Origin of the sequence: Endozoicomonas sp. ISHI1 (assembly GCF_024606225.1) — a bacterium.
GTDB lineage: Bacteria > Pseudomonadota > Gammaproteobacteria > Pseudomonadales > Endozoicomonadaceae > Endozoicomonas_A.
In genome coordinates this window covers 57672-115342 of sequence record NZ_JAGRPU010000012.1, presented here as the reverse complement: position 1 = coordinate 115342, position 57671 = coordinate 57672, and the positions used below count along the sequence as shown (strand labels likewise).

Genomic DNA, 57671 nt, shown 5'->3' with positions numbered 1-57671 from the left:
AAATCATGGATGAATAATATCATGAATGTGGTATCTTGATGTTACAATCTACTTTTGATGATGTCAGAGCAAATTTTCAAAGACTGACAACTGATCCCAATCAGGTTACTGAGGCTAGTCGTTCACCTACTAAAAGGTATTTCAGTGATCTTAATCCCGGTGGCGTTCCCGACCCAACGCCACTAACCAAGCGTGCCTGCCGTTCACCTGTTTCAAATGAGGCTGCTGACTGTTCTCCTGCCAGTCGGGAACAACTTGGCGGCAAGGGGATGTTTTTGCAGCGCATGAAGGAAGCCGGTTTTCGTGTTCCACCCTTCGAGTGCGTTACTGCTAACGTTGTGAATGCCCTTGAACAACACCCTCTGGATATCCGGGGTCTTGAACACTATTTCCCTGGGATCGGCAATGAACCGGAGGCAGAGATCAGTCTGGCGATCATCAGGGAGCGTCTCAATGCTATGCCATCTTCAGAGCAAACCAAAAGGGATAACTGGCTGGCGGGTCTGGCGCAGTTTGTTGCCAGTGATGACTACTACGCACAGGTTAAAGATTCAGAAGCGGCCCGACAAATCAGGCATCTGCGTCGTAAGCTGGACGAACTCTCCACATTACAACCGGTGATTGTCCGCAGTTCTGGTATCAATGAAGATAACTATGGCGATGCTCAGGCGGGCAAATACCTCTCTGTCGTTCAGGAAGAAGACGATATTTTATTTACCTGCCTCAAGGTTATGGCTTCAGCTTACCGGCCTGAAGTCTGTTGCGAAGGCATACCGCAGCCTATGGCGTTGATTATCCAGCAATGCATTGACTGTCTATTTGGCGGTGTCGCCATGAGCTTTAAATCTTTTCAGGATAATACCGTCAGTGTTGAGTACACACGCGGTCAACCCAAAGGCGTAGTAGCCGGGCAGTCCGGTAACACGCCTCACCGCATCGATATTTTTCGCGAGGATCGCAAAGAAGAAGCTGACCGCTCTCAATATTTCGCCGGGACGATCTCAAGTCACTTTACCCTGCACAAGAGCAATAACGGCTATTTGGAAATAAGAATTGATGATGCCAATGCCCAATCAAACGACGGTGGACAGAAACTCAGTGATAAAATGGTTGCTACCCTCAGAAAGGTGGTGACAGAGCTGGAAAACCTGTTGCTCTGCCCCGTGGATGTGGAGTTTGCCATCGATCGTCAGGGTCGCCTGTTCCTGTTGCAGGTGCGCCCCATTACCCGACTCTCTGGTGACATGGCTTTTGCCATGCCCATACCTAAAGAGACTCTGGCCATTGGCGAGAACATCAGCGAAGGCTATTGCACCGGCCCCCTCTGGCTGGCCAATCGACGAGAGGTAGATTCAATGCCGGAGGGAGCTATTGTTTTGGCTGACCACGCTGAGGACTGGATGCTTGAGTCCAAATTTCTGAAACGGGCAGGGGGTTTTGTTTTGGCCGAAGCAGGATTCAATGATCATGTGGCAATCCTGCTGAGACAGGAACAAATAACCTTGATGCGGGCCGGTGACCATTATTCGGCATTGGCCTCTCAGGAGGCTGGCCAACAGGCAACGCTGGCCTGCGCCCGTTTTAACGATGAGCCCGGAGCTTTTATCGTTGCCGGTGACCTTGCCGGAAAACTGGCCAGTCACAGAAGTCTGTCCACTGCATTTTCTGATCTACCGTCAACAAAGGTCATCCCATCACGTGATGATTTATCTCCCCCAGAGGGCACATTCCGACTGGTCGCCAGCGGTTTTCAATGGCTCACGGATCAAAATGCTCGTTTGTTGGCATTTTTTGCCCCCGGCGGTGGACTGGATTGTCTGGCAAACCCGGTAAAATTGAGCATGTCGCCACAACGGTCAGAGCTATTGTCACAGGCCAGGGGCAGCGTAAATCGACTGGTTGATGGGGCTGAATCACTGTTGGATGGATACGGGGCATACTTGCGGCTGGCTGATAACAAAAGTGCACCCCAGATCCAGCCATTGCTCGATGAGTTACCGGAATTGAGAAACCGGTTTGAGGCACTGAAGCAGACTATCGAATCAGAGTTAGAGCGTATCACCTATCCTCTGCAAGCCAGTAAAGAAGGGCAGGTATCATTTAGCGAGTGGATGGCCGCCTGCCATCAGCTGCAAATCTGTCTTCAGGCACTCAACCCTAAGGGTGCCAAGCAGGTCCGGAGTGTCCATGAGCTGATTTTTGCCCTGCATCGGCGCTTTGTAAACGCACTGGCACCGATCGCACTGGCTTCTGGTCGGGGCAACATCTCTTCAGGAAAGTACATCACCTATGTTGATTGCAGAACTCTTAGTGAAACGGCACCACTATTGAGTCCAGCCTGCAAAGCAACCCTCGATGCAATAGTTATTCTTGACGGGATTGTCATCAGTATGGATGAAGCCTTGATTGTTAATATGAAGTTAGGAATTCATGTGAGCCTTATCGAGCTTTTGGAACAAGCAGAAGGGGGTAAAGGGCGAACCCTGCGGTTGAAATTTACTGACGAATTTGCTTCTGATAGCAGTTATAAGTCCGGCAAGTTAAAGCGTATGTGGTTTCTGGCACAGTTACTAAAAGCGATCGGACTGAATGAAAATGCTGGCACCGTGAATATGAGTTGCAATGCCGTAGCGGGTGAAATGATTGTCGAATGCTCCCGAATGAAATCACGTCAAGTCATGCAGGATGCTTTTGAAAAACTGATCATTGTATTAGGTGGCATGTGTGGCCTGGATACAATCTTTGAGGAAAGAGCCATTTTTGAAAGAGTTAAGTGGGACTTTAATGTGCTTGCACAGCACCTTAATAGCGATGTTACGACAGAAGCCGATAGATTCGTCTTTAAACATGCCCTTTTCTCAATGTTTTATGTTAACAGTATTGGGATTATCCCTGCTTTCTGCCGGTTATTAAGCAACCAGCGAGAGTTTATTCAGCATGCTCATCAGTTAGGAGTGTGTCAGTGTTTAATATTCTTCGAGAGGAAATCGAAGGAGAGTTTTAGGGAAATTTTTATGAGTGATGAGATCAGTGATGAAACCCGCAAGGAAGTCTTACCGCACCTTTTATTGTTAGATCCCAAAAGAGCCACTCGATTGTATGAGGATGTATATCCCCATTTGAGAGATAAATATTTTGTTATCAACCCATCACACGATTACGCGCTGAATTTTGCTATTCCACCCGATGAGCCGCTTTGGGATCATAAAGAAAAAGTCGAGAAAGCCTTGCTGGAGCACGGGCTAAAATATGCCAGCAAACGCGTTCGAAAAGATTACTCTTACTTGAAACGCATTCGATAATTGGCAAATAAGGATCGATTAACTCTGATATTGTTGACCGGCACAAGCCGTGTTGTCAGCTTATTGTTGTTTTTCGTTATGCGTGCTTCAGGCTGGCGAGTGAACTTTATAAAAACATCATTGTCAAAAGTCAGGTAATCGGTTTATGCCATAGCGATTAAGTTATGGATGAGTAATGACATGGGAGAGATATCCTGATGTTAGCTGATACTACTTTTGACATATCAAATCCCCAAAGCCTGACAACTGATTCCAATGAGAAGGCTGGGGGTGGCAGTCCATTCGAAGGGGCTAATAGTTCACCCAAAAGGTATTTCATTGAGCCTGATCCCAGTGGCGTTCCCGACCCAACGCCGATAGGGGATCGCACCTGCCGTTCGCCCGTTTTGGTACAGGCTGCAGATTGTTGTCCCGCCAACCGGGAGCAACTTGGCGGCAAGGGCATGTTTTTACAGCGCATGAAGAAAGCCGATCTTCCTGTTCCCCCCTTCGAATGTGTTACTGCTCAGGTCATGAATGTGCTTGAACAACACCCTCTGGATACCTGTCTTTCAGACCGCTGTTTTCCCTGGATCGTCCTTGAACCGGGGGCAGAGATCAGCTTGGCGAACATTCGGAAATACCTCAATGACTTGCCGCCTTCAGAGCAAGCCAAAAGGGATAGCTGGCTGGCGGATCTGGCACAATTTGTTGCCAGTGATGACTATTACGAACAGGTTAAAAATTCCGAAGTGGCCGGACAAATCAGGGATCTGCGCCATCAGCTCTCCACATCAGAGCCGGTGATTGTCCGCAGTTCTGGCATCCACGAAGATAACTACGGCGATGCCCAGGCGGGCAAATACCTCTCTGAAGTTCAGGGAGAAGACGATGTTTTGCGAACCTGCCTTAAGGTCATGGCCTCAGGTTACCGGCCTGAAGTCTGTCCCGGAGTTATACCACCACCCATGGCACTGATCATGCAGCAGTGCATCGACTGCCAATATGGTGGGGTCGTCATGAGCTTTCAGTCTTTTCAGGATGATACCATCAGGGTTGAGTACACACCCGGTCAGCCCAGAGGCGCAGTGGCAGGTCAGTCCGGTAACATGCCCCACCGTATTGATATTTTTCGTAAAAAAGGCGCTGACAGCTCTCAATACTTTCCCGGAACGGTTTCAAGCTGCTTCATCCTTCGCAAAAACAAGGATAATAACGGTTATTCTGAAACAAGAATTGATGATGCGGATGCTCAATCAGACGACGGTGGGCAAAAACTCAGTGATAACACGGTTTCAGAACTCAGGAAGGTGGTGCCAAAGCTGGAAGACCTCTTGCTCTGCCCCGTGGATGTGGAGTTTGCCATCGATCATCAGGGTTGCCTGTTCGTGTTGCAGGTGCGCCCCATAACCCGACTCTCTGGCGGTATGGATTTTGCCATGTCCATGCCCGAAGACAGTCTGGCCATTGGCGAAGCCATCAGCGAAGGCTATTGCACCGGACTCGTCTGGCCGGCCAAAAAACAAAAGGCAGGCTCTATACCACAGGGAGCCATTGTCGTGGCCCACCACGCTGAAGAGTGGATGCTTGAGCCTGAGTTCCTTGAGCGGGCAGGGGGGTTTGTCCTGGCCGAAGCCGGATTCAATGATCATGTCGCGATTCTTATGAAACAGGAAGGAAAGACCCTGATGCTAGCCGGTAAAAAGTATGAGGCTGTGGCCGCTCAGGATGGACAACAGGTGACGTTGGCCTGTGCTCGCTTTAACGGCAAGCCCGGTGCCTTTATTGTTGTCGGCGACCTTACCGAAAAACTGGCCAGTCACACAAGCCTGTCTCCTGCTTTTTCTGATGTTCCGTTAGTAAAAGCCGTCCCTTCACGGGATGATTTGTCTCTCCCTGAAGAGACATTCTGCCTGGTCGCCAGCGGTTTTCAGTGGCTCAACGATCAAAATGCCCGCCTGTTGGCATTGTTTACACCCGGTGGTGGACTGGATTGTCTGACAAGCCCGATAAAACTGAGCATGTCGCCGCAGCGTTCAGAGTTACTGGCAGAGATCAGGGACAGCGTAAATCGGCTGGTTCATGGAGCTGAAGCACTACTGGATGGGTACGGGGCATACTTGCGGCTGGCTGATAATAACTCTGTACCCCAGATCCAGCCAATGCTGGATGAATTACCGCCATTGATCAACCGGTTTGGGACACTGAAGCAGACCATCCGATCAGGGTTAGAGTGTATCATCCAGCCACTGCAAGTCGGTAAAGAAGGGCGGGTATCATTTCGTGGGTGGCTGGCCGCCTGCCGCGAGCTGCAATCCTCTCTTCAGGCGCTCAAACCCGGGGAAGCTGAGCAGGTCCGTAGTGTCCATGAGCTGATTTTTGCCCTCCATCAGCGTTTTGTAAACGCACTGGCGCCGCTTACTCTGGCTTCTGGTCAGGGTAGCATATCTTCGGAAAAGCACATCACCTATGTCGATTGCACGGCCCTGAGTAACCCAATTGAAAAGGCGCCGCTATTGAGGCCGTCCTGCAAAGTATCAATCGCAGAGTTAGGGTGTTCAGGAACTGTCGTCATCATGGATGATGTCTTGATTGTTAACCTGAAGCTTGGCAGTCATGTTTGCCTTATCGAGTTACTTGAATGCGCAGAGGGGGGGAAAGAACGAACCTTACGCCTGAAATTCTCTGACCAGTTTTATATATCTGATGGTATTGATAGAAAAGGCAAGTTAAAGCGTATGTGGTTTCTGGTGCAGTTACTGAGAGCACTCGAACTGGATAAAAATTCTGATAGCATGAAAGTGAGTTTCAACGCGGTTGCGGGAGAGATTCTCGTCGAGTGCCCTCGAATGTCAACCACTGAAACCATGCAGGAAGCCTTTGCAAAACTGATAACTGCGTTAAGTGCCATGTATAATCTGGATTCTTACATGGATAGGATTGCCGTTTTTGAAGGAGATCAATGGAACTTTAGCTTGCTCACGCAACGTCTTAATGGTGATATTGCGACAGAGGCTTACAGGTTTGCCTTTCAACATTGTCTTTTCTCAATGTATTATAAGAAGAATATCGACTCCACTCCTGATTGTTTCAAGTTATTACCCAACCACAAACAGTTTGTTAATTGTGCTCAGCGGTTAGCAGAGTGCCGTGGTAAATCGGTGGGCAGTTTTCGGGAGATATTAATGAGCAATGAGATTGCTGAGGAAACCCGCAGGGATCTTTTACATCATCTGTTATTCTTGGATGCCAAAAACGCTACTCCATTGGTTGAGGATGTTTATCTCGATTTGAGAGGTCAATGCTATGTTGTAAAACCATCATCGTACAGTTACAGGCTAAGTTTTGATGTTCCTCCGGAGCAGTCGCTTTCGGAAAATAAAGAAAAGATCAAAAAATCCTTGCTAAAGCATGGACTGGAATATGGCAGCCAACGGGTTCTAAATGATAAAGACTTTGTATTACCTTTCATTGCAGCACGTCCAATAAACCTTAAATATGCTAGTGAAGAATTGAAAGATGATGAAGAGGTTGCCTTGACCGCAATCACCCAATGTGGCGTTTTTCTGATGTATGCCGGCCCGAAAATTAAGGATAATGAAGAGATTGTAAAGTTCGCTATCGCTCATTATCCAAGAGCTCTTGAGTATGCAAGTGAAAGACTCCGAAGCGATAAAAACATTATTCAAATGGTAATCGATGATGATATTGATAACTTGAATTGTGCCAGTGAAATAGTATTGAATGATCGCGAATATATGCTGGAGTTAATTAAACAAAATCCCCGTGCTTTCGAACATGTTGCTCCCGGGCTTAAACATGATGAAACTTTTATTGAGGCAGCAAGACAAAGAAACTCTGAAGTTCGTCAATACGTCAGGAAATCTGCGAATAAAGTCTGATCTCTCTGTAGGGGACAATTTCGAGACAAAGCTTGAATTCACTGGCAAAGCCTCTTAAAACCTCTTCTGGCTGGCATCAATATGGTCGCTAAGAAGGAGTTCGTCATACCATTGCGGATTTTCTTTTTCAACGTGAGTTCGATGCAAAAAAAAGACAAGGAAGTCCCTGTGATTTAATTATCTTTCGTTTTGCCTGTTGCGTGCTTCAGACTGTCGACTGAACTTTATAAAAACTTCATTGTCAAAAGGAAGTGATTGCTTTATGCGTTAGCAATTAAATCATGGATGAATAATAACATGGGAGGGATATCCTGATGTTACCTGATACTACTTTTGACATATCAAATCCTCAAAGCCTGACAACTGATTCCAATGAGAGGGCTGGCAGTCCATTCGAAGGGGCTAATAGTTCACCCAAAAGGTATTTCAGTGAGCCTGATCCCGGTGGCGTACCCGACCGAACGCCGATAGACGGTCGCACCTGCCGTTCACCCGTTTTGGCACAGGCTGCAGATTGTTGTCCCGCCAACCGGGAACAACTTGGCGGCAAGGGCATGTTTTTGCAGCGCATGAAGAAAGCCGGTCTGCTTGTTCCACCCTTCGAATGTGTTACTGCTCAAGTCATGAATGCGCTTGAACAACATCTTTTGGATACCCGTCGTTCAGAACGCTGCCTTCCCTGGATCGTCCTTGAACCGGGGTCAGAGACCAGCCTGGCGAACATACGGGAATACCTCAATGGTTTGCCGCCTTCAGATCAAGCCAAGAGGGATAGCTGGCTGGCGGAGCTGGCACAATTTGTTGCCAGTGATGACTATTACGAACAGGTTAAAGATTCTGAGGCGGCCCAACAAATCAGGGAGCTGCGCCGTCAGCTCTCTACATCACAGCCGGTGATTGTCCGCAGTTCCGGCATCAACGAAGACAACTACGGCGATGCCCAGGCGGGCAAATACCTCTCTGTCGTTCAGCGAGAAGACGATGTATTAAGAACCTGCCTTAAGGCCATGGCCTCAGGTTACCGGCCTGAAGTCTGTTCCGAAGGTATACCGCAACCCATGGCGTTGATTATCCAACACTGCCTGGATTGCCGATATGGCGGGGTCGCCATGAGCTATCAATCTTTTCAGGATGATACCGTCAGGATTGAGTTCACTCCCGGACAACCCAAAGGCGTGGTCGCAGGGCAGTTTGGCAACACACCCCACCGCATTGATATTTTTCGCGAGGATCGCAAAGAAGAAACTGACCATTATCAATTCGTTCCCGGGAAGATCTCAAGTCACTTCATCCTGCACAAAAACGACAACGGCTACTCGGAAAAAGAAATTTTTGATGCCGATGCTCAATCAAACGACGATGAACAACCACTCAGTGATAAAACGATTTCAGAACTCAGGGAGGCGCTGACAAAGCTGGAAGACCTGTTGCTCTGCCCCGTGGATGCGGAGTTTGCCATTGATCATCAGGGCCGCCTGTTTTTGTTGCAGGTGCGGCCTGTAACCCGGCTCCCTGGCGGCATGGATTTTGCCCTGCCTATACCCGAAGAGTCTCTGGTCATTGGACAGACCGTCAGTGAAGGCTTCTGCACCGGACCCATCTGGCTGGCCAAAAAACAAGAGGCTGGCTCTATGCCAGAGAGAGCTATTATCGTGGCCCGACACGCTGAAGACTGGATGCTTGAGCCTGAGTTCCTGAAGCGGGCAGGGGGGGTTGTCCTCGCTGAAGGAGGATTCAATGATCATGTAGCAATCGTCATGAGACAGAAACGAAAAACTTTGATGCTGGCTGATGGTCAGTTTGAGACATTAGCCGTTCAGGATGGCCAACAGGCGACACTGGCCTGTGCCCGCTTTAAAGGTGAGCCCGGAGCCTTCATTGTTGCCGGTGACATTACCGAAAAACTGGCCAGTCGCAGAAGCTTCTCCTCTGCTGTTTCTGATTTACCTTTAACGACAGCCGTCCCGTCACGGGATGATATGTCACCCCCTGAAGATACATTCCGGCAGATTGCCAGCGGCTTTCAATGGCTCACGGATCAAAATGCCCGTCTGTTGGCATTTTTTACTCCCGGTGGTGGACTGGATTGTCTGGCAAACCCGGTAAGTCTGAGCATGTCGCCGCAGCGTTCGGAGCTAATGGCAGAGACCAGGGACAGCGTAAACAGACTGATTCATGGGGCTGAAGCCCTGTTGAAGGGTTACCAGGCATTCTTACGGCTGGCTGGAAAAGTCTGTTCAACGCAGGTTAAGTTATTGCAAGATGAATTTCCGCTCCTGAACAATCGGTTCGTGACGCTGAAAAAGACCATCCGATCAGTGTTAGAGAGTATCATTCTTCCTGTGCAGGCCTTTGAAAAAAGGCAGGTATCGTTTCGTCAGTGGTTGGCTGCCTGTCAAAAGCTACAATCCCGTCTTCAAGTACTCAACCATGATGGAGCTGACCGGGTTCAAAGTGTCCATGAGCTGATTTTTGCCCTGCATCAGCGCTTCGTAAGGGCACTGGCATCGGTCACTCTGACTTCGCGTCAGGGCAGGATATCTACCGATGGCAACGTCACCTATGTTCAGTGCTCGGCCCCTGGTGAAACGGCACCGCTGTTGAGTGAGTCCTGCAAAACATTCCTCAAAGAATTTGTGCGCAGAGCGACGGTCGCCAGTATGAAGGGTGCCCTGATTGTTAACATGAAGTTTGGAGAACATTTGGGCTTGATTGAGCTGCTCGAACAAGCAGAGGGGGGAAAAGGACGAACTTTGCGGCTAACATTTTCTGACACATTTTGTAGCCCTGATGGTAGTGATGACTCCGGCAAGTTGAAACGCATGTGGTTTCTGGTGCAGTTACTAAAAGCCATCGATCTGGATAAACATGCTGATTGCATGAAGCTGAGCTGCAATGCCGTTGCAGGAGAAATTATCGTCGAATGCCCCCGGATGACATCACCTGAAACCATGCAGGAAGCTTTTGAAAAATTGATAACAGCGTTAAAGTCTGTTCGGAATCTGGATCTTTTTTTAGAGGAAACACGCATTTTTGAAGAAGTTCAGTGGAACTTTAACCTGCTTGCACAACGCCTTGATAGTGATGTTGTGACAGAAGCTGATAGATTCGCCTTCCAAAATTGTCTTTTCTTAATGGTTTGTAGTATCCAATATGACATTCTTCCCAGTTGCTATCGGTTATTAAACCACCACCAACTGCAATTTATTGATCATTGTCGACGCTTAACTAATTTGGAGAATTCTTTAGAGAAAGTGCTAATAAGTGATGATATCGCTGAGGACACCCGCAGGGAACTCTTTCATCATTTGTTATTATTAGATCCCAGGTGGACTATCCCATTGGTTGAGGATGTGTATCCTCATTTGAGGGGTAAAAGCTTTATTATCGATCCATCAGAAGATTACGAACTGAAGTTTGTTATTTCACCTGATCAGCCGTTCAGCGAACATAAAGAAAAAGTCAAGAAAGCCTTTCTGGAGAATGGGCTTCTATATGCCAGTCAAAGGCTGCATGATGAATTCTCTGCTTTTAAACAAGGCCGGTAATTTTGTGAATAAGGTCTGATCTATTCTGACAATCTTGAATTAACAGGTTACTGTCGTTTTTCCTTGTGCCTGCTTCAGACTGAAGGCTGATATTTATAAAAAATCATGGCCGAATAAGAGAAGCTTATTGATGTGCCAGCCATTGAATCACGGATGGATATTATAAAAGGGATATCACAATGTTTAATACTAATTCTGATAAATCGAATGATCGAATCCTGACAACTTATGCAAGTCAGAATATCTGGGCTGGCAGCCCATCCAAAGGGGCTGATAGTTCACCCAAAAGGTATCTCGATGATTCTGATCCCAGTGGCGTTTCGACCTGCGAAACGCCTTTAGCCAAGCGTCTCTGCAGTTTATCTGTTTCAGATCAGACACCCCCCAACCGGGAAGAACTGGGGGGTAAGGGGCTGTTTTTGTGGCGCATGAAAACAGCAGATCTGTCTGTTCCGCCATTCAAATGTGTGACATCCCGGGTCATGAATGCACTTGAACAGCACCCTCTTGATACCCATTGTTTAGCCCGCTACCTTCCCATGATTGACTGTGAACTTGAGGCAGAGACAGAGATCAGCCTGACGAGGATCAGGGCACGTCTCAATGCCTTGCCACCTTCAGAGCAGACCAAAAGGAATAGCTGGCTGGCGGGTCTGGCGAAATTTATTGCCAGTGATGATTATTACGAGCAGGTTAAAGATTCTGAAGCGGCCCGACAAATCGGTGATCTGCGCAGTCAGCTGGACAGACTTGCCACATCACGGTCTGTGATTGTTCGCAGTTCCGGCATCAATGAAGATAACTACGGTGATGCCCAGGCGGGTAAATACCTCTCTTTAGTTCAGGGAGAAGAGGATATTTTGCGAACCTGTCTTAAAGTCATGGCTTCAGCTTACCAGCCTGAAGTATGCTCTGAAGGTATACCGCAACCCATGGCGCTGGTCATCCAGCAGTGTATTGATTGCAAATACGGCGGGGTCGTCATGAGCTTTCAGGCCTTTCAGGATGATACTGTCAGGGTTGAGTACACACAGGGCCAGCCCAGAGGCATTGTGGCAGGGCAGTCCGGTAACACGCCACACCGCATTGATATTTATCGCAAGGATCGCAAAGAAGAGGCTGTCAGCTCTCAATACTTTCCCGGAACGCTCTCAAGTCACTTCATCCTGCACAAGAACAATGACGGCTATTCGGAAACAAGAATTGATCATGCTGATGCTCAATCAAACGACGCTGGACAGCAACTCAGTGATGCCATGGTTGCAAAGCTCAGGGAGGTGGTGACAGAGCTGGAAGACCTTCTGCTCTGCCCCGTTGATGTGGAGTTTGCCATTGATCATCAGGATCGCCTGTTCCTGTTGCAGGTGCGCCCTGTTACCCGGCTTTCTGGCGGTATGGATTTTGCCATGCCTATACCCGAACCCGAAGAAATTCTGGCCATTGGCGAGGGTATCAGCGAAGGCTACTGCACCGGACCCCTCTGGCTGGCCAGGGAACGAGACGCAGACTCTATGTCAGAGGGAGCCATTGTCGTGGCACACCACGCTGAAGATTGGATGCTTGAGCCAGAGTTTATCAAGCGGGCAGGGGGTTTTGTCCTTGCCGAAGCAGGATTCAATGATCATGTAGCGATCTTCCTGAAACAAGAAAAAATAACCTTAATGCGTGCTGGTGAAGAGTTTGTGGCATTGGCCGCCCGGGATGGCCAACAGGCGACACTGGCCTGCGCCCGCTTTAAAGATGAGCCAGGAGCCTTCATTGTTGCCGGTGACATTACCGAAAAACTGGCCAGTCTCAGAAGCCTGTCCTCTGCTGTTTCTGATTTACCTTTAACGACAGCCGTCCCGTCACGGGATGATTTGTCCCCATCTGAAGGCACATTCAGCCAGGTCGCCAGGGGGTTTCAGTGGCTCACGGACCAAAATGCCCGGCTGCTGGCATTTTTTGCCCCCGGTGGTGGACTGGATTGTCTGGCAAACCCGATAAAACTGAGCATGTCGCCGCAACGTTCAGAGCTACTGGCGGTGACCCGGGACAATGTAAACCGGCTGGTTCATGGGGCGGAAGCGCTGCTGGATGGGTACAATTCATTCCTGCAGCTGGCGGGTATCAGCGATTTATCCAAGGTGGAGCCATGGCTGGATGAATTACCGCAACTGACCAACCGCTTCAAGGCGCTGAAAGAGACCATTCAGTCAGAGCTGAAAAGTGTCATTCAGCCCGTGCAAGCCCCTGAAGAAGGACAGCTATCATTTCGTCAGTGGGTATTGGCCTGCCGTCAGTTACAATCTTCTCTTCAGGCACTCAACCCCGGGAAGGCTGAGCAGGTTCTGAGTGTCCATGAACTGATTTTTGCCCTGCATCAGCGATTCGTAAAGGCACTGGCACCGGTCGCTCTGGCCTCGGGTCAGGGCAAGATATCCAGGATATGGCCCGTCACTTATGCAGATTGCAGGACTCCGGGAGGCCCGGTTAAAAAGGTACCGCTATTTAGTCGCTCCTGCAAGGCATCCCTCGTTAGGTCAGAGTGTCCGGCGACTGTCATCATTATGGATGATGCTTTGATTGTTAACCTTGAATTAGGACATCACGTGGGCCTTATTGAGCTGCTTGAACACGCAGAGGGGGGGAAAGGACGTACCCTGCGGCTGAAATTTTCTGACCGATTTAAAAGGGCTGATGGCAGTGATGGCCCCGGCAAGTTGAAACGTATGTGGTTTCTGACGCAGTTACTGAAAGCGATCAATCTGGATGAACACGCTGATAGTATGAAGTTCAGTTGTAATGCCGTAGCGGGTGAAATAATTGTCGAATGCTCCCATATGAAATCACGTGAAATCATGCCGGAAGCCTTTATAAAACTGATAACGGCGTTATCTGTCATTAAGAACCTGGATGAGGTCTTAAAGTCAACAGCCATTTTTGAAGGAGTGCAGTGGAGCTTTAACAGCCTTGTACACCACCTTGATAGCGATGTTACGACAGAAGCCTATAGATTCGCCTTTGAACACTGCCTTTTCTTGATTGTTCATTATGCTCAATATTACATTAATCGAGATTGTTTCCGGTTATTAATACAGTTATTAAACAATCATCAAAAAGAGTTTATTCATCATAGTCGAAGGTTCTTTGAATCAATTCACACCCCTCTGGAAGTGTTAATGAGTGATGAGATCGCTGAAGACACCCGCAAGGAACTCTTACAGCATTTTTTATTATTAGAGCCTGATAAGGCTACGCCATTGTTCGAAGATGTGTATGACCTGGGAGATCAGTACTTTGTTGTCAATCCATCCTGCAGTTGTAGCGTGGATTTTGAGGTTCCACCCGCTCATTCGCTAAGGGTTAACAGAGAAAACATCAAGAATGTTTTGCGCAGGCAGGGACTGAAATATGCCAGCCAACGGGTTCGAAATGATAAAGACCTTGTACTAGCAACCATTGCCGTATATCCATACAACCTGAAGTATGTGAGTGAAAGACTGAAGCGTGATAAACAAGTTGTCTTATCCTGTTTTAAAGCTCTCAATCTTTGGAAGACTGAGGAGGTCCGCCGTGTCAATGACCTGATTTTTGAATTGCATGGGTTCTTAATAAAGGCCCGGGTACCGGTTACCCGGGCCTCGGCTCTGAGCGTGCTATCCAGAGACAATAGCTTCATCTATGTTGATTGCACGACTCCGGGTGGCTCGAGTAAAAAGTTAACGATATTGAGTCCGTCCTGCAGAGCATCCCTAAGAGAATCAAGACCTCTTACCGGGACTGTGATCAGTATGGATCATACCTTGATTGTTAACTTTGAGTTATCCGGTTTTGCGGGCTTTATCGAGCTACTTGAAAATGAGGAGGAGGGAGAAGGAGGTACCTTGCGGCTGAAATTCTCTGAAAACTTTTACCGCACTGATGGCAGTGATGCACCCGGCAAGTTAAAACGTATGTGGTTTCTGGTGCAGTTACTGAAAGCGATGGAACTGGATAAAAATGCTGATAGCATGAAGTCTGGTTGCAACGCCGCAGCGGCTGAAGTGATCGTCAAATGTCCGCGAATGACATCACGTCAAGCCATGGAGGGTGCCTTTGTAAAACTCATAACGGCATTGCAGACAGTTAATTGGCTGGATTGGGACTTCTTAAGCTCAAGCGGTATTTTTGAAGGAGATCAGTGGAACTTGAATTTACTTGCCCAACGCCTTGATAGCGATGTTGCGGCAGAAGCCAATAGATTCGCCTTTCAACATTGCCTTTTGTTAATGGCTGATACTTACCGATATGGTATTGATCGCGGTTGCTACCAATTATTAAACAATCATCTAAAACAGTTTATTGATCATTGTCATCGGTTGGTTAAATCGAAGGACAATCTTCGGGAAATGTTCATGAGTGATGAGCTTCCTGAGGACATCCGCAGGGAACTACTGCATCATTTTTTATTGTTACATCCCGGTAAGGCTAATCGATGGGTTGATCTTGTGTATCCCCATTTGAAAGATCATTACTTTGTTATCAAGCCATCCTCCGGTTACAACCTGAACTTTGATTTTTTACCGGTTCAGTCGCTTGGGGATCATAAAGAAAAGCTCAGGAATGTCCTGCTCAAGGATGGACTGAAATATGCCAGCCAACGAATTTGCAACGATAAAGACCTTGTATTGGCAACGGTTGCACTACATCCATACAGTCTGGAATATGTGAGTGAGGAGCTGAAGGGTATTGCAGAGGTCGTCATGCTTGCAATCGCCAGAGATGGTTATCATCTGCAATATGCCAGCCCGACACTTCGGGATGATGAGAAGGTTGTCATAGCCGCTGTTGCAAATTCTTTAGGAGCTCTGCAATATGCCAGTGAAAGAATCCGAAGTGATAGAAATATTATTAAAACCTTAATAACTGTCAATATTAATTGCTTGATGTATGTCGATAAAACGGTATTGCAGGATCATGATTACATGCTGGATTTAATTGAAAAGGATGCTCATGCTTTTACTTTTGTCGCTATCGGGCTCAAACACGATGAGGCCTTTATTGAGGCAGCAAAAAAAAGAAACTCTGAAGTTAGTCAATACCTCATGTAATCTCCGAATATAGTTTTAGCTATTCTGGCAGCGTTAAACAGTGCAAACCGTGTGACAGCTTATTGTTGTTTCGTGGTTCAGGCTACGAGTGAACTTTATAAAAACATTATTGTCGAAAGAAGGGAATTTATTAAGTATCTGACCAACAAATCATGGATAAATATTAACATGAGAGGGATATCTTGATGTTACCCGCTAATAATTTTGACAAATCAGATTCTTACAGGCTGACAGACAGTCCCAATCAGAATAAAGGGGCTGGTAGTCCATCCAACTGGGCTAACAGTTCACCCAAGAGGTATTTCGGTAATCCTGATAGCAGTGGCTTTCACGAGCCAACGTCACTAGCCAAGCGAATATGCCTTCCACCTGTTTCAGATCAGGCTGCTGACAATTATCCGGTTCAACGCGCACAACTTGGTGGCAAGGGAATGTTTTTGCAGCGCATGAAGAAAGCCGGTCTGCCTGTTCCACCCTTCGAATGTGTTACTGCTCAAGTCACGAATGCACTTGAACAACATCCTTTGGATACCCGTCGTTTAGACCGCTGCCTTCCCGGGATCGTGCTTGAACCGGGGTTAGAGACCAGCCTGGCCAACGTCCGGGAATACCTCAATGCCTTGCCGCCTTCAGATCAAGCCAAAAGGAATAGATGGCTGGCGGATCTGGCACAATTTGTTGCCAGTGATGACTACTACGAACAGGTTAAAGATTCTGAGGCGGCCCGACAAATCAGGGATCTGCGCCGTCAGCTCTCCACATCACAGCCGGTGATTGTCCGCAGTTCTGGCATCAATGAAGACAACTACGGCGATGCCCAGGCAGGCAAATACCTCTCTTTAGTCCAGGGAGAAGACGATGTTTTAAGAACCTGCCTTAAGGTCATGGCCTCAGCTTACCGGCCTGCAGTCTGCTCCGAAGGTATACCGCAAACCATGGCGTTGATTATCCAACACTGCGTTGATTGCCGATATGGCGGGGTCGCCATGAGCTTTCAATCTTTTCAGGATGATACCGTCAGGGTTGAGTACACTCCCGGTCAGCCCGGGGGCGTGGTGGCAGGACAGTCTGGTAACAAACCCCACCGCATTGATATTTCTCGTATAGAAAGACCTGACAACTCTCTATTTTCTCAATACTTTCCCGGAACGGTCTCAAGTCAATTCATCCTGCAGAAGAACAAAAAAAACAACGGCTATTCGGAAACAAGACTTGATGATGCGAATCCCCTGACCGGCGGTGGCGGTCAGCGACTCAGTGATGACCAGGTTTCAGCACTCAGAGAGATGGTGATACAGCTGGAAGACCTATTACTCTGCCCCGTGGATGTGGAATTTGCCATCGATCATCAGGATCGCCTGTTTCTGTTGCAGGTGCGCCCCATAACCCGACTCTCCGGGGGCATGGATTTTGCCATGTCCAGACCCGGATCGAAAGAGACCCTGGCTATTGGCAAAGGCGTTAGCGAAGGCTATTGCACCGGACCCATCTGGTTGGCCAAAAAAAGAGAGGCAGACTCTATGCCGGAGGGAGCCATTGTTGTGGCCCGACATGCTGAAGAATGGATGCTTGAGCCTGGGTTCCTCAGGCGGGCAGGAGGGTTTGCCTTTGATCAAGGAGGGTTCAATGATCATGTGGCGATTCTCATGAAACAGGAGGAAAAAACCTTGATGCTGGCCGAGGGGCAGTATCCGGCCTTAGCCGCTCTGCATGGCCGACAGGTGACACTGGCCAGCGCCCGTTTTAATGGTATACCCTCTGCCTTCATTGCTGCCGGTGACCTTACCAGAAAACTGGCCAGTCACAGAAGCCTGTCCTGTGGTATTTCTGATGTGCCGTTAACAAAAGCTGTCCCGTCACGGGATGATTTATCCCCCCCAGAGGGCACATTCCGACTGGTCGCCAGCGGCTTTCAATGGCTCGCGGATCAAAATGCCCGGCTGCTGGCATTTTTTGCCTCCGGCGGCGGTCTGGATTGTCTGGCAAACCCGGTAAAACTAAGCATTTCGCCTCAACGATCAAAGCTACTGGCAGAGACCGTAGACAACGTAAACCGGCTGATTCACGGGGCTGAAGCCCTGTTGGAGGGCTACCGGGCCTTCTTGCTGCTGGCGGGAAACAGCGATTCAGAAGAGGTCCAGTCATTGCTGGATGAATTGATGCAATTGACCTCCCGGTTCGTGACGTTGAAACAGACTATCCAATCCGGGTTAGAGAGTATCACTCGTCACCAGCAGACCGGTGAAGAGCGTCAATTGTCGTTTATTAAGTGGGTGGCCGACTGCTATCAGCTAAAATCCTTTCTTCAAGCACTCAATCCCGGGAAGGCTGAACAGGTTCTGAGTGTTCATGAGCTGATTTTTGCCCTGCATCAGCGTTTCGTAAAGGCGCTGGCACCGGTCACTCTGGCCTCGGGTCATGGTAGGGTTTCTGAGGAAAAACGCGTCACCTATGTTGATTGTACGACTCCGGGTGACTCAGGTGAAAAGGCATCGCTATTGAGTCCGTCCTGTAAAACATCGATCAAAAAATTAGAGTACTCAGGGACTGTCGTCAGTATGGATGACGCTTTGATTGTTAACCTGGAGCTCGGAAGTCATATCTGTGTTATCGAACTACTTGAAAACGCAGAGGGGGGGAAAGGACGAACCTTGCGGCTGAAATTTTCCGACCAGTTTCGGAGCACTGATGGCAGTGATAAGCGTGGTAAGTTAATGCGTATGTGGTTTTTAGTGCAGTTACTGAAAGTGATTAAACTGGATAAACAAGCTGATAGTATGAAGCTGAGTTGCAGTGCCGTAACGAGTGAAATGATCGTCGAATATCCCCAAATGAAGTCACGTGAAATCCTGCAGGAAGCCTTTGAAAAACTGACGATTGTGTTAGATGCTATGTGCGATCTCGATTTACTCTTTAGCGACAACGACATTTTTGAAGAATATCATTGGGACTTTAACATGCTTGCACAACGCCTTAATCCCGATGTTGCGACAGAAGCGGACAGATTCACCTTTCAACATTGTCTTTTCTCAATGTTTTATCTGGGGGATGAACGCATTAGTCCCGATTGCTGCCAGTTATTAAGCAACCACCTTCAACAGTTTGTTCATTATGCTGAGCGGTTAGGCGAGTGTCAGTCGTTAGTATTTCTCAGGCAAAAACCGGAACACAGTCTGCGGGAAATATTAATGAGTAATGAGATGAGTGAGAGCATCCGCAGGGAACTCTTACATCATTATTTATTGTTAGATCCTCATTACTCTATTCGGCTGGTTGAGGATTTTTATCCCCATTTGAGAGGTCAATACTTCGTTATCAAACCATCACGTGATTACACGCTGACGCTTGATGTTCCGCCGAGTCAGTCGCTTTTGGATATTAAAGAAAAGATCAGGAAAACCATGGTGAAGGGTGGGCTGAAATATGTCAGCCAACGGGTTCGGAATGATCAAGAGCTTGTATTAGAAGTCATTGCAGTAAAACCATTGCACCTGAAATATGTCAGTGAAGAACTGAAGTGTGATAAAGGTGTCGTCATGGCCGCAGTCACTCAGGATGGCTATTGTCTGAGTTATGCCAGCCAGCAACTTCAGGATGATGATGAGGTTGTCATGGCCGCCATGGCTGAGTATCCGCGCGCTCTTCAGTATGCCAGTGAAAGAATCCGAAGTGATAAAAGCATTATTTAAAAGTCAATTGATCGCAGTATTGTTTCCTTACAATATGCCGGTGAAACGGTATTGAATGATCACGAGTATATGCTCTAATTAATTGCAAGGAGGCCACGTGCTTTTACATATGCGGCTCCCGGGCTCAAACATGATCAGTTTTTATCGATTCAGCCATTCTAAGAAACCCCGAAGTCCATAAATATGTCAGGGAGTTTTTGAATAAGCTCTGATCGACTCTGACAACAATGGGCTAGCAGCCTGTCGGACTTAAGGCTGTCCTACTGCGGTTGCAATAAATTGGTCTAAAAATTCCTGCTTCTTCGTCAAATAGCTCGCTATTCTCCTCAGAAGCAGAAATTTTTATCCTCAATTTCTTGCAATCCTCGCTACGGACGCTTAAGTCCGACAGGCTGCTAGTGCAAACCGTGTTGCCAGCTTATTGCTGTTCTTTCTATTGCGTTCTTCAGGCTGACGAGTGAACTTTATAAAAACATCATGGTCAAAAGACAGCAGTTTATTGACGACCTGCTGGCCGGTCGATCATTAAAAACTCAGGCACCAGCTATTCAATCGTGGATGAATACTAAAGTTAGAGAGATATCTTGATGTTACCTACTCGGTCTGAAAAATTGGATTATCAACCCCGGACCATTCATTTGGATAAGAATACCGGGGCTGACCTTTCACCCAAAAGGTATTTGAGTTGTCTTGAAACCAGTGGCTTTTCAAACGATCCAAGGCTACTGGCCAAGCGCAGCTGCCGTTTAAACTCTCCCCCCATCCGGGAACAACTTGGGGGCAAGGGGATGTTTTTGCGGCGCATGCAGGCATCAGGACTGCCTGTCCCACCGTTCCAATGTGTAACAGCTCAGGTAATGCATGATCTTGAACAACACCCTCTGGATATTCGTTGTTTAGCCCCCTATCTCCCCGAGGTTGCCACTGGGTCAGCGGCAGAGAGCAGCCTGACGAACATTCGGGAATATCTGAATACATTGCCTCCTTCAGAGCAAAGCGAAAAGGGTAAATGGTTGGCAGGTATCGCGCAATTTGTTGCCAGTAGTGACTTTTACGAACAGGTTAAAGAGTCTGAAGCGGCCCGACTCATCAGGGGGCTGCGCTGTCAGCTGGACGAAATGACCAGATCACAGCCAGTGATTGTCCGCAGTTCTGGTATCAATGAAGATAACTACGGTGATGCCCAGGCAGGCAAATACCTCTCTGTAGTTCAGGAAGAAGACGATGTTTTGCTGACCTGCCTTAAGGTCATGGCCTCAGGTTATCGGCCTGAAGTCTGTCCAGGAGTGATACCGCCCCCCATGGCGCTGATCATTCAGCAGTGCATTGACTGCCAATACGGTGGGGTCGTCATGAGCTTTCAGTCTTTTCAGGATGATACCATCAGGGTTGAGTACACACCCGGTCAGCCCAGAGGCGTAGTGGCAGGACAGTCCGGCAACACGCCCCACCGCATCGATATTTCTCGCAAAGAAGGAACTGACAGCTCTCAATACTTTCCCGGGACGCTTTCAAGCCGCTTCATCCTTTACAAAAACAAGGGTAATAACGGTTATTCGGAAACAAGAATCCATGATGCGGATTCTCCATCAGACGACGGCGGGCAGCGACTCAGTGATGAGACGGTTTCAGCACTCAGGAAGAGGGTGACTGAGCTGGAAGACCTGTTACTCTGCCCCGTGGATGTTGAGTTTGCTATCGATCATCAGGGTCGCCTGTTCCTGCTGCAGGTGCGCCCTGTAACCAGACTCTCTGGCGGCATGGATTTTGCCATGTTTATACCCGAAGAGACTCTTGCCATTGGTGAGGGGATCAGTGAAGGCTATTGCACCGGATCCATCTGGTTGGCCAAAAATCGAGAAGCAGGCAGTATGCCAGAGGGTGCCATTGTCTTGGCTCACCACGTTGAAGAGTGGATGCTTGAGCCTGAGTTCCTGAGGTGGGCAGGAGGTTTTGTCCTGGCCGAAGCAGGATTTAATGATCATGCCGCGATCCTGATGAGACAGGAAGAAAAAACCCTGATGCTGGCCGGTGAACAGTTTGCGGCCTTGGCCACTCAGGATGGCCAACAGGCAACACTGGCCTGCGCCCGCTTCAACGGTAAGCCCGGTGCCTTTATTGTTGCCGGTGATCTTACCGGGAAACTGGTCAGGCACATAAGCCTGTCTTCTGCGGTTTCTGATGTTCCGTTAGCTAAAGCCCTCCCGTCACGGGATGATTTGTCTCCCCCTGAAGCCACATTCCATCACGTCGCCAGTGGTTTTCAATGGCTCACCGATCAAAATGCCCGTCTGTTGGCACTTTTTGGCCCCGGCGGTGGACTGGATTGTCTGGCAAACCCGATAAAACTGAGCATGTCATCACAACGATCAAAGCTACTGGCTGGGATCGAGGATAGCGTTAATCTTCTGATTTATGGGGCTCAGGCAATGTTGGAGGGTTACCTGGCCTTCTTGCGGCTGGCGAGCAGAAGGCGTTCACCCCAGGTCAAGCTATTTCGAAGAGAATTACCAGTACTGAACAACCGGCTAGAGATGCTGAAAGAAACCGTACGATCCGGGTTAGAAAGTATCATTCTGCCAATGCAGACCGCTGAAAAAGGGCTGATATTTCAGGGAGCGTTCTGTCAGTGGGTGACCGCCTGCCATCAGTTACAATCCTCTCTTCAGGCACTCCACTTCCGTGAGGCTGAGCAGGTCCGTAGTGTTCATGACTTGATTTTTGCCCTGCATAAGCGTTTTGTGGAGGCACTGGCACCGGTCACTCTGGCCTCGGGTCAGGGGCAGTTTTTTCAGGAAAAGAAGATCACCTACGTTGATTGCACGACCCCGGGTGCTAAGGGTGAAAAAGCATCACTATTGACGCCATCCGGCAAAGCATGCATGCAAGCATTAGAGCTCTCAGGGACTGTCGTCAGTATGGATGATGCCTTGATGGTTAACCTGGAATTGGGCAATCACGTTGGCCTCGTCGAATTACTTGAACAGGCAGAGGGGGGTAAAGAACGAACCTTACGACTAAAATTTTCTGACCAGTTTGATCAACCTTATGGCATTCATAAAGACGGCAAGTCAAAGCGTATGTGGTTTCTGGTGCAATTACTGAAAGCGATCGAACTGGATGAAAATGCGGATAGCATGAAGGTACGTTGCAACGCTGCAGCCGGTCAAATTATCGTCGAATGCTCCCGAATGAAATCAAGTCCACACATGCAGGATGCCTTTGAAAAACTGATGATTGTGTTAGAGACTATCTGTGATCTTGATATCTTCTTTGAGAACGCAGACATTTTTGAAGAATCTCATTGGGATTTTAACTTGCTTGAACAACGTCTTAATCCCGATGTTGTGACAGATGCTGATAGATTCACCTTTCAGCATTGTCTTTTCTCAATGTTTTATCTGAGGGATTACCGTATTAGTCCCGCATGCTGCCAGTTATTAAGTAGCCATCTTCAACAGTTTGTTTTTTACGCTGAGCGGTTAGGGGAGTGTCGGTCTTCAGTATATTTCAGGGAAAAACCGGAGGTTAGTCTGCGGGAAATGTTAATGAGTGAAGAGATGAATGAGAGCATTCGCAAGGAGCTCTTACATCATTTTTTATTGGCAGATCCCAATTACTCTATTCCACCGTTTGAGGATTTTTATCTCCATTTGAAAGGTCAATACTTCATTATCAAACCATCACGTGATTACACACTGACGTTTGATATTCCACCGGCTCAGTCGTTTTCGGATATTAAAGAAAAGGTCAGGAAAGCCTTGGTGAAGGACGGGCTGAATTATGTCAGTCAACAGGTTCGAAATGATAAAGAGCTTGTATTAGAAGCCATTGCAGCACATCCAATTGATCTGAAATATGTAGGTCAAGAACTCAAGGGTGATAAAGATGTCATCATAGCCGCAGTCACTCGGCGTAGCCGTTCTATGCAAGACGTCAGCCCGGAAATTCCGGATTATGATGAGGTTGTCACTGCCGTTATCGCGAAGCGCCCAAAAGCTCTGAAGTATGCTAGTGAAAGAATCCGAGGCGACAAAAACATTATTAAAAGTTTGATGAATCATAGTATTGTTTACTTAGGATACGCCAGTAAAACGTTGTTTAATGATCGCGAATATATGCTGGACTTGATTGAACATAATGCTCGTGCTTTCGAGTTTTCTTCTCCCCGCCTTAAAAATAATGAGGCTTTTGTCGATTCGGCAATCCTCAGAAATTACGCAGTTTGTCAATATTTAATGTAATCTGCGAATCAGGTCGGATTTATTCTGACAACGTCGATCAGTATAAACATTGTCGCATTTCCTGACTTCTACCGGTGATTTCATTTCTTCAGCTGTTTTTCGCGGATAATGGCCGACTCCATCGTTTAATGTTACTCAAAGTAAACCAGCATGTGAATGTTATATTCTGCTATAAAACCGGGCTGAAACAGTTTGGGTGTTTTCCCTGCTTTTTGTCATAAAAGGCCTGAATTTCAGCCAGATCTTTTTTCATGCTGCATCCGGGCTTGATGGTGGGGCCAAAGCCGGCTTTTTTCTTCCGGAAGTCCATATAGGCCAGAATGATTGGCACTTCTGCCCCTCTGGCAATGTGATAAAAACCGGTTCTCCAGCGATCACCTTTAGAGCGAGTGCCTTCAGGACAAATGATCAGACCCAGTTGTTTGTTGCCTTTAAAACAGCAGATACTCTGATCTACCAGACTGCCCCTTCGGTCCCGGTCAACCGGTATCCCTCCCAGCCAGCGCATCACAGAACCTAGAGGTCTCCGGAAAAGGCTGGATTTACCCAGCCAGTGTGCTTCTATCCCGTGGCTCAGGCCAACGGCCATACCGATAAAAAAGTCCCATTTACTGGTATGGGGGGCGGCCACCAGAATGTAGCGGGGTACTCGGGGCTGGTTACCTTCGACCTTCCAGCCGGAAATCAACAGGCACATTTTGGCCAGAGCCTTTAACAGATAACTGATGATCGGCGTATTAAACACCGTTAAGCGCATATTCAAGCCTTAATCTTTTGACCGTGAGCGCGCCCAAACCGATTGCCAGGCTGGTTGAGACGCTTCTTTTGACATCAGACCCCGAGAGGGCATATAAACGGAGTGCGATTTGACGATTTTATCAACTGATTGAAAATACGTAGATATTCGGGGTTGCGCTTTATCTTTTTGGGTGAATGGGCAGTGTAAGAAATGGGGCTGTATAAAAAAACAGTAAAAAATCATTGTTTCCTATTTCTCCTATCGTTAGTCTTAACAGGCTGGTGCAATAATTTCCGCTAAATTTTCCAATCACACTATGCCGGAACCGAATGAATCCGTTCAGAGAAAAATTCTCCATGTTGATGCAGATGCCTTCTACTGTTCTGTAGAGGAGAGGGATGATCCTGCTTTAACAGGCAAAGCCTTTGCTGTGGGGGGGAAGGCCGAGCGTCGGGGAGTGATAGCCACATGCAGTTATGAAGCTCGCAAGTCGGGCGTGCATTCTGCTATGGCCTCTTATCGAGCACTCAGACTCTGCCCTGAGTTGATTATTTTGCCCGCCCGGTTTGATGTCTATAAAGCCGCCTCAAGGCAAATGCATGCCATTTTTCATCGTTACACTGAGATGATTGAACCCCTGTCGCTGGATGAGGCCTATCTGGATGTTTCCCAATCCAGTCAATGTCGAGGCAGTGGCACACTTATGGCCCGGGAAATCATGCAGTCTGTCTGTGAAGAGGTGGGCATCAATGTTTCTGTTGGTGTGGCCCCTAACAAATTTCTGGCCAAGGTGGCATCGGACTGGAACAAGCCAAACGGTCTTTGTGTGATCACGCCCGATCAGGTCCGGGATTTTGTTTTTGAATTGCCCGTTGAGAAGATACACGGTGTGGGTAAGGTGACTGCTCAAAAGCTCCATAACAAAGGGATTATGACCTGTGGCATGTTGCGGCAATACTCTCCGGTTGAGTTATGTCGTTGGTTTGGCAGTTTTGGCGAACGCCTCTGGGAGCTGTCCAGAGGTGTGGATGATCGTGCGCTGGAGCTGGATAGAAGGCGGAAGTCGTTATCTGTTGAACATACTTTTGATGAAGATTTGCACGATGAGCAGTCAATACTGACTCAGGTTAAACCCCTGATCGAGGATCTGTCGCAACGTTTTCAGGCAATCAGGAATGAATATTCGGTCACCAAGCGGTTTGTAAAAGTAAAGTTCAATGATTTCACCCAGACGACACTTGAGGAAATGATAGAGTGGGATGATCAAACACCGGAAGCACACTTTCAGTCATTAGTGATTCGAGCCTGGCAGAGGGGAAATAAGCCTGTACGTCTACTCGGGGTGGGAGTAAGGCTGCTGGACTTGAGAACCTCCGGGCAGATGCAGCAGTTAGAGCTGTTTGAACGCAGGGGCAGAAGGATATAATATGACACCCCTTAACATGTCATTTCAGATAAGGTCCTATGGAGCTGAATCTAACAACTCCCGCTTTGCTGTTTCCGGCTATTTCTCTGTTATTTCTTTCCTATACCAACAAGTTTCTGGCTCTGGCTTCATTGATCAGAAACCTTCACGGTGAGTTTAAGAAGCATCCCGACAACCCTCACATCAAAGGCCAGATGGAAAACCTTAGACGACGAATGATACTCATCAAGCACATGCAGGGGGCTGGTATTGTCAGCTTTATCTGCTGTGTTTTGGTTATGTTTCTTCTTCATCTGGGTCAATATCAGGTGGGTTTCATCATTTTTGGCATCAGCTTGTTGGCTTTACTGATTTCCCTGATCATCTGTCTGGCTGAGATTAAAATTTCAATTGATGCTCTGGAGCTTCAGGTGAGTGAGATGGAAGATTGAGCAGTTGTATCACTGCTCTTTCAATGATTCTTCTTTCAAACACCCATCCTTCAAGCACCCATTTTTCAACAACAACTGCCCTGCCAATCCTGAAACCAGACAGTAGGCGACAAACAAATAAAATCCACAATGCAGCTCTGCCTGAAAGCTCAACAGAGCGCTTTCTGAAGTATTGGCATTGGCGGCCAGCATGGCGACTATAACCCCCATTGCGAACACATCCGCCATAGACCATTTACCGAGCACAGCATTTACTTTAAGTGCGACCCTTCGTGATGAGGGATGACAGGACGCCAGCAAAAGTAAACTTTTAATGGCAGGGATCAGGACACTGAAGGTCAGGATCAGAATGGCTACAAACTTGTAGCCAAAATTCCAGAGGTCACTGGCAGTGCCGAGAATGCTTCGGGTTTTGTCATAAATCCGGCTCTGGCCATCCATCTTCAGATTAGAGAGAAACTGGTTGGCCATGGCCAGCAGGGCAGGGTGAATGGACTGTTGTTCCATAATTTTCTGACCTTCTATGACCAAGACCTGTTGGCTCATATCTGCCTGAAGCGTGATCAGGGGTTGGGTGATTCCCGGAACCAATAGACCTAATGAAACGATTAAAACAATAAGAGGGGCAGCAATACCGGAAATTCGGGACTCAGTCATTTTTTTTGTGTCTTCAGGAAACAGTGGTATAGCCACTAAAGTAGTTGAGAAATCTGCAAAGAACAATGACAGAGCGGCCTCCCTGCTGTCAGCACCATAAAGCTCACTAATTTGCAATACCCTCTCTACCTTGGAGGCTCAGGCTGATTCCAGGTGATCAACGATCAACTGCAGGCTCTGCTGGCCTCGAAATTCGTTGATGTCCAGTTTATAAACCACATTAACTGTTTTTATGTTCTGGTTTGGCCATTGACCGGGGTCAATGTTAAAGGCAATGGCATCGACATAATATTCTGAGGAAGGCAGCTTAAGCACCATCTTCAGATGTTTTTGGCCTACCAGTCTCTGCTGAATGATCTGAAAGCGACCGTCGAAGGAAGGCTCCGGAAAATTCTGTCCCCATGGCCCACTATCTCGTAACAGTTGAGCTGTATCCATAGTCAGTTCAGAGGCACCCAGTTCACCATCGGTATGGATTTCTGCTTCAAGCTGCTCAGAAGAGAGCTCCTGCTTAACAATACGGTCAAAGGCCGCTGAGAATGCTTCAAAATCTTCTTTATAAATGCTCAGACCTGCCGCCATGGCATGGCCGCCGAATTTGATGATCAGCCCCGGGTTTTCCCGGGCAACACTGTCCAGAGCATCACGCATGTGCAGACCTTTTATGGACCTTGCTGAACCTTTGATTTCGCCATTATCGGCTTCTGCAAAGGCAATCACCGGGCGGTGCAATTTCTCTTTCACCCTTGAGGCCAGAATCCCTACGACACCCTGATGCCAGCCTTCCCGAAAAAGACTGACGCCCCAGGGTAAGTCGGAATGCTTATCCAGTTCCAAACTGGACAGGTGGCTCATGGCCTCGACTTGCATTCCCGCTTCAATCTCTTTTCTGTCCCGGTTGAGGCCATCCAGCTCAGCGGCCAGTTCCCGTGCCGTTTCGATGCGCTCTGTCAGTAATAATTCAATACCGGTGGACATATCATCCAGACGTCCTGCTGCATTCAGGCGAGGTCCCAGGGCAAACCCCAGGTCGGAAGAGGTCAGGCGGGACTGCTGTCGGCCTGAGATCTCAATCAGTGCCTGAATCCCCGGACGACAATGTCCTGCACGAATTCTTGCCAGACCCTGATAGGCCAGAATGCGGTTGTTGGCGTCCAGACTGACAACGTCAGCAATCGTTCCCAATGCAACGAGATCCAGTAACTGAAAAGGGTTGAACTCGGTTTTTCCTTCAAACCAGCCCCGTCTGCGCAACTCGGTTCTCAGGGCGCAGATAACGTAAAAAATAATGCCCACCCCGGCGGTGTTTTTACCGTTGAAAGGACAGTCTGGCTGATTGGGGTTGACGATGGCGTCTGCTTCTGGAATCTGTTCGCCGGCCAGATGGTGATCCGTAACGATGACTTTCCAGCCTTGGGATTTTGCTGCTGCTACGCCGTCTACGCTGGAGATACCATTGTCGACGGTGACCAGAACGTCTGGCTGGTATTGTCTGGCGACCTGAACAATCTCCGGTGTCAGGCCATAACCGTACTCAAAACGGTTAGGCACCAGGTAATCTGCTATTCCGCCCATCTGCCTTAAGGCCAGAACACCCAGTGCACTGCTGGTGGCTCCGTCGCAATCAAAGTCTCCGACGATTAAAACACGCTGCTGCTTACAGACAGCGTCGGCCAGAAGACTGGCTGCTTTTTCGATGTCCTTGAGACTTTTATAGCTCTGAAGACCCTTTAGCTGGCGGCTGATTTCTGAAGGGTGATTGATGCCCCGGGCACTGTATATACGGGCGAGAAGGGGGTGGATGCCATCAGTTAATGGGTAGGGGTTGCTGGTGCGTCTAATGATCTGAAGCGGCATGACAGTTCTGGATTATCTGCAGTAAAAAAGTATCGACTTACTCTATCACAGAGAGGAACGGAGCACAGGATCGTTATTGCGGTAAATGAGAGCAGGCAGCAACATGGGATACGCTGCCTGCGCAAAGATTTATCGAGTCAGATGACTCTGAATATAACTTTTCACAGTGTTCAGGTCGTTATCCAGCACCTCATAACGCTCTTCACGCTCTGGAAGGTCCCTCAGGTGATGAGGCAGTACCGGAGCATCAAGACCGGCTTTTTCAATGGCTTCGGGGAACTTCACCGGGTGAGCTGTTGCCAGAACAACATTGGGAATACGGCTGTCTGTGTCAACTTCTTCCAGCGCTCTGATACCGATAACGGTATGAGGGTCGGCTAAATATTCAGTGCGATCAAACAGGTCTTTGATGGCATCGCAGGTGTCCTGATCAGCACTACGACTGCTGTCGAATAACTCCCGGATCTTCTGCCAGCGCTGTTGTGAAACTACCAGCTTGCCAGTTTTTTCGAAGTCTGCCATCTGTTTGGCAAGGGCATTGCCATCCCGATCCTGAAGGTCGAACAGCAGGCGTTCAAAGTTGCTTGAGACCATGATATCCATGCTAGGCGACAGGGTGTGTTCCAGGCCTTGCCTGCTATAGTCGTTGCTCTGGAAAAAGCGGTGCAGAATGTCGTTACGGTTGGTGGCAACAATCAGTTTATTGACTGGCAGTCCCATACCACGGGCAATATAACCCGCGTAGATGTCACCGAAGTTGCCGGTGGGTACCGAAAAGGAAACTTCTCTGTCCGGGCCACCCAACTCCAGCGCTGCATGGAAGTAGTAAACCACCTGAGCCATGATGCGGGCCCAGTTGATAGAGTTGACAGCCACCAGGCGAGTCTTTTTTCCGGACGAGTTTTTTTCTGATGAATCTGGCAGGAAAGATTGATCGGCAAAGCACTGTTTGACCATGGCCTGACAATCATCAAAGTTACCCTGAACAGCGATGTTGTTAACGTTGCTATCTAAAACAGTAGTCATTTGTCGTCTCTGGACTTCAGAGACTCTCTGGTAGGGATGCAGGATAAAAATATCCAGTGCTTCACTGTGTCGACAACCTTCAATAGCTGCTGAGCCAGTGTCACCGGAGGTGGCGCCGAGAACAACAGCTCGTTCACCTCTCTCGGTGAGAGTGTAGTCCAGTAATCGGCCCAGCAGCTGCAGGGCAAAATCTTTAAAAGCCAGGGTCGGGCCATGGAACAGTTCCATAACCCACTGGTGACTTTTCAGTTGAATTAACGGTGCAACCGCTTCATGGGCAAACGTTGCATAGCTGTCGTCTATCATTTCCTTCAGTTTGTCGTCAGGAATCTCACCCGCCACAAATGGTTTGATGACTTCAAAGGCCAGTTCGTTGTAGGGCAGGCCTCTTAGTGAGCGAATTTTGTCTTGATCAAACTGGGGCAGTTCGGCAGGGATATACAAGCCACCGTCTTCGGCCAGCCCGGCCAGAAGTACTTCCTGAAAACTTTTTTCTCCACCCTGTCCCCGGGTACTGATGTATTTCACGGTCTATTCCATCTATTGTTTGTGAGTTCATGGCTGTTATGCCATGAAGAGTAAGACTTCAGCCTCACTCTTTTGCATAAACCCTGGGGTTTATACGCTCAGGAATTCAATCTGAATCTGTCTGACAAATGACAGTTTTCAGGCCATTGTCTCAACACGAATGCGTGTAACAGGGGCCTGGATATCGATCAGGTCTTCAATTTCAACAATGGCTTTATCCAGTGCCGACTCTTTGATGGTTTGAGTCAGGATGACAATATCAGCGAAGCCATCGCTTTCACGGATCGCTTTTTGGGTGATGGCGTCAATATTGATCCCGTGGTCACTGAAAATTTGGGTAATGGCATTCATGACACCTGGGTGGTCGTCAGCATGGATGCGCAGGTAGTTGGGGCTCAGAGTTTCACCAATGGACAGAACCGGAGTGCTTTTTAACGCCTCTTCAGAAAAGCCCAGCGGGTTAGGGGTTGCTTCGGGCGCTGCTAATGCTCTGGCAATGTCCATGATGTCAGCAACAACGGAAGAGGCTGTCGGTTCGGCACCAGCACCGGGCCCTACCATCATGGTTTCACCGATGGCATCAGCATTGATTACAACAGAGTTCAATACTCCGTTGATATTGGCTAGTGGACGGGAAGCGGGAATCAAGGTCGGGTGAACCCTGAGTTCAACGCCTTCAATACTCTGTCGGGCAATGCCCAGATGTTTGATTCTATAGCCCAGCTCTTGCGCATATTGAATATCTGCCGGGGTTACGCGGCTGATACCTTCTGTATAGGCACGCTCAAAGTTCAGGGGAATACCAAAGGCTATTGAAGCCATTATGGTGAGTTTATGGCAGGCATCAATACCCTCTACATCAAAGGTGGGGTCCGCTTCTGCATATCCCAGCGCCTGGGCTTCAGCAAGTACTTCTTCAAATGAACGATTCTTGTCGCCCATTTCAGTTAGAATAAAATTACCTGTTCCATTGATAATGCCCGCCAGCCAGTTAATCCGGTTGCCTGCCAGACCCTCTCTCAGGCACTTAATGACCGGGATTCCACCTGCCACTGCCGCTTCATAGGCAACCACGACATTTTTTTCACGGGCAGCCTGAAAAATCTCATTGCCATGTTCGGCTATCAGGGCTTTGTTGGCCGTGACAACGTGCTTGCCGTGTTGGATCGCTGTGAGAATGAGTTCCTTGGCAACGTCGTATCCGCCAATGGTTTCAACCAGAATGTCCACTTCAGGATTACGGGCGACATCAAAAATGTCACGGGTAACCCGGGTGGTCGAGGTATCAGCAGCGGGGTTGTCCCGACGGGCACCAATCTGCTCTACAGTGATGGGTCTGCCAGTTCGTGCAGCAATGTTAATGGCATTGCGTGTCAGTACATTAAACGTACCGCTGCCGACGGTACCCAGGCCACATATTCCTACTTTGACCGGTTTCAAACTGTTATCCCCCGTGAGCTGATCTCAACTCACTGTCTGTGTCGACGGCTTTCAGAAACAGAAAGCACTCTGGTTTTTATCAATGGATCGGGGATTATAGCCACAAACCGGCCTTGAGAGCGATAGTCTGCCTGAACTGTTTGGGGCTTTTCGCCATTATTGTCGACGGTCGGAAGCTATGTGTCAGAGCATTAGAAATGCTCAGCCATAACGGTACTGCAGTCCTGAACGATAGCACTAGCAAGGTTCTTTCTTGACAGTCTGGAAGCCTCTTTCCGGTTTTCTTTTAACTAAACTCGCGAAATTCTCCATCCATAGCCCCTCGTTGGGAGCGCAGTGACCTTTAAAAGTTTGGATGGAGATTGGATGGAGCCGTATGGTTGTTCGCTGATCTTATGCTGAGTGGAAACGGGTAATACGGAGCAGGTCCATACCCTGCTGTTCTCTATTTTTTGGAATCAGAAGCTTCAGCGGCAGGGGCGGGTTCAACAGCGGGGGGAGGTGTGATTCCCATCATTCTGGCAATCCCTGCGGCTGGGCGGTAGCCGGGTATGGCTTTGCCGCTCTCAAGGAATAGAGCGGGAGTTCCACTTACGCCAAGAGTCAGGCCCAGCTTTAATTGCTCATCAACCAGAACTTCGCATTGGTTTTTTTCTTTGTCCTCTTTGGAGGCATGGCTGGAAATGTCTTTGCCGTTTTTCAGCTCTGAAAGGGCTTGTTTTCGATCGGGTGAGCACCAGGCTTCCACCATTTTGGCGTAGGCAGGGGATTTTACGCCGCCTCTGGGGAAGGCCAGATAACGGACTTCTATGCCCATGTTATTGAGTTCTGGCAGTTCCTGATGGAGCTTGCGGCAGTAGCCACAGTCCACATCTGTAAAGGCATAAATAACGCCTTTGGTCTCTCCCTCGGGTGAAAAGACAACCTGATCTTCTTTATTCAGCGTTTTCAATTGATCGGCCACGGCTTTATTACGGATCTCTTCAGTCAAGTTGATGATCTGGCCATCTCTGATTTCCAGCATGTCGCCACGCAGTAGCAGTTTGCCGGTTTTATTGGTATAGATCACACTGCCGCCTTTCAGAAATACCTTGAATACGCCTTCCCAATCACTTTTTTCAATACTTGTAATAGGAATGTTGGGGTCCAGAGCTTTCAGTTCGTCGGCAATGGTACTTTGGACCTCTTCAGTGGCTTGATCTGCTGCTTGTGCAGTAGGCAAAAAGTTTGCCATCGCCAAACTGGCAGTGAAAATCAGGGTACATAGACGCATGAGTCATCCTCTTGGGTATTGTTTTTTTCTTGAACGGCAGTGTGTAGCAAGTCAGGCAGCTACTGCCAATAAGATCGTAGATTCTGGAGCAGAAGTTTAGACTCTATATCGTGTTTGTCAGTTTAATCTGCCGTCGATGATAAAATTCAGTTTGCCCGGAGATTGAGCGTTAATTGTCAGAGGGAGCGAATTTAATGGCTCAATGCCTTTTCGGCTTTGCTCTTCAGGTTATCAGGCTGAAGGGAGCCGTAGTAGGCGGCAACATCGATAATGTCCTGTTCAGAGAGTTGGCCGGCTGTGGCCTGCATATAGGCATCCGCCTGGCCAGTTGCTCGCCATTGAGCAGGTCTGGTTTTAGCGAGTTTTCTGCCTGAGCTGGCATTGCTGATAGTAATTCACCTACTATGGCTGCAACGGGTATAGCAATAGATTTCAACATGTTGGGTCCTTACTTTCTGGGTGGAGGCATTGAGGCTGGGTCAAGGGGTAGTCTTCGAAAAGTCTTCATATCAATATCTGAAACACCATAGTGGGTGCTGAGATAGTCCAGGATCGGCTCCCAGGTTTCAGAAAGATCCCAGAGTCCCTGGGTATCTATCATCCACTGCAGGGTCTCACGCCAGGCATTTTTGTCGCCACTATGCTGACTGACAATAAGACTGCTATGGCAGGCGTTGCACTGGGCGTTAACCATCTCCCAGCCCGGAGCCATTTTCAGTCCGGATTTGGGGTCAATGGGGTATTCTTTTTTTGGCGCTTCATCAGATGCGGCCGTAGCTGCTCCGGAAAATAACGCAGAGACCAGCAATATTCTGAGATGCCTGAAGCCCGACATCAGGCAACCCTCACTGCAATCCGGTGGCAGCCATTAAAGAGATAGCCCTTTGGGTTCCACTGGGGTTGCACCACAGGCTGGGAATCCCCTTTACTGTCGGTGGCTTTGGCCCAGATTTCATAGTAACCCTGCCTTGGCAGATTCAGATTGATACGCCACTGTTGCCAGGCCCCCTTGTTGACTGGTTGTCTCAATTCGGCTTCATGCCAGCGAGTACCATAGTCATAACTTACTTCAACTTTGACGACTTCTCGCAAACCAGCCCAGGCGTGACCCCTGACTTCCTGAGTTTTACCCAATGGCAGTTCAACCCCGGTCTGCGGGAATGTGATCAAGGACTTGACGATCATTTCTTCAATGATTTCAAAGTCCTCATTGGGCACTTTCTCTCCGGGTGCTATAGGATACTTGGGCACCTGGTAGGCAGGCGCTTCCATTTTGGTGCCATCATGAACCTTGTTTCGAATGCTAATGCCGGTGGCCGCCTTCTGGGATACGGAGGCCGGACGGCCAGCAAAGACAATACGCAGAGGGTAGCCATGGCGAAATGGAATATCATCACCGTTCATGGCCCAGGCGACCAGAGCGTTATCATTCATAGCTGCTTCAATAGGAACACCGCGGGAAATGGCAGGGCCTTTGCCGCTCAAATGTTTATCAATGCCGTGGTGACCGATGTAAACTGCGTCCTCTTTCACTCCGCAGTCTTTTAGTACGTCGCTAAGCAGGACACCGGTCCATTCTGAGCAGTAAACAGCTGCGTTATTCCATTGGTTACCTTTGGTGCCGGGGAAAAAGTTTTTACGGCTGTTGCCGCCACATTCCAGAACCAGATTCTGTGTGCGGTGTTTGAACTTGCTCTTGAGCTCATTGATGGTGTATGTCCTGGATTTGACGACTGATTCGCCGTCGACAGTAAGAGTCCAGGTCTTCGGGTCTATCTTGTCAAAATCCGGCATCGAACCATTCCAGCGTACGAATGATACGTTTGCCGGTGTGATGGCCGGGTCCAGCAGGTGTTCAGCGGGATGGGCATTCAATGGGTTGGTGTTCAGGATCGTGTAATAATCAGGCAGATCTTCTGCCTTGGTCCATTTCATTGTGGAGATATCAACAGGTTTCAGACCTGAAGGGCGTTTTTCAGCAAATACCCATCTTACAGGCAAGATAGAAGCAGCGGATGCGGTCAGTGCATGCTGCAGAAAATTTCTTCTGTTCATTATTTGGTATCCGGTTAACCTTTTGGCATGCAGCCGTTTTGTTCAGATTGCAGAGGTTGTACATAAGCTCAAGGCTGTATGCCGACTCACGGTTTTTTGCCTTCATAGAAAAAGTCAGCAAGGCGCAACATGTCTTCTTCGCTGAGCAGCTGGGCAACTTTGGTCATGGTGATGTCCTGTCGTTTTCCACTTTTGAAAGCTCTTAATTGAGTTATGAGGTAATCTCGATTCTGCCACTTGAGATTCGGGATGGTATTGAACTCATTACTGCCATCCTGACCATGACAGGCACGACACATATTAGCTAACTTTTCATATTTGTCGGACGCCTGAGCTGTTGATATGACGGCAGAAGGGAAAAGCGACAGTGCTATAAAAAGTGCTACAACTGCCCAGGGTCCCGGATAGAGCCTGATGGGGTCCGGTAAGTTCAAAATGCAAGCCTTTTCAATGTTTTCAGATATTAACCCTTACTGTTTAATCAAAAGGCTGATGTCTTTTGATTGTTATAAAAAGCAGCTGCTTTTTAAATGCTTGAAATCTTTTGGTATTTCAGATCTGATGTGGCTGGTATCAGTTTTTCCATTGTTAATCTGGATTTTTGTGCCGAGTTTATAAATGAAAATGTATGTATGTATCGAATTAACTGATTTTTTATTGAGTTAGGTTAATGAAAAATTAATCTTGTGTTTTGGCGTTCAAATGTTTGATGATTATTTTTTAAGTTAATTAAAAAGTAAATTTTAACAACATAAAGTATGGATTACATGTTACTTGATTTGATCCATTCATGTGAGTATGGCTGATTTCAAAAGAAACTTTAAAATTAACGACAAACATAGTTTATATGAATTAAGGGGTGGTTGCCGTTGTATTTATTTTGCTAAGAAAGGCTGAAGATAGATTCAGCCTCTGGGGTGGTGAGATTCATGCAGTTCATGCAACCGTTGCCGGGCAATGTGGGTATATATCTGGGTGGTTGAAAGGTCGCTGTGTCCGAGGAGAAGCTGGACTACCCGAAGGTCGGCTCCGTGATTTAACAGATGAGTAGCAAAGGCGTGTCGTAGAACGTGGGGTGAAACCGTGCTCTGAATGTTGGCTGTGAAAGCATGTTGTTTGATCCTGTGCCAAAATGTCTGACGCGTCATCGGGTTGCCGTTTCGGCCGGGAAACAGTACTCGATTCTCAGGGTCGCTGATCAGAGAGGGTCTGCTTTCTTTCAGGTAACGGTGAAGCCAGTTCAGGGCTTCTTCACCCATAGGTACCAGTCTCTCTTTATCCCCCTTGCCCTGAATGCGGACGATGCCCTGTCTTTGATTAATTTGATTCAGGCTGAGGTTGACCAGCTCCGATACCCTGAGCCCGCAAGCGTAGAGTAGCTCGAGCATGCACCGATCTCTCATACCTATTTCAGTATCAAGATCAGGCGCAGCGAGAAGGTTTTCAACGTCAGCTTCTGTCAGGGATTTGGGTAGTGGCCGACCCTGTTTGGGCATCTCAATAGTTTGAGTAATGTCCCGATTGACCCTGTCTTCTCTTAGCAGGTAACGATAATAGCCGCGTAGGCTGGATAATGCTCTGGCTGTCGAGCTGGGTCGAAAGTTTTGTGTGTGTCGCCAGGTCAGATAGTCGGTCAGGTCCGAAGTCGATGATTTCTCGATTGTGAGCTGGTTCTGGGCAAGCCAGGCAGAGAACTGTTCTATATCGTGTTTATAGGCCGAGCGGGTGTTTTCGCTAAGGCCTTTCTCAAGCCAGAGATGATTGAGAAACAGTTCTGTTAGGGTGTCGGTCATTATTATCTGTATATGGGGTCTATGCCCCTATTATTGCGGTATAAGAGGGGGTCGTAAAGAAAACAATAAAAGCTTGTAGATAGAACTGTTTTCTGTTTTTAAATCATAAAAAAAAGCGACTTTCGTCGCTTTTCTTATGGACTGACAAGGTTGCCGGATTGTCAGAACTTATATTACCCTGAGCGTCTTGCTCCGGGTTTTGGAGAACCCTGAAGAGTCCTTTTCGCGAGATGCGAAAACGACTCTTAGTTGAGCTTTTCCTTGATACGAGCTGCTTTACCGCTCAGAGCACGCAGGTAGTAGAGCTTGGCTTGACGTACGTCACCGCGGCGCTTCACATTGATAGAAGCGATCAGGGGGCTGTATGTCTGGAAAACACGCTCAACGCCAACACCGCTGGAAATCTTGCGAACGGTGAAAGCGGAGTTCAGGCCACGATTACGCTTGGCAATGCAGACACCTTCGAACGCCTGCAGACGCTCACGGTTGCCTTCTTTAACCTTAACTTGTACAACCAAGGTGTCACCAGGGCCGAAGCTCGGGATTTCTTTGGTCATCTGCTCTTGTTCGAGCGCTTCAATGATTCTGTTCTTGCTCATTTTAAATTTTGCTCCCGTTAGTCAAGTGTTCCGCTCGTCGAGTCTGCCTTGCTGCGGCTATCCGAAGAAGGATGTTCCTGAATAAATTCAGACAACAGTTTTTCCTCTTCGCGGGTCAGTTTCCTGTCTTGCAACAGGTCCGGTCTTCTCAACCAGGTTCTGCCCAGTGCTTGTTTGAGGCGCCATGCACGAATTTTTGCATGATCCCCAGACAACAGGACCTCCGGCACTTTCTGCCCCTTGAAAATTTCGGGGCGGGTATAGTGCGGACAATCCAGCAGGCCATCAGCAAAGGAGTCCTCTAGTGCGGAATCCTTGTGACCCAGGGTGCCCGGTACAAAGCGTGAAACTGCATCAATCAGAGTCATGGAGGCGAGTTCGCCACCACTTAACACGTAATCACCGATCGACCATTCCTCGTCGACTTCTTCGTTGATTACACGCTCATCAATACCTTCATACCGCCCCGATACCAGAATAAGCCGTTTTTTGGCGGCCAGCTCCTGAACCCCGGCCTGATCAAGCAGGCGTCCCTGGGGAGACAGGTATACTACCGTGGCATCGGTTCCAGCAGCTTTTTTGGCTGCATGGATGGCGTCACGCAGAGGTTGAATTTTCATCAACATGCCGGGACCACCGCCGTAAGGTCGGTCATCCACAGTTCGGTGTTTGTCGTGAGTGAAGTCTCTGGGGTTCCAGGTTTTCACTGAGACGATCCCCTCCTTTACAGCCCGGCCGGATATGCCGTGATCAGTAATGGCCCGAAACATTTCCGGGAAGAGGGTTACAACGCCGAACCACATATCTGCTGTTATGGGTGAATGTTCATGGCTGTTTAACGGCTCAGGGCTGCTTAACGGCTCAGGGCTGTTCGCAGGCTCCGGGCCTTTCAGCTCAGGGCTGTCCATGTCAGTTTCACTCATAACGGTTAAAATTCCGGATCCCAGTCAATCCGAATGAACCCTGCTTCCGGATTCACTTCCAGAATCACCTGATCCGGTAACCAGGGTACCAGCCGCTCGCGTCGGTCAATGCTGCCCTTACAGGCTTTGATGACCAGTACGTCGTTGGCTCCTGTTTCCATCAGATGGCTGGCTTTGCCCAGCAGAAGTTCCTTGCCCGCTTCGTCAGCGGTTTTCACTTCCAGACCTTCAAGCTGATGCCAATAAATCTCGTCATCAGCCAGCGGGGGCAGTTCGCTTTCAGCGATCAGGATTTCCGCACCAGTAAACTGGCGGGCGATATCCCGGTCATCGCATCCGGCGATGTGTGCGACCAGACCCTTGCCCTGACGGCGTCCCTGATCGACTTCAATGGTCCGCTGGCGACCATCCTGGCGCAAAATCCAGTGTTTGTAGTTCAGAATGTTGGTCATGGGGTTGGTGTGTGAATACACTTTTACCCAGCCTTTTACTCCGTACACACCAGTAATACTTCCGAGGACAACCTGTTTGGGTTGAGCGGTTGCTGATGCTTTATTCACTGGTTCTGTTCCTTTTTGAGGTGATGGTTAAACGGCTCATGGCTCTTAAACAGCTCTCGGCTGCTCTACACGGCTCATGGTGGTTCAAACCTGACCTCAGGCTGCTTTGGATTCTTTCAGCAGCTTGCTAACGCGGTCGGATACGGTAGCGCCCTGGCCCAGCCAGAACTCAACACGCTCCTGATCCACACGCAGACGTTCTTCCTGACCACGGGCTGTAGGGTTGAAGAAACCTACACGCTCGATGAAACGGCCACCTTGAGCCTTACGGCTGTCAGCAACAGTCAGGTGGTAGAACGGACGCTTTTTGGAACCGCCGCGAGCTAAACGAATTGTTACCATGGAATAATTTCCTGTAATCGTGATGTCCGGCAACGCTTGTCTCTGAGGGCTCGGAAGCCTCCAGCCTCATGGAACACTGACAGTGAGCCATGAAGGGCGCATATTCTAAGGAATAACCGTCCTGCTGACAATATGCTTGACACTTATCTTGCTGTGGAAACTCTCATGGTGAGGGGGCAGGGCATGCTCTGTGGGTCAGACTGGCAAGAAAGCAGGCTTGGCCGGGTGTAATAAAATGCACGTGATGCGGATTAAATGGCCAGCCTGCCTCAGGCAAGCTGGTCATGCTTTGGTTCAGAAAGAGTTAGAAAGGGAACTTCTTCCCGCCACCGGGAGGTAACATTCCACCCATGCCACCGGGCATCTGACCTTTCATGCCGCCCAGACCGCGCATCAGCTTGGTCAGGCCGCCTTTTTTGGTGACTTTCTTCATCATTTTGCTCATCTGCTTGTGCTGCTTGATCAGGCGATTGATGTCCTGAATCTGGGTACCGGAACCTGTGGCAATACGTTTTTTGCGGGAGCCGTTCATAATGTCCGGGTTGGCACGTTCAGTCGGTGTCATAGAGTCGATGATGGCTTCCATCTGAATGAAAATCTTGTTGTCCATCTGGCCCGCCGCGTTGGCAGGCATACCCGGCATTCCGGGAAGTTTGTCCATAACCCCTGCCAGTCCGCCCATTTTCTTCATCTGCTGAAGTTGGTCACGGAAGTCTTCCAGGTCAAAGCCTTTTCCCTTTTTCAGTTTGCTGGCAAGTTTGTCGGCTTTCTTTTTGTCGAGCTTTTGTTCAGCTTCTTCAATCAGAGAGAGAACGTCACCCATGCCCAGGATTCGGGAAGCAATACGATCCGGGTGGAAGGGGTCCAGAGCGTCTGTCTTTTCACCGACTCCCATGAATTTGATCGGCTTGCCGGTAATGTGGCGAACAGACAGGGCGGCACCACCACGTGCGTCACCATCTGCCTTGGTCAGAATGACACCGGTCAGGGGCAGAGCGTCGCCAAAGGCCTTGGCGGTATTGGCGGCATCCTGACCGGTCATGGCGTCAACTACAAACAGGGTTTCGACAGGATTAACGGCACTGTGCAGTGCCTGAATTTCTGTCATCATGTCGCTGTCGATGTGCAGGCGGCCGGCAGTATCGACAATGACTACGTCGATATGCTTCAGGCGAGCCTCCTGAATGGCTGCTGTGGCAATATCAACAGGCTTTTGCTCAATGTTGGATGGGAAGAAATCCACGCCGACTTCACTCGCCAGAGTTTCCAGCTGTTTGATCGCTGCAGGACGGTATACGTCAGCACTGACGACCATAACGGATTTTTTGTGGCGTTCCTTTAAGAATTTACCCAATTTGGCCACAGAGGTGGTTTTACCGGCACCCTGCAGTCCGGCCATCAGCAAGACGGCAGGAGGCTGAGTCGACAGGTTTAACTGGTCATTGGCTTCGCCCATGACCGAAATCAGTTCTGCCTGAACAATCTTGACGAAGGCCTGACCCGGACTCAGGCTGGCCTGTACTTCCTGGCCAATCGCCCGTTCCCTGATCCGGCTGATGAACTCCTTGACCACAGGCAGGGCAACGTCAGCCTCCAGCAGAGCTTTGCGAACTTCGCGGAGAGTGTCCTTAATGTTGTCTTCAGACAGTTTCGCCTTGCCGGTGACGTTACGAAGCGTCTGCGACAGGCGTTCGGTTAAATTCTCGAACATCCGGTTACCTTGGAAATACCATGACGTAAGGTGTATGTGGGTAGATGTCGACCATTATATCCAATCCCGGGCAAAAGGGGCAGCATCGGGTCTCGGTACGGACAGTATTTCTGCTTGATGGATGAAAACAAACGGGTTCTTGTGTAGATTTGGACATGGCAAGCTCTGGTTTGCATCTTCCGAAGTGGCTTTTTGACGGTTTCGCCACCAGGAAAATTTCAGATGGAGGTTATAACGATTCAATGAATGTCATGCTCGTGAGCATCGGTGCCATCATTTTTTATGCGGTGGGAATGGCCTGCCAGTGGGGAAGAATTACTGGTCACGGTGGCGCCCGAAACAGGGTGTTACTGGCCACCTCAGCCGGAGCTGTATTGCATGCTTTATCGCTCTATTTTTCCATTCACAGCGATAAGGGAACCAATCTTGGCATTTTCACGATCAGTTCCATGACGACACTGATCGTCACGCTGGTGGTGTTGCTCAGTAGTCTGCGCAAGCCTTCTGAAATACTGCTGGTCACGATTCTGCCCTTTACCATTATCTCGGTTCTGGTGGGCTGGTTGACTCCGGTGGAACACATTTTTCATTCACCCACTCTGATGGTGGTGCATGTTCTGCTGTCAGTATTGGCCTATGGCTTGTTAATGGTGGCTGTGTGTCAGTCGCTGCTGCTGGCCTATCAGGAGAAGCAACTGAGGAGTCATAATCAAAAGCGTCTGCTAAAGGCCCTGCCTCCCCTGCAGACTATGGAAAAACTGTTGTTCGAGTTTCTTTCAGTCGGTGTGATCCTGCTGACCCTGTCGCTGATTTCAGGCTTCTTGTATATCGATAATATGTTTGCCAAAGATATGCTCCACAAAACAGTGCTTTCTCTCGTCGCCTGGGTGCTGTTTGCGACCCTGTTGATTGGGCGCTGGGTGAATGGCTGGCGCGGTCAAAAGGCGATGCGCTGGACGGTTTCCGGCTTTATTCTGTTGCTGGTGGCATACTTTGGCTGGCGAACGATTGTGGACTTTATTCTGGTCAGATAAGTCTTTTCGGAGCAGGCTCTGCTTTCTGCTCCTCTCCCGTTTCACTCTCTTTTTTCAATACCTTCTTGCTTGCAGCTTGAGATCCCTTTAAACCCAGCTAATGTTAGGGGCTATGAAAATGATAATAGCCGTTAAGCTTAGTAAAATTGTCCTGGTAGCCGCAGTTGCTCTGTTCAGTTTATTGGTTGTCTTTAATAATTTGGTGGATTACCAGAGCAATTATCTTTATGTCCAGCATGTGATGACCATGGATACAACTGGGAACACTGCTCAGGCTGAATGGCGGGCGGTTCACAATCCGGTGATCTGGAGAGGAGCTTACAGCCTGATTATCGCTGTTGAGGCAGTGATAGCCCTTTTGTGTTGGGCGGGTGTCATTTTTATGATCCGCAACATACAAAATGAAGATTTCCATGAAAGCAAATCTCTGGCTCTGGCTGGTTTGACTCTGGGTGTTTTGCTCTGGTTTCTGGCTTTTGTGGGGATTTCAGGTGAGTGGTTTCTGGCCTGGCAGTCCCGAAGCTGGAACGGTATTCAGCCTGGCTTCAGGATGGCGACGTTGTTTTTGCTGACCCTCTTCTATTTGAGTCAGAAAGAATGATAAAAGTGTTTGGGGTTCATAGCGCGAAACGTTAGAATTAGCGGCTCCATCACCAGAATCTGAACGAGCGATTTCACTCTTGAGCGAAGCATCAACCAGCCTTCTATTATCCATATTGGCCCTATTAATGCTGCTGTCGGCTTTTTTTTCCAGCTCGGAAACCGGCATGATGGCGATCAACCGCTATCGCCTGCGGCATCTCGTTCGCAAGAATCATAAAGCCGCGAAGCGAACCCATAAGTTGCTAGAGCGTCCTGACAGGCTGATTGGTGTGATTCTGATTGGCAATAACTTTGTTAATATCCTGGCTTCTGCCCTGGCTACTCTGGTGGCAGTGAGACTCTGGGGTGATAGCGGTATTGCTATTGCCACTTTGGGCCTGACAGTGGCAGTACTGATTTTCGGTGAAGTAACGCCCAAGACGGTTGCAGCACTCTATCCGGAAAAGATAGCCTTTCCTGCCTCTTTTATTTTGACGCCCCTGCTGAAACTCTTCTATCCCATGGTAGTGGTTTTAAACTGGGTCTGTGGCTTCCTGCTGAGGCCTTTTGGTATTAAACCCGGCCAGGCTGCGGAAGATCAGTTGAACGCTGAAGAGTTGCGTACCATTGTGACCGACCCCGGTATGTTGTTGCCGCAGAAAAGACGGGGAATGTTGCTGGGTATTCTGGATCTGGAGAATGTCCGGGTTGACGATATCATGGTACCCCGAAATGAAATTTTCGGGATTGATATTGACGATGACATCAAGGATATCCTGGAGCAGTTAAGAGCCTGTCAGCACACCCGTTTGCCGGTCTATCGCGGTGATGTAAACAATCTTGTGGGTATGTTGCATATGAGAAAGGTAGCTCGATTGCTCAGTCAGGAAGAAGTCAATAAAGCAATTCTGCTGCAGGAAACAACGGAGCCATACTATGTACCCGAAAGTACTCCCCTGCATACTCAGCTGTTTAATTTTCAGAAATCTAAAGAGCGTGTCGCACTGGTGGTCGATGAATATGGCGATATTCTTGGCCTGGTGACGCTGGAAGATATCCTGGAAGAAATTGTGGGTGATTTTACCACCGATGTATCCGACTCCAGTCAAGATATTACCCCTCAGGAAGACGGTAGCTACATCATTGATGGTTCGGCCTCTGTAAGAGATATTAACCGTTCTCTGGGTTGGAAGTTGCCCACTGAGGATGCAAGGACGATCAACGGTTTGATCACCGAGATGATGGAGTTTATTCCGGAATCCAGTGTTTGTCTCAAGATAGGTGGCTACCGGTTTGAGATTATGCAGGTCAAGGACAACCGGGTAAAAGCAGTGAAGATTTTCACTGCTTAACTTGAATGATTAATTTCGCTGAATGAATTTTGGTTTTCGCCAGCCCGAGGGTTAGCGATTTTGCGGGTGGCTGTGGCTGGCATGAAACTGAGGTGCATCCAGTGGAATAGTGGTGTTCAATCCCACGTTCAGAAATTCTACCAGCATTATGGCGGTCAACCCCCAGATCAGATATTCACCGTATTGATACGAGGGCATGGAGTAGGTTTTTTCGTTCATACTCCAATGGTGAAACTGTAGATTGTCCGGATTGGTGAGAAAGTCCAGTGGAACGTGAAAAATGCGGTCCAGCTCTTCAATATTGGCGCTGAGCGACAAGTTTTCCGGCACAGAGCCGATGACAGGGATCACTTTGATACCGAAGCGGGAAATGACCGGCCCCATAGTGCCCAGAATCTGAACTGAAGATGGTTTCAGGTCTATCTCTTCCTGGGATTCTCTCAGGGCGGTATGGATCAGGTCACGATCGTCGTCTTCTCGTTTGCCGCCGGGAAATGCCACTTCTCCGCTGTGTTTGTTCAGGTGAGTAGCCCTTCGGGTCAGGATGATTTCGGTGGCCTGTCCCTGGTTATTGGTCACCAGAGGTACAAGAACGGCGGCTTCCGGAAGAGGGGTGTCTATACTTCTTGGCTGATGTTTGTGGAGTCTTCGCTCAATATCTGTAATCAACATATAACACGGGAATCTCTGGCTTTCACGGCGACATTCAGATGCTTAAAAAACAGAATGGCATTGGAAAAGGCGCCGTTGGAACATTGTTATTATCGACCTTGGATACCAGACTGCCTGTAACACCGGGCAGGGCTATCATTCCTTAGGTGCAACGCTGTTTTTTCGTGCTTTAAAAAGATCATAACACAGATGTTTTTTACAGCGTGCTCCATCTGGTAAAGAAATGTTATGCATTTTCTACGCCAATTTTGATTAAAGTGACTTCGGTTATGAATCGGGTTAAGGTGAAGAAAGATTTTCATAGTTAGAAGGAAAAACAGTGAATTTCTGCAGTGAATGTGGTGCTAAGGTCAGTAAGAAGATCCCCTGTGGCGATAACCGATTACGTGATGTTTGTGACGACTGTGGCAAAATTCACTATCAAAATCCGCTAATCGTCGCAGGTTGTCTGCCGGTCTACGAAGGTAAAGTGCTCCTCTGCAAACGCGCTATCGAACCGCGCAGGGGGTACTGGACATTGCCCGGCGGTTTCATGGAGCTGGGAGAAACCCTCGAACAGGCTGCCCTTCGGGAAACCATGGAAGAGGCCGGAGCAGAGGTTACGCTCCAATCATTGTATACCCTGTTTAATATTGTTCATGTGAGCCAACTCTCGGTATTTTTTCTGGCTCATCTTGATAAACCTGAGTTCTGCGCCGGTGAAGAGAGTGAAGCAGTAGCTCTTTTCAGCGAAGAAGATATTCCATGGGATGAATTGGCTTTCAATACCATCAGTCGTACCCTTCGCCATTACTTCAGTGATCGTCAAACAGGTTGTTTTCCTCAGCGGATGGAAGATATCGCACTGCCTGACCGCAGAGTGCTTTCTTAACTAAAGGATTATCCTACATCAGGTTGGAGCAGCGTGAACGACAGGCCGGAAATTACCGATCAGCAGTTAGTGAAGCTGGCAGGCGGGAAAGCTTTTTCCCAGGGGAAGGGATACTACCAGGAAGGCCGGGTCGGAGAGCTGTCGCTTCAGGGTGAGAGAGTATCTGCCAAGGTCATGGGTAGCGTGGTATATCGGGTCAATCTGGTTTATACCCAGAGTGCCCTGGACGGCAGTTGTGATTGTCCTGCTTCCGACGGTATCGACTTTTGCAAGCATTGCGTTGCTGTGAGCATGGTATTACGGGATAAAGTATCTGTGCTCCGGTTGAAAGAAGGCGCACAGGCCACCGACATACTGGCAGCTTATTTATTGCAAATACCCAAAGAAGAGCTGGTGGGACACTTTGTTGAAATGATAGACAGTAGTCGTTCAGTGCGAGAGCAATGGTTGCTCAAGGCTGAGACAGCGTTGGGGATAATGGATAAAAAAACCATCCGCAAACGAATAACCGCCGCCATTCCCTATAATCGTCATTGTTTTAGATATGCCCAGGTCAGGCAATATTTTGCCAATGTTGAACAGGTAATATTTGCCCTTGAATCGCCACTAAAAAAGCTGGCAGCCAGTGACCAGATGGCGTTGCTGGACTACGCTATGTCCCGAATCTTTCGTGCGCTGGAAACCATCGATGATTCAGGAGGTTTCAGGTTTGAGTCTATCGCTCAGCTACAGAGGATGTATGTTGAAGCCTTTGCTGCACTGAGTGGGTCTGAAGCGTCAAAAGCCCAACATCTCATGGAATTACTACTCAGGCATGAAGGTGGATGGCATGGTCGCATTCCGGATGATTTCAGTGAGGTAATGACTTCGGAGTGTCGGGAAGCTTTCCTTGATATCGCCCGGGCCCGTTGGGATGGGTTACCCAGGCTTAAGAGTGATAACTGGCGGGATCGATTCATTTATGACCGTTTGCTGAGGATTCTGCAAGTCGTACCCAAGCTGGAAAATGACTACAAGACTTTGATCCATCTCTATAAAAAGATCGCCAGGACAGAGGAGGAGTATCTGGTTATTGCCCGTTCTCATATGGAGCTGGGTGAGTATGATGAGGCCTGGAATTACCTCGATATGGCCCGGCAGGGCAGTAGTTTTAGTGAATCGGCCCGGATTCATGAACTGCAACAGTTACTGTTATTGAAGACGGGGCGTAACACTGAAGCTTTGCAGGACGTTTGGGAGCAATTTAAAGAGTCACCGACACTGTCTACTTTTGAGCACTTACAAGAGCTTTCAGAAGACCTGAACAGTCAGGAAGACTGGCGGCAAAAAGCCATAGACTGGATGAAAGAGCGGGTTGTCAGCACTCAGGGTTATCACCACCACCGTGTGTTAAACACACTGATGATGGCTTTTCTTGCTGGATCGGATCTGGAGTCAGCCTGGCAACTGGTCACAGATGCAGATCCGGATGCTACATTGCTCTACGAGCTGAGAAAACATTTTCGGCAAGATGGAGAACGTTCTCGTTTTCTCTATGAGAAGCTCGTTAAGGATTGTGTTCAGAAAAGAACGAGTAAAAGTTATCAAGAGGCGGTTGAACTATTGGTTGAATGCCAGCAGATATTGGCAGGACTGAATCAGCCGCAGGCATTTAGTCGGTGGCTTGATGAGCTGCGTGAAGAATACAGGACTAAAAGGAATTTTATGCGTTTTCTCAATGAGGCGTTTCCCGGACTTTAAACTCAGGAAACGCTTACCGGCCAGCTTTCAAAGGCTGGCTCTTCATAAGGGTGTGCCGATCTCAACGCGGCAATGGCTGCTTTCAGGTACTGCTCCTCACAGATCATTTCAACCTTGAATTCCTCAACGATTTCCACCATATCCTGCCTGCCAATGAAAGGGTCGCTGCCATTCAGCGGTCTGAACTGACCCTGGCCAGCTGTTTGCCAACAACAGCTGTCGTAGTTTTCGTAACGCCCGGCACCAGTCGCAAAGACGGCAGTTTTCACCGATTCAAGATGACTTTCAGGAACAAAAAAGCACAGCTTATGCAGGGTCATGTCATTGTCCAGCAAAATGATTGAAAACCGGATTGGCATACATCTTCAGGAACCAGGGTTGATGAGCCTTTGGGCACAGAGCCAAACGGTCATCGAAATCTCTGACTTTACTATCAAGCGACTCATCCGGGCAAAATTTTTCAAATAGGGCTTTTAAAGAACACTCTGTCACATGGGGATAGGCACTGCGGAGTCGATCAAAGGCAATCAGATTGGAAGCAAACAGGTAATAGTTCTGATGAACCTGACGATCCACTTCTTCAACAACCTGGTTGGCGTTTTCATACTTTTCCTTCAGCGGTGTGCCAAAAGCTACATGGACACCGCCTTTGAAACCATTAATGCCAGTCACGATGCTTTGAAGGTCTTCACCTTCGAACTTTTCATAATTGCCCTGGGCTTCAGTCGCGAAGAGTTCCCTGGCTTTGGCCAGATCGCAGGGGTCGTATTCGTAAGCAATTGATACGGGTACCAGGTTCATGGAACGAATGCTGTCGGCAAAAGAAGTATCCGCAGCTTTTCGGCTCATATGAAACATCTTGATGATGGCGGAGTCGGTTTTGTCATCACCGTCTTTTGCCCGTCCTTCACTCTGGGCGATCCAGACGGGATGCCCGGTATCAATGGAATGATGAATATAGGCTGACAGTGTCTGATAAGCCTTGAGCTTTTCCCGGCGGCCTTCTATGGATCGTTTGACGATAAAACTTTTGTTGAGGCGCATCAGATCACTGACAAAAGGTCTTTGCAGCAGGTTGTCACCAATGGCTATTCGAACGGTTTGCATGCCCTGTTTATAAACAGCGAGATTGACAAAGGCAGGATCCATAACGATGTCCCGGTGATTAGACACGAACAGGTAAGCCTGCTCTTTGTCGAGTTGGTCCAGTCCGGAAAAGCTGATGCCGGAAGTGCTGCCTTCAATGACACGGGTCAGGTAAGGTTCAATGACCTCCTGCAGTCCATCAATGTTATGAATGTTCTTTAGCTTGTAGCGCAGTCTCATAGCAGTCAGCCAGCTCGCAACACCACCAAGGAAGCCTGGCATGTTGGGGTACTGATGATGTACCAGCGCCTGAATCAGTTCACGGTCCAGCAACAGGCGGTTCAGGACAGGCCTTACCTCTCGATCGTGATAGGGGCGGATTTCTTCAAAGCGTTCCATCTGTTCGGGATTATTGCCTTATATAACAGCGGTGAGTTAAACCGTTGAGTATATAGGTATTAAAACAAAGGGTCTGTAGCGGGGTTGTGGCACTTTGTAACGGTTTGAGAATTAAGGTGGGTGGGTGTATGTATGTTTGTTGATGTGGGTTTCACTGATTTATGAGTTATTCAAAATTGAAACCTTGCAGTATTCCCTGTCTCGAGTGTGTATACTCCGCCCCTACGAACACATCAGCGTTCCAATAATGAAATAACTGGGCAGTCGTCTGCTCAAAATGGCTAGAGGTAGCAGATGTCATTGAATAAAAAGTGCTGCGGTGGGCTGCTGGCCTTCTCATTGCTGTTTTCCCTGAGCGGTTGGACTGCTGACTTTTCCAGCCTGCTTAAGCAGGCCAGCTCCGGCGACGAGCAGGCCATACTTGAAGTGGGTAGCCTGTTGGTGGCTGGTAAAGCGAAGCCGGAAAATGCCAGTCAAACCCTTTCTCTACTGGAACCTCTGGCGAACCAGGGCAATGTTCAGGCGGAACTGTTGCTGGGTAAGGCCTATCGAGAGGGGCTGGGTGGTGTCACCAAAGATCCCGGAAAAGGGTTTCAACTGATCGAACGTGCGGCAGGTCGGGAAGGCAAGAGTGCAGAGGCTCAGTACGAGCTGGGGAAGTCCTATTATGAGGGAGCAGGTACAGACCGTAACCTGATTGCTGCTTATATTTGGACTGCTCTGAGTCTGGAAGATTCTGCGGGAGATTTTCAGACTGCGGCCCGTAAACAGAAGCAGGAACTGTCTGAATTGCTTAACCCTGCCCAGAGAGCTAAAGCAAATGAACTGATCAGTCAGATCAGGACGGTCTATCTGAAGTAAGCTGGCTTTACGACGGTGGCTGTGTTTTTATAAAAGTATGATTAAAATATTCTGTCCTGATAATCTCCTTGAGGCCCAGTGCCTCAAGGATGTTCTGTTGAACCATGGCATTGCCTGCCATCTGGGAGGTAGCTATTTGACGGGGGCCGTTGGTGAACTACCCGCTAGCGGTTTGCTAGCGCTCTACGTTGAAGATGGCGATGCCGGTCTGGCCAAAGCAATGATCGAAGATTACCTCAAGGCGTCTCCCGTTCTGGAAGACTCTGCTGAGGTTCAGGAAGACTGATTATGTGTGGTCGTTATACGTTGATGGCCGACCAGATCAGCCTGAGCTGGCTGGGTATTCGTCAGCCAGAAGCCAATATCCCGTCCTACAATGTTGCGCCTGGCGAACAGGTGCTTATTGTCAAACATAATAATCAGGGCGATTTAGAAAATGCTCGGGTTAAGTGGGGGTTGGTTCCTCACTGGCTGCAGGATTTTTCCAGAGCCCAGATTAATGCCAGAATCGAAACCGTTGCCGACAAACCGATGTTTCGCAATGCCCTGAAAAAGCGACGTTGTCTGGTTCTGGCTGATGGCTGGTTCGACTGGCAGAAAGTGCGGGACCGCAGTCAGCCCTGGTATATACGACCGAAGTCGGGTGGATTATGTCTCTTTGCCGGTCTTTGGGAAAGTTATCCTGTGGATGACCAACTAAGTTTCGAATCCTGTGCAATCCTCACTTGCCCTGCTATCGGCGATATATCACCGTTGACCGAAAGAATGCCTGTTTTGTTGCAACAGAAACAGGCTAACGATTGGCTGGGTGAAAATTATGAGACGGTTTTTGACAGTCTGAGCAACCCGGCTGAGAAGGTTAGCAAGCTGTCTTTTTATAAAGTGGGCAGAGTGGTGAATAACGTCTCAAACAAGGGGCCAGAGTGCGTGAGGAAACTGGTAGCTCGCAATTAAAGCACTCCCTCGTTGCTCACGACAAAAAGGTGAGGGGAGTCAAGAGGCCCCCCTGTTCCGATTAATGGGTACCCGCTCCTGAAGTGCTCCGAGGATCTAGTAATTGTCCAATTATGATGATTTTTTTGGTTATTTTATTATGCAATATATAAAGAAATGGTCGACTAAATTGGATTGATTTTCTCTGATTGCTCTCCACAAACGATCTCGAAAATGACATGTGTGTGACAGCTGCGGCTCGGGTTCCATCTTTATTAACCTCAATTGCGCAATGTTGACGAACCACATTAATGTAAACAGGTAGAGTGACGGATAGCATAGTTCCTAATTCGAGGGGGTTTATAAAAAGAGAATGTAAACCTGTTCTATCGAAAAATTTCTTCAATTCAATGTTCGAATCAACTTTAAAGGGTGGAAGTCCAAGAGAGATTTTTGAATATGATGGGCGTGATTCTTCAGAGTTTAAGGATGAAAATAATGCTTTTATTATTTTTGGTGATATCTCATGAGGCATTATACCTTCCGGAGGTAAAACCAAAATCATTTCATGCGCCCCCTGGTAAGGAACAGTAACTGCCTCCCAATCATTATGATTTGTGTATTGTATGGAACTGATTTCCTCCTCCATAAACTGCTCTAAAACAACTCTCTGGTTATTGGGTAAGGTAAATACGCCTGTATTTCGGACATTAAAAGACCTTTCCCAAAGCCCCTTGAAGTAAATAGAATTTATGAGTGCCAAGGTGGTATCTGGGGGCCATTGGTCGACGTGGCAAAATTGAGGAACCATGCCATGGGTTAATTGGCTAAATAGTCTGTTGAGCTCATCAGCGAGGTTTTGTAAAAATACACGGTCGAAGAAGTCGACTTTATCACGAATATCGGCGTTTATTTGTTTAAGTCTCTCACGATAAGTTTCCCGAAGTTCAAGTTCACTGGACAAGAGCAAACAATTCTCAATGAAGTATTCGTCCCGTGCAAAAGATGTTGCGATTGATGCTGTTGCACCGGATGACTCAGAGTAATTATCCCCCAGGTAGCTTTGTAGCAGTCGCCTGGTTTCGCCAGTAGCCCCCATGAGTATTAGTGCCAGTGATCTGAAAAGGCCATCAGGGGAGATAAGAAAATTTTCAGGCGTTTCTTTTGCTGCCTGGCTAAATATATTTATGGCAAGCTCCAGATTCCCCTGCGATTCATCCGACTGTGAACCGGGATTTGAATCAGGATTTGCTGGTATTGCCGATTGGGAGGGCATTGTGTCATATTGAAGTTTCTCGTCAGGATTTTTTTCATGAAACGCTGGGGAGAGTGAAAATCTTTCACGATTCTGATTGAAGTCGTAGGTGTCACAGGTCTCGGCCTGAAGTGGCGAGGGTAGCGAAAGGAAATGAAGCAAACTGACTGACAGCAGAACACGACTGTACTGCAAGTTTATAACGGGAGACTTGTTTGATAGTACCATGTTAGCACCCTGTCTTCTTAATATCAGGGCTTGTCTCAATATAATCTCACTTTTTACTGGACAGTTGCCCTCAGGAACGTTGTACGAAATTCAATATAGGGTGGTTTTTTGGTTAGTGCCCAAAAATTGTACCAGCTTAAGGGTCAGAGGCAGCTGATGCTGTAAAAATTAAAGATTCATTTTTTCTCGACAGCTATTTCCCCGTAAATTTCTGAGAACACTATTTTCTCTCAATTGCAACGAAAGGGTGAGGGGAGTCGTGAGGCTCCCCTTACCTGATTAATGGCTACCGGTACCCGATATCCGATTCCGAAGTGCTGCGAGGATCAAGTATCTGCCCAATGAAGATGATTCTATTTGTTAATTTATTATGCAATACATAAAGGAATGGTCGATTAAATTGGATGGATTTTCTCTGATTGCCCCCTCCCCCTCCTCTCGTTGTAGAGATGCGTGTGACAGCTGCGGCTCGGGTCCCATTTTCATTGACCTCAATTGCGCAATGTTGACGAACCAGATTAAGCAAAACACCTGGACCATTAGATAGCATAGCTCCTAATTCGAGGTGCCTTGTAAAAATAGGACGCAGAGGTGTTTTTCTCAGAAAGTAGCTCAATTCAATGTCCGAATCAACTTTAAAGGGTGGAAGTCCAATAGTGATTTTTGAACATGATGGGCATGATTGTTTGGAGTTTAATGATGAAAATAATGCCATTATTATATCTGCTGATATCTCATGGGGCATTATCCCTTCGGGAGGTAAAACGAAAATCATTTCATGGGCTCCCCGGTAAGGAACGGCGACTGCTTGCCAATCATTGTGACTTGTGTATTGGGTGGAACTGATTTCACCCAGCATAAATTTGTCCAAAGTGACTCTCTGGCCGTCGCGTAAAGTAAATAAACCTGCACTTCGGACTTTAAAAGAGCTTTCCCAAAGCGCTTTGAAGTAAATAGAATTTATGAGTGCCACGGTGGTATCTGGCTCCCATTGGCTGGCTTGGCAAAATTTTGGGACCATGCCATGGGTTAATTCGCTAAATAGTTTGTTGAGCTCATCAGCAAGGCTTTCTATAGATACATCGTCGTCGAACTTGATGTTTTCACGAACATCGACGTTTACTTGTTTAACTTTCTCACGATAAGTTTCCTTAATTTCAAGTTCATCGGACAAGAGCATAGTGTTCGAGACGAAGTAGTCGTCCTGTGCAGAAGATGTTGCGGTTGCTGCTGCAGGGGATGGCTCAGAATATTTATCTCCCAGGTAGCTTTGAAGCAATCGCCTGGTTTCTCCAGTAGCCCCCATGAGTACTGGTGCCAGCGATCGAAAAAGGCCATCAGGGGAGATAAGAAAATTTTCAGGAGTTACTTTTGCCGCCTGACTAAATACACTTATGGCAAGCTCCAGATCCCGCTTGGACTCAGCCGCTCGTGAATCAGGATCTGAATCAGGGTTTTCTGGTGTTGCCGATTGGTAATGTATTGTGTCACCTTGATGCTCGTCGTCAGAATCTTCTTCATGAAATGCCGGGTAGGGTGAAAGTTTTTCAGTATCTTTGTTGACGCCGAAGTGGTTATAGGGCAAAGCCCAGAGCTGTGAGGGTAGCAACAGGATATAAAGCAAACTGACCAAGAGTAAAATGCGCCTGTGCTGCAAGGCTATATCCGGAGATTTAATTACTTGAGCCATGTTGGCACCTCATAACTTCCTGATTTCAGGGATTGTCATCAAGAGGACCTTCCTATTCACTGGACAGTTTCCCAGCGGAGTGTTGAAAGGAAGATGTAACACAATATAGGATAGTTTTTTGGTGAGTACCTAAAAACTAAACCTGCTCAAGGGGCAGAGGGAATTGACGCTGTAAAAATTAAAGATTCAATGTTTATCCGTGGCTAGTTACTCAAAAATCTCTGAGAACCCTATTCCATCTAGCTTGCAAAGAAAGGGTGAGGGGAGTCATGATGCTCCCCCTGTCACGATTAATGGGTACTTGATCCTGATGAGTCTGCTCCAGACTCCCGGGGATCAAGTATCTGCCCAATGAAGATGATTTTTTTTGTTATTTTATTACGCAATATATAAAGAAATGGTCGCCTGAAACTGATTGATTTTCTCTGCGCTCTTCCCCCAAAAGATCTCATACAAGAAGTGTGTGTAACAGCTGCGGCTCGGGTTCCATCCTCATTAACCTCTATGGCACAATGCTGATTAAACACATTCAAATTAACAGGTACAGGAAGAGTTAGCATAGATCCTAAGCTGAGAACGTCTGTTAGAAGAGAATGTAAACGTAGATCTGCATTGCATAAAATTTGACTCAATTTTGTACCGGAATCAACTTTAAAGGGTGGAAGTCCAATATCCATTGTCGAGCGTGATAAGCACAACTCTTCGGAATCCAGTGATGAAAACAGTGTCATTAATATTTCTGGTGATACTTCGTGGGGCATTATTCTTTCCGGGGGTAAAACTAAAATCATTTCATGTGCTCCCCTATAAGGAACGGTAACCGCCTCCCAATCATTGTAATTGGCATATCCTGAAGAATTAATTACTCCATCCATAAATCTTTCTAAAGCGACTATTTGACCATTGGGTAAAGTAAATACAGTTTCTCTGCTTCGAGCCTTAAAAGACCTTTCCCAAAGCCCCTTGAAGTAAACAGAATTTATAAGTGCCAGGCTTGTGTCTGCTTGCCAATCACTTTCCTGACAAAAACGTGGAACCATACCATGGGTTAATTGGCAAAACAGGTTATTGAGTTCTTGGGCAAGGCTTTGTAAGGATGCACGATCAGAGAAGTCGACGTTATCACGAATATCGGCGTTTATTTGTTTAAGTTTTTCTCTATAAGTTTCCTGTAGTCCATGTGAATTGGATAAGAGCAAGCAATTCGCAACACAATATTCGTCCTGTCCACAAGCTGTTGCGCTTGATGCTGCAGCACCGGCTGGCTCAGAGTAATCGTCACCCAGGCAGCTTTGGAGTAATTGCCTGGTTGCACCATCTGCACCCGTGAGTAAAAGTGCCAGTGACTGGAAAAGGCCATCAGGGGACATGACGAAATTTCCGGGAATGACTTGCGCTGCTTGCCTGAATATATTTATGGCCAGCGCCAGAGTTCCCTGTGATTCAGTCGATTGTGCACCAGAATTTGAATCAGGGTTCACTGCTGCTGTCGCTCGGGGAAGAGTTGGACTGTCTTGAAGATCATCATCAACATCGTCTAGAAGATCCTCATCATCAACATAAGAATCAGAGGAATCAGAAATATGAGAAGAATGAGAATATCCTTTTCTTCGACACAACGGGCAGGGTTCGTTTTCTTTCAGGAAGCCATCACTGAATTCGAGTCCGCAATATTTGCAGTTCATTGCCAGAAGTTGTGAGGGTAGCAATAGGAAAGAGAGCAAACAGACTAACACCGGGACGAGCCTGTACTGCCAGGCAATATCGGAAGATTTTCTTAGTAAAACCATGTTTGTACCTGATTAATGACTTCAATTTTAGGGTTTGTCTCGGAAAAACCTCCCTGTTTTATGGGTTGCTACCTTGCTTAACGGTCAACCGAACATGCAATCTGGAATCAAACTATAGGATAGTTTCCTGGCTAGCAGCCTGTCGGACTTAAGCGTCCGTAGCGAGGATTGCAAGAAATTGAGGATAAAAATTTCTGCTTCTGAGGAGAATAGCGAGCTATTTGACGAAGAAGCAGGAATTTTTAGACGAATTTATTGCAACCGCAGTAGGACAGCCTTAAGTCCGACAGGCTGCTAGGAGGCTGACCGAGAATAGACTGCCCTACTGCGGCGGCAGCAAATTGGTCTGAAAATCCGCTTTTGTTCGTCAAATAGCTCGCTATTCTCCTCACAAAACCGAATTTTCATCCTCAATTTTCTGCCGTCCTCGCTACGGGCGCTATTCTCGGTCAGCCTCCTAGCACTCAAAAAACTAAACCAGCTTGATGGCCAGAGGGGGCTGGCGCGTTAAAATGCAAGACTCGCTGCTTTTCGATGGCTGCATACGCATCATTAAGTCTCTTAAAGTCGCACTCACCTTTGTTTGCAGTGAAAGGGTGAGAGAGTCATGAGGCTCCCTCCATTGCGATTAATGGGTTCTCGATTCTGAAGAGCTTCCAGGGTCAAGTACCTGTCCTATGAAGATGATTCTTTTCGTTATTTTATTTCGCAAGATATAAAGAAATGGTCGATCAAATATGATTGATTGTCTCGTCCCTCCCCCACATCCTCCAGTTGCACAAGTGTGTCTGGCAGCTGATGCCCGGGTTCCTGCTTCATTCACTTCCAGTGCGCAATGTTGATTGAAAAATACACCACTAATAGTTGTGGTATGAGACAGCATAGCGCCTAAACTGGGCGACTCTAAAAGAAAATGTAAGCCCGCTTGTTGTAAAGCCTTATTCAGGTCAGTCTTGGAATTAACTTTAAAGGCTGGAAGTTCAAGACCCATCGTTGAACTTGATGAATATGATTCTTCAGATTCAAATGATGAAAGTAATGCCGCTATGATTTCTGTCGATACCTCATGAGGCATTATCCCAGTCGGGGGTAAAACCAAAATCATTTCATGATCTCCCTGATAGGGAACGGTTACTGCTTCCCAATCATTGTGATTAACGTATTGAGAATGATCAATTTCTCCACGCATAAATCTATCTAAAACGACTGCCTGATTACTGGATAAAGTAAATAAACGTGCACTTCGGGTACTAAAAGATCTTTCCCACAGCCCCTTGAAGTAAACAGAACTTATGATTGCCATGAGTGTGTCTGATTGCCACTGTTGACTGTCGCAAAATTCTCGAACCATGCCATGGGTTAATTGGCAAAAAAGATGGTTGAGTGCTTGGGCGAGGCTTTCTATGGATGTACGATTGGAGAAGTCGACGTTATCATGAATATCGGCGTTTATTTGTTTAAGTCTCGCTCGGTAGGTGTCCTGAAGCTGAAGTTGAGAGGACACGAGCAAGCAATTCGCAATACAGTATTGTTCCTGTCCACCGGAGGCTGCACTTGCCCCTTCTGCACCGGACGGTTCAGAGTAGTCCTCTCCCAGGCAGTCTTCAAGCCAGTGCCGGGTTAGACCATCAGCGCCCATGAGTAGAAGTGCCAGTGACTGAAAAAGGCCATCAGGGGAAATAACAAAATTTCCAGGCATTTCTCGTGCTGCATGGCTAAAAACATTGATGGCAAGCTCAAGATTTCTTTGCGATTCATCCCCTTGTTGAGCAGGATATGAATCAGGCTTTACTGGTGTGGCCGATAGGAAAGACACCATGTCATGTTGAGTGTGGCCATTTTTGTTATGTTTACACATCGGGCAGGATGTAACGGCTTCACGACTGAAAAGAAAGCCGCATTCACATCTTTGAATCATTCGCAAGCTTTCTCCGGAAGTACCTGTGAATAACAGTGACAATGTGTGAATAAGGCTATCAGTGGAAATGAAAGAGTTTTCAAGAGTTTCTTGTGCTGAATGGCTGAGAACATCTACGGCAAGCTCCAGATATTCCTGCAATTGATCCGATCGTAAAGCGGGAT

Annotated in this window: 39 protein-coding genes; 16 read left to right on the top strand and 23 right to left on the bottom strand. The window is 47.9% G+C overall.

Annotation, left to right across the window (positions count from 1 at the left end; translation table 11 throughout):
• Nucleotides 1–38 precede the first annotated feature (38 nt).
• The 6 genes from KBW69_RS09910 to KBW69_RS09885 all read left to right on the top strand — a co-directional run bounded on the left by KBW69_RS09910 (nt 39) and on the right by KBW69_RS09885 (nt 23736).
• Nucleotides 39–3302 (top strand): PEP/pyruvate-binding domain-containing protein, encoded by a 3264-nt coding sequence (locus KBW69_RS09910; RefSeq protein ID WP_257280747.1) that lies wholly within the window; start codon nt 39–41, stop codon nt 3300–3302.
• Nucleotides 3303–3499: 197 nt separating this feature from the next.
• Nucleotides 3500–7183 carry a DUF4116 domain-containing protein gene (locus KBW69_RS09905; protein ID WP_257280746.1) on the top strand — a complete coding sequence of 1228 codons (3684 nt, stop codon included), beginning with the start codon at nt 3500–3502 and terminating at the stop codon, nt 7181–7183.
• Nucleotides 7184–7497: 314 nt separating this feature from the next.
• Nucleotides 7498–10731 (top strand): PEP/pyruvate-binding domain-containing protein, encoded by a 3234-nt coding sequence (locus KBW69_RS09900; RefSeq protein WP_257280745.1) that lies wholly within the window; start codon nt 7498–7500, stop codon nt 10729–10731.
• Between the two features lie 179 nt (nt 10732–10910).
• The gene (locus tag KBW69_RS09895; RefSeq protein WP_257280744.1) at nt 10911–15803 is read left to right on the top strand and encodes a DUF4116 domain-containing protein; all 4893 of its coding nucleotides are present in this window, start codon (nt 10911–10913) and stop codon (nt 15801–15803) included.
• A gap of 185 nt (nt 15804–15988) precedes the next feature.
• Nucleotides 15989–19492 carry a PEP/pyruvate-binding domain-containing protein gene (locus KBW69_RS09890; protein ID WP_257280766.1) on the top strand — a complete coding sequence of 1168 codons (3504 nt, stop codon included), beginning with the start codon at nt 15989–15991 and terminating at the stop codon, nt 19490–19492.
• Between the two features lie 587 nt (nt 19493–20079).
• Complete coding sequence (locus tag KBW69_RS09885; RefSeq protein ID WP_257280743.1) at nt 20080–23736, top strand: PEP/pyruvate-binding domain-containing protein; 3657 nt, start codon at nt 20080–20082, stop codon at nt 23734–23736.
• A gap of 169 nt (nt 23737–23905) precedes the next feature.
• Here the strand turns inward: KBW69_RS09885 and KBW69_RS09880 are convergent, their stop codons facing one another.
• A complete protein-coding gene (locus KBW69_RS09880) occupies nt 23906–24493 on the bottom strand; it encodes a lysophospholipid acyltransferase family protein (RefSeq protein ID WP_257280742.1) in 588 nt (195 codons plus the stop codon).
• A 298-nt stretch (nt 24494–24791) separates the two neighbouring features.
• On the opposite strand from KBW69_RS09880, the gene dinB reads away from it, so the two are divergent.
• Complete coding sequence (gene dinB / locus KBW69_RS09875) at nt 24792–25901, top strand: DNA polymerase IV (RefSeq protein WP_257280741.1); 1110 nt, start codon at nt 24792–24794, stop codon at nt 25899–25901.
• Nucleotides 25902–25939: 38 nt separating this feature from the next.
• Nucleotides 25940–26332 carry a DUF2721 domain-containing protein gene (locus KBW69_RS09870; RefSeq protein ID WP_257280740.1) on the top strand — a complete coding sequence of 131 codons (393 nt, stop codon included), beginning with the start codon at nt 25940–25942 and terminating at the stop codon, nt 26330–26332.
• 9 nt (nt 26333–26341) lie between these two features.
• Here KBW69_RS09870 and KBW69_RS09865 read toward each other — a convergent pair whose 3' ends face one another.
• The 15 genes from KBW69_RS09865 to ffh form a co-directional block, all read right to left on the bottom strand.
• Nucleotides 26342–27106, bottom strand: coding sequence for a paraquat-inducible protein A (locus KBW69_RS09865; protein ID WP_257280739.1), 765 nt, complete (start codon nt 27104–27106; stop codon nt 26342–26344).
• A 21-nt stretch (nt 27107–27127) separates the two neighbouring features.
• A complete protein-coding gene (gene recJ, locus KBW69_RS09860) occupies nt 27128–28846 on the bottom strand; it encodes a single-stranded-DNA-specific exonuclease RecJ (RefSeq protein WP_257280738.1) in 1719 nt (572 codons plus the stop codon).
• Nucleotides 28847–28975: 129 nt separating this feature from the next.
• Nucleotides 28976–30400 carry a threonine synthase gene (thrC, locus tag KBW69_RS09855; RefSeq protein ID WP_257280737.1) on the bottom strand — a complete coding sequence of 475 codons (1425 nt, stop codon included), beginning with the start codon at nt 30398–30400 and terminating at the stop codon, nt 28976–28978.
• 138 nt (nt 30401–30538) lie between these two features.
• On the bottom strand, nt 30539–31840 hold the full coding sequence (locus KBW69_RS09850; protein ID WP_257280736.1) for a homoserine dehydrogenase: 1302 nt from the start codon (nt 31838–31840) through the stop codon (nt 30539–30541).
• Nucleotides 31841–32285: 445 nt separating this feature from the next.
• Complete coding sequence (locus KBW69_RS09845) at nt 32286–33113, bottom strand: DsbC family protein (RefSeq protein WP_257280734.1); 828 nt, start codon at nt 33111–33113, stop codon at nt 32286–32288.
• A gap of 223 nt (nt 33114–33336) precedes the next feature.
• A complete protein-coding gene (locus tag KBW69_RS09840) occupies nt 33337–33552 on the bottom strand; it encodes a hypothetical protein (protein ID WP_257280733.1) in 216 nt (71 codons plus the stop codon).
• Nucleotides 33553–33561: 9 nt separating this feature from the next.
• The gene (locus KBW69_RS09835; RefSeq protein ID WP_257280732.1) at nt 33562–33948 is read right to left on the bottom strand and encodes a hypothetical protein; all 387 of its coding nucleotides are present in this window, start codon (nt 33946–33948) and stop codon (nt 33562–33564) included.
• Nucleotides 33948–35168 (bottom strand): sulfite oxidase, encoded by a 1221-nt coding sequence (locus KBW69_RS09830; RefSeq protein WP_257280731.1) that lies wholly within the window; start codon nt 35166–35168, stop codon nt 33948–33950. The genes KBW69_RS09835 and KBW69_RS09830 overlap by 1 nt, the downstream gene beginning before the upstream one ends.
• A gap of 86 nt (nt 35169–35254) precedes the next feature.
• Nucleotides 35255–35602, bottom strand: a complete 348-nt coding sequence (locus tag KBW69_RS09825; protein WP_257280730.1) for a hypothetical protein — start codon at nt 35600–35602, stop codon at nt 35255–35257.
• 471 nt (nt 35603–36073) lie between these two features.
• Nucleotides 36074–36961 carry a site-specific tyrosine recombinase XerD gene (gene xerD, locus KBW69_RS09820; protein WP_257280729.1) on the bottom strand — a complete coding sequence of 296 codons (888 nt, stop codon included), beginning with the start codon at nt 36959–36961 and terminating at the stop codon, nt 36074–36076.
• A 245-nt stretch (nt 36962–37206) separates the two neighbouring features.
• Entirely contained in the window at nt 37207–37560 is a 354-nt protein-coding gene (rplS, locus tag KBW69_RS09815; protein ID WP_257280728.1) for a 50S ribosomal protein L19, read from the bottom strand.
• 17 nt (nt 37561–37577) lie between these two features.
• The gene (gene trmD, locus KBW69_RS09810; protein WP_257280765.1) at nt 37578–38363 is read right to left on the bottom strand and encodes a tRNA (guanosine(37)-N1)-methyltransferase TrmD; all 786 of its coding nucleotides are present in this window, start codon (nt 38361–38363) and stop codon (nt 37578–37580) included.
• Between the two features lie 125 nt (nt 38364–38488).
• A complete protein-coding gene (gene rimM, locus KBW69_RS09805) occupies nt 38489–39043 on the bottom strand; it encodes a ribosome maturation factor RimM (protein WP_257280727.1) in 555 nt (184 codons plus the stop codon).
• A 96-nt stretch (nt 39044–39139) separates the two neighbouring features.
• Nucleotides 39140–39385 (bottom strand): 30S ribosomal protein S16, encoded by a 246-nt coding sequence (gene rpsP, locus KBW69_RS09800; protein ID WP_257280764.1) that lies wholly within the window; start codon nt 39383–39385, stop codon nt 39140–39142.
• A 304-nt stretch (nt 39386–39689) separates the two neighbouring features.
• A complete protein-coding gene (ffh, locus tag KBW69_RS09795; RefSeq protein WP_257280726.1) occupies nt 39690–41096 on the bottom strand; it encodes a signal recognition particle protein in 1407 nt (468 codons plus the stop codon).
• Between the two features lie 242 nt (nt 41097–41338).
• Here ffh and KBW69_RS09790 point away from each other — a divergent pair, with 242 nt between their 5' ends.
• From KBW69_RS09790 to KBW69_RS09780, 3 genes are all read left to right on the top strand, one after another.
• The gene (locus tag KBW69_RS09790) at nt 41339–42130 is read left to right on the top strand and encodes an inner membrane protein YpjD (protein WP_257280725.1); all 792 of its coding nucleotides are present in this window, start codon (nt 41339–41341) and stop codon (nt 42128–42130) included.
• A 118-nt stretch (nt 42131–42248) separates the two neighbouring features.
• Entirely contained in the window at nt 42249–42731 is a 483-nt protein-coding gene (locus KBW69_RS09785; RefSeq protein ID WP_257280724.1) for a DUF2165 family protein, read from the top strand.
• A gap of 79 nt (nt 42732–42810) precedes the next feature.
• Nucleotides 42811–44064 (top strand): HlyC/CorC family transporter, encoded by a 1254-nt coding sequence (locus KBW69_RS09780; protein ID WP_257280723.1) that lies wholly within the window; start codon nt 42811–42813, stop codon nt 44062–44064.
• Nucleotides 44065–44115: 51 nt separating this feature from the next.
• Here KBW69_RS09780 and KBW69_RS09775 read toward each other — a convergent pair whose 3' ends face one another.
• Nucleotides 44116–44736: a CoA pyrophosphatase gene (locus tag KBW69_RS09775; RefSeq protein ID WP_257274915.1), complete on the bottom strand. Its 621-nt coding sequence runs from the start codon at nt 44734–44736 to the stop codon at nt 44116–44118.
• 319 nt (nt 44737–45055) lie between these two features.
• Between KBW69_RS09775 and KBW69_RS09770 the strand changes: the two genes are divergently transcribed.
• Nucleotides 45056–45607 (top strand): NUDIX hydrolase, encoded by a 552-nt coding sequence (locus tag KBW69_RS09770; RefSeq protein ID WP_257274916.1) that lies wholly within the window; start codon nt 45056–45058, stop codon nt 45605–45607.
• A gap of 33 nt (nt 45608–45640) precedes the next feature.
• The gene (locus KBW69_RS09765) at nt 45641–47347 is read left to right on the top strand and encodes an SWIM zinc finger domain-containing protein (RefSeq protein ID WP_257280722.1); all 1707 of its coding nucleotides are present in this window, start codon (nt 45641–45643) and stop codon (nt 47345–47347) included.
• A 2-nt stretch (nt 47348–47349) separates the two neighbouring features.
• Here KBW69_RS09765 and KBW69_RS09760 read toward each other — a convergent pair whose 3' ends face one another.
• Together KBW69_RS09760 and KBW69_RS09755 are read right to left on the bottom strand one after the other, a co-directional pair.
• Nucleotides 47350–47667 carry an NGG1p interacting factor NIF3 gene (locus KBW69_RS09760; protein ID WP_306670724.1) on the bottom strand — a complete coding sequence of 106 codons (318 nt, stop codon included), beginning with the start codon at nt 47665–47667 and terminating at the stop codon, nt 47350–47352.
• Between the two features lies 1 nt (nt 47668).
• Nucleotides 47669–48832, bottom strand: a complete 1164-nt coding sequence (locus KBW69_RS09755) for a 1-acyl-sn-glycerol-3-phosphate acyltransferase (protein WP_257274918.1) — start codon at nt 48830–48832, stop codon at nt 47669–47671.
• A gap of 294 nt (nt 48833–49126) precedes the next feature.
• Here KBW69_RS09755 and KBW69_RS09750 point away from each other — a divergent pair, with 294 nt between their 5' ends.
• Genes KBW69_RS09750 through KBW69_RS09740 form a run of 3 tightly spaced genes read left to right on the top strand, consistent with a single transcriptional unit; the run spans nt 49127 to nt 50647 of the window.
• The gene (locus KBW69_RS09750; RefSeq protein WP_257253438.1) at nt 49127–49693 is read left to right on the top strand and encodes a tetratricopeptide repeat protein; all 567 of its coding nucleotides are present in this window, start codon (nt 49127–49129) and stop codon (nt 49691–49693) included.
• 37 nt (nt 49694–49730) lie between these two features.
• Nucleotides 49731–49979 carry a DUF2007 domain-containing protein gene (locus tag KBW69_RS09745; RefSeq protein ID WP_257253439.1) on the top strand — a complete coding sequence of 83 codons (249 nt, stop codon included), beginning with the start codon at nt 49731–49733 and terminating at the stop codon, nt 49977–49979.
• 2 nt (nt 49980–49981) lie between these two features.
• On the top strand, nt 49982–50647 hold the full coding sequence (locus KBW69_RS09740; protein WP_257274919.1) for an SOS response-associated peptidase: 666 nt from the start codon (nt 49982–49984) through the stop codon (nt 50645–50647).
• Nucleotides 50648–50708: 61 nt separating this feature from the next.
• On the opposite strand, the gene KBW69_RS09735 is transcribed toward KBW69_RS09740, so the two are convergent.
• From KBW69_RS09735 to KBW69_RS09720, 4 genes are all read right to left on the bottom strand, one after another.
• Entirely contained in the window at nt 50709–52109 is a 1401-nt protein-coding gene (locus KBW69_RS09735; protein WP_257280721.1) for a serpin family protein, read from the bottom strand.
• A 286-nt stretch (nt 52110–52395) separates the two neighbouring features.
• Nucleotides 52396–53799, bottom strand: a complete 1404-nt coding sequence (locus tag KBW69_RS09730) for a serpin family protein (protein WP_257254568.1) — start codon at nt 53797–53799, stop codon at nt 52396–52398.
• Between the two features lie 290 nt (nt 53800–54089).
• Nucleotides 54090–55589 (bottom strand): serpin family protein, encoded by a 1500-nt coding sequence (locus KBW69_RS09725; RefSeq protein ID WP_257280720.1) that lies wholly within the window; start codon nt 55587–55589, stop codon nt 54090–54092.
• A 628-nt stretch (nt 55590–56217) separates the two neighbouring features.
• A complete protein-coding gene (locus KBW69_RS09720; RefSeq protein WP_257280719.1) occupies nt 56218–57648 on the bottom strand; it encodes a serpin family protein in 1431 nt (476 codons plus the stop codon).
• Nucleotides 57649–57671 lie beyond the last annotated feature (23 nt).

Bases quoted from the DNA above. Each gene is read 5' to 3' on its own strand.
- KBW69_RS09910 (WP_257280747.1), top strand. From the start codon at position 39: ATGTTACAATCTACTTTTGATGATGTCAGAGCAAATTTTCAAAGACTG.
- KBW69_RS09905 (WP_257280746.1), top strand. From the start codon at position 3,500: ATGTTAGCTGATACTACTTTTGACATATCAAATCCCCAAAGCCTGACA.
- KBW69_RS09900 (WP_257280745.1), top strand. From the start codon at position 7,498: ATGTTACCTGATACTACTTTTGACATATCAAATCCTCAAAGCCTGACA.
- KBW69_RS09895 (WP_257280744.1), top strand. From the start codon at position 10,911: ATGTTTAATACTAATTCTGATAAATCGAATGATCGAATCCTGACAACT.
- KBW69_RS09890 (WP_257280766.1), top strand. From the start codon at position 15,989: ATGTTACCCGCTAATAATTTTGACAAATCAGATTCTTACAGGCTGACA.
- KBW69_RS09885 (WP_257280743.1), top strand. From the start codon at position 20,080: ATGTTACCTACTCGGTCTGAAAAATTGGATTATCAACCCCGGACCATT.
- KBW69_RS09880 (WP_257280742.1), bottom strand. From the start codon at position 24,493: ATGCGCTTAACGGTGTTTAATACGCCGATCATCAGTTATCTGTTAAAG.
- dinB (WP_257280741.1), top strand. From the start codon at position 24,792: ATGCCGGAACCGAATGAATCCGTTCAGAGAAAAATTCTCCATGTTGAT.
- KBW69_RS09870 (WP_257280740.1), top strand. From the start codon at position 25,940: ATGGAGCTGAATCTAACAACTCCCGCTTTGCTGTTTCCGGCTATTTCT.
- recJ (WP_257280738.1), bottom strand. From the start codon at position 28,846: ATGCCGCTTCAGATCATTAGACGCACCAGCAACCCCTACCCATTAACT.
- KBW69_RS09845 (WP_257280734.1), bottom strand. From the start codon at position 33,113: ATGCGTCTATGTACCCTGATTTTCACTGCCAGTTTGGCGATGGCAAAC.
- KBW69_RS09840 (WP_257280733.1), bottom strand. From the start codon at position 33,552: ATGTTGAAATCTATTGCTATACCCGTTGCAGCCATAGTAGGTGAATTA.
- KBW69_RS09835 (WP_257280732.1), bottom strand. From the start codon at position 33,948: ATGTCGGGCTTCAGGCATCTCAGAATATTGCTGGTCTCTGCGTTATTT.
- KBW69_RS09830 (WP_257280731.1), bottom strand. From the start codon at position 35,168: ATGAACAGAAGAAATTTTCTGCAGCATGCACTGACCGCATCCGCTGCT.
- xerD (WP_257280729.1), bottom strand. From the start codon at position 36,961: ATGACCGACACCCTAACAGAACTGTTTCTCAATCATCTCTGGCTTGAG.
- rplS (WP_257280728.1), bottom strand. From the start codon at position 37,560: ATGAGCAAGAACAGAATCATTGAAGCGCTCGAACAAGAGCAGATGACC.
- trmD (WP_257280765.1), bottom strand. From the start codon at position 38,363: ATGTGGTTCGGCGTTGTAACCCTCTTCCCGGAAATGTTTCGGGCCATT.
- rpsP (WP_257280764.1), bottom strand. From the start codon at position 39,385: ATGGTAACAATTCGTTTAGCTCGCGGCGGTTCCAAAAAGCGTCCGTTC.
- ffh (WP_257280726.1), bottom strand. From the start codon at position 41,096: ATGTTCGAGAATTTAACCGAACGCCTGTCGCAGACGCTTCGTAACGTC.
- KBW69_RS09790 (WP_257280725.1), top strand. From the start codon at position 41,339: ATGAATGTCATGCTCGTGAGCATCGGTGCCATCATTTTTTATGCGGTG.
- KBW69_RS09785 (WP_257280724.1), top strand. From the start codon at position 42,249: ATGATAATAGCCGTTAAGCTTAGTAAAATTGTCCTGGTAGCCGCAGTT.
- KBW69_RS09775 (WP_257274915.1), bottom strand. From the start codon at position 44,736: ATGTTGATTACAGATATTGAGCGAAGACTCCACAAACATCAGCCAAGA.
- KBW69_RS09760 (WP_306670724.1), bottom strand. From the start codon at position 47,667: ATGACCCTGCATAAGCTGTGCTTTTTTGTTCCTGAAAGTCATCTTGAA.
- KBW69_RS09755 (WP_257274918.1), bottom strand. From the start codon at position 48,832: ATGGAACGCTTTGAAGAAATCCGCCCCTATCACGATCGAGAGGTAAGG.
- KBW69_RS09750 (WP_257253438.1), top strand. From the start codon at position 49,127: ATGTCATTGAATAAAAAGTGCTGCGGTGGGCTGCTGGCCTTCTCATTG.
- KBW69_RS09745 (WP_257253439.1), top strand. From the start codon at position 49,731: ATGATTAAAATATTCTGTCCTGATAATCTCCTTGAGGCCCAGTGCCTC.
- KBW69_RS09740 (WP_257274919.1), top strand. From the start codon at position 49,982: ATGTGTGGTCGTTATACGTTGATGGCCGACCAGATCAGCCTGAGCTGG.
- KBW69_RS09735 (WP_257280721.1), bottom strand. From the start codon at position 52,109: ATGGTACTATCAAACAAGTCTCCCGTTATAAACTTGCAGTACAGTCGT.
- KBW69_RS09730 (WP_257254568.1), bottom strand. From the start codon at position 53,799: ATGGCTCAAGTAATTAAATCTCCGGATATAGCCTTGCAGCACAGGCGC.
- KBW69_RS09725 (WP_257280720.1), bottom strand. From the start codon at position 55,589: ATGGTTTTACTAAGAAAATCTTCCGATATTGCCTGGCAGTACAGGCTC.